58 protein-coding genes and 1 pseudogene are annotated in these 54171 nt (G+C 63.0%); 26 read left to right on the forward strand and 33 right to left on the reverse strand.

All coding sequences use genetic code 11. The annotated features are described in order from the left end of the window. Positions 1-41: 41 nt before the first annotated feature. Positions 42-950 carry a LysR family transcriptional regulator gene (locus tag AC1DX4_RS28540; protein ID WP_477223482.1) on the reverse strand — a complete coding sequence of 303 codons (909 nt, stop codon included), beginning with the start codon at positions 948-950 and terminating at the stop codon, positions 42-44. 54 nt (positions 951-1004) lie between these two features. On the opposite strand from AC1DX4_RS28540, the gene AC1DX4_RS28545 reads away from it, so the two are divergent. After that, positions 1005-1604: a LysE family translocator gene (locus AC1DX4_RS28545; protein WP_477223483.1), complete on the forward strand. Its 600-nt coding sequence runs from the start codon at positions 1005-1007 to the stop codon at positions 1602-1604. A 217-nt stretch (positions 1605-1821) separates the two neighbouring features. Here the strand turns inward: AC1DX4_RS28545 and AC1DX4_RS28550 are convergent, their stop codons facing one another. Continuing rightward, on the reverse strand, positions 1822-2616 hold the full coding sequence (locus AC1DX4_RS28550) for an SDR family NAD(P)-dependent oxidoreductase (protein ID WP_477223484.1): 795 nt from the start codon (positions 2614-2616) through the stop codon (positions 1822-1824). Between the two features lie 214 nt (positions 2617-2830). On the opposite strand from AC1DX4_RS28550, the gene AC1DX4_RS28555 reads away from it, so the two are divergent. Continuing rightward, entirely contained in the window at positions 2831-3286 is a 456-nt protein-coding gene (locus AC1DX4_RS28555; RefSeq protein WP_477223485.1) for a MarR family winged helix-turn-helix transcriptional regulator, read from the forward strand. A gap of 25 nt (positions 3287-3311) precedes the next feature. On the opposite strand, the gene AC1DX4_RS28560 is transcribed toward AC1DX4_RS28555, so the two are convergent. After that, positions 3312-4490, reverse strand: a complete 1179-nt coding sequence (locus AC1DX4_RS28560; protein ID WP_477223486.1) for an MFS transporter — start codon at positions 4488-4490, stop codon at positions 3312-3314. Positions 4491-4697: 207 nt separating this feature from the next. On the opposite strand from AC1DX4_RS28560, the gene AC1DX4_RS28565 reads away from it, so the two are divergent. From AC1DX4_RS28565 to carB, 4 genes are all read left to right on the forward strand, one after another. Next, positions 4698-5054 (forward strand): ArsR/SmtB family transcription factor, encoded by a 357-nt coding sequence (locus AC1DX4_RS28565; RefSeq protein WP_202358331.1) that lies wholly within the window; start codon positions 4698-4700, stop codon positions 5052-5054. Between the two features lie 238 nt (positions 5055-5292). Next, positions 5293-6051, forward strand: coding sequence for a metallophosphoesterase family protein (locus tag AC1DX4_RS28570; RefSeq protein ID WP_477223487.1), 759 nt, complete (start codon positions 5293-5295; stop codon positions 6049-6051). A gap of 228 nt (positions 6052-6279) precedes the next feature. Next, positions 6280-7362 carry an SH3 domain-containing protein gene (locus AC1DX4_RS28575; protein WP_477223488.1) on the forward strand — a complete coding sequence of 361 codons (1083 nt, stop codon included), beginning with the start codon at positions 6280-6282 and terminating at the stop codon, positions 7360-7362. A 299-nt stretch (positions 7363-7661) separates the two neighbouring features. Then, positions 7662-11165, forward strand: a complete 3504-nt coding sequence (gene carB, locus AC1DX4_RS28580) for a carbamoyl-phosphate synthase large subunit (RefSeq protein WP_477223489.1) — start codon at positions 7662-7664, stop codon at positions 11163-11165. 118 nt (positions 11166-11283) lie between these two features. Here the strand turns inward: carB and AC1DX4_RS28585 are convergent, their stop codons facing one another. From AC1DX4_RS28585 to AC1DX4_RS28610, 6 genes and pseudogenes are all read right to left on the reverse strand, one after another. Continuing rightward, entirely contained in the window at positions 11284-12420 is a 1137-nt protein-coding gene (locus tag AC1DX4_RS28585; protein WP_477223490.1) for a beta family protein, read from the reverse strand. A 14-nt stretch (positions 12421-12434) separates the two neighbouring features. Beyond that, positions 12435-13703 carry an XRE family transcriptional regulator gene (locus AC1DX4_RS28590; RefSeq protein WP_477223491.1) on the reverse strand — a complete coding sequence of 423 codons (1269 nt, stop codon included), beginning with the start codon at positions 13701-13703 and terminating at the stop codon, positions 12435-12437. Between the two features lie 89 nt (positions 13704-13792). Then, a complete protein-coding gene (locus tag AC1DX4_RS28595; protein WP_477223492.1) occupies positions 13793-14185 on the reverse strand; it encodes a RidA family protein in 393 nt (130 codons plus the stop codon). A 192-nt stretch (positions 14186-14377) separates the two neighbouring features. Beyond that, entirely contained in the window at positions 14378-15016 is a 639-nt protein-coding gene (locus AC1DX4_RS28600; RefSeq protein ID WP_477223493.1) for a hypothetical protein, read from the reverse strand. Between the two features lie 129 nt (positions 15017-15145). Further along, positions 15146-15361 (reverse strand): annotated as a pseudogene (locus AC1DX4_RS28605) (RidA family protein); the annotation flags it as partial. Then, entirely contained in the window at positions 15362-16084 is a 723-nt protein-coding gene (locus AC1DX4_RS28610) for a winged helix-turn-helix transcriptional regulator (RefSeq protein ID WP_477223494.1), read from the reverse strand. A gap of 164 nt (positions 16085-16248) precedes the next feature. Between AC1DX4_RS28610 and AC1DX4_RS28615 the strand changes: the two genes are divergently transcribed. Next, complete coding sequence (locus tag AC1DX4_RS28615) at positions 16249-16878, forward strand: MSMEG_1061 family FMN-dependent PPOX-type flavoprotein (RefSeq protein ID WP_477223495.1); 630 nt, start codon at positions 16249-16251, stop codon at positions 16876-16878. A gap of 9 nt (positions 16879-16887) precedes the next feature. Here AC1DX4_RS28615 and AC1DX4_RS28620 read toward each other — a convergent pair whose 3' ends face one another. From AC1DX4_RS28620 to AC1DX4_RS28630, 3 genes are all read right to left on the reverse strand, one after another. Continuing rightward, entirely contained in the window at positions 16888-17280 is a 393-nt protein-coding gene (locus AC1DX4_RS28620; RefSeq protein ID WP_027044169.1) for a RidA family protein, read from the reverse strand. A gap of 268 nt (positions 17281-17548) precedes the next feature. After that, a complete protein-coding gene (locus AC1DX4_RS28625; protein WP_477223496.1) occupies positions 17549-18013 on the reverse strand; it encodes a cupin domain-containing protein in 465 nt (154 codons plus the stop codon). Between the two features lie 352 nt (positions 18014-18365). Further along, complete coding sequence (locus AC1DX4_RS28630; protein WP_477223497.1) at positions 18366-18788, reverse strand: pyridoxamine 5'-phosphate oxidase family protein; 423 nt, start codon at positions 18786-18788, stop codon at positions 18366-18368. A 106-nt stretch (positions 18789-18894) separates the two neighbouring features. On the opposite strand from AC1DX4_RS28630, the gene AC1DX4_RS28635 reads away from it, so the two are divergent. Next, the gene (locus AC1DX4_RS28635; RefSeq protein WP_477223498.1) at positions 18895-19113 is read left to right on the forward strand and encodes a hypervirulence associated TUDOR domain-containing protein; all 219 of its coding nucleotides are present in this window, start codon (positions 18895-18897) and stop codon (positions 19111-19113) included. Positions 19114-19125: 12 nt separating this feature from the next. On the opposite strand, the gene AC1DX4_RS28640 is transcribed toward AC1DX4_RS28635, so the two are convergent. After that, on the reverse strand, positions 19126-19869 hold the full coding sequence (locus tag AC1DX4_RS28640) for a DUF899 family protein (RefSeq protein ID WP_477223499.1): 744 nt from the start codon (positions 19867-19869) through the stop codon (positions 19126-19128). 178 nt (positions 19870-20047) lie between these two features. Between AC1DX4_RS28640 and AC1DX4_RS28645 the strand changes: the two genes are divergently transcribed. Further along, entirely contained in the window at positions 20048-20386 is a 339-nt protein-coding gene (locus AC1DX4_RS28645) for a hypothetical protein (RefSeq protein ID WP_477223500.1), read from the forward strand. 20 nt (positions 20387-20406) lie between these two features. Here AC1DX4_RS28645 and AC1DX4_RS28650 read toward each other — a convergent pair whose 3' ends face one another. Together AC1DX4_RS28650 and AC1DX4_RS28655 are read right to left on the reverse strand one after the other, a co-directional pair. Beyond that, on the reverse strand, positions 20407-20895 hold the full coding sequence (locus AC1DX4_RS28650) for a GNAT family N-acetyltransferase (protein WP_477223501.1): 489 nt from the start codon (positions 20893-20895) through the stop codon (positions 20407-20409). Positions 20896-20900: 5 nt separating this feature from the next. Further along, on the reverse strand, positions 20901-21839 hold the full coding sequence (locus AC1DX4_RS28655) for a transglycosylase SLT domain-containing protein (RefSeq protein ID WP_477223502.1): 939 nt from the start codon (positions 21837-21839) through the stop codon (positions 20901-20903). 180 nt (positions 21840-22019) lie between these two features. Here AC1DX4_RS28655 and AC1DX4_RS28660 point away from each other — a divergent pair, with 180 nt between their 5' ends. Next, a complete protein-coding gene (locus AC1DX4_RS28660; protein WP_477223503.1) occupies positions 22020-22589 on the forward strand; it encodes a methylated-DNA--[protein]-cysteine S-methyltransferase in 570 nt (189 codons plus the stop codon). Positions 22590-22702: 113 nt separating this feature from the next. Here the strand turns inward: AC1DX4_RS28660 and AC1DX4_RS28665 are convergent, their stop codons facing one another. Continuing rightward, positions 22703-23605, reverse strand: coding sequence for an MBL fold metallo-hydrolase (locus AC1DX4_RS28665; RefSeq protein ID WP_477223504.1), 903 nt, complete (start codon positions 23603-23605; stop codon positions 22703-22705). A 194-nt stretch (positions 23606-23799) separates the two neighbouring features. Between AC1DX4_RS28665 and AC1DX4_RS28670 the strand changes: the two genes are divergently transcribed. Further along, positions 23800-24690 carry a LysR family transcriptional regulator gene (locus AC1DX4_RS28670; protein WP_477223505.1) on the forward strand — a complete coding sequence of 297 codons (891 nt, stop codon included), beginning with the start codon at positions 23800-23802 and terminating at the stop codon, positions 24688-24690. A gap of 75 nt (positions 24691-24765) precedes the next feature. On the opposite strand, the gene AC1DX4_RS28675 is transcribed toward AC1DX4_RS28670, so the two are convergent. After that, positions 24766-25095, reverse strand: a complete 330-nt coding sequence (locus tag AC1DX4_RS28675; protein ID WP_477223506.1) for a hypothetical protein — start codon at positions 25093-25095, stop codon at positions 24766-24768. Between the two features lie 276 nt (positions 25096-25371). Between AC1DX4_RS28675 and AC1DX4_RS28680 the strand changes: the two genes are divergently transcribed. Both AC1DX4_RS28680 and AC1DX4_RS28685 read left to right on the forward strand, forming a co-directional pair. Continuing rightward, positions 25372-25584 carry a cold-shock protein gene (locus AC1DX4_RS28680; protein ID WP_010910991.1) on the forward strand — a complete coding sequence of 71 codons (213 nt, stop codon included), beginning with the start codon at positions 25372-25374 and terminating at the stop codon, positions 25582-25584. Positions 25585-25832: 248 nt separating this feature from the next. Next, positions 25833-26033 (forward strand): hypothetical protein, encoded by a 201-nt coding sequence (locus tag AC1DX4_RS28685; RefSeq protein ID WP_477223507.1) that lies wholly within the window; start codon positions 25833-25835, stop codon positions 26031-26033. A gap of 207 nt (positions 26034-26240) precedes the next feature. On the opposite strand, the gene AC1DX4_RS28690 is transcribed toward AC1DX4_RS28685, so the two are convergent. The 3 genes from AC1DX4_RS28690 to AC1DX4_RS28700 form a co-directional block, all read right to left on the reverse strand. Next, positions 26241-26849, reverse strand: a complete 609-nt coding sequence (locus AC1DX4_RS28690) for a glutathione S-transferase family protein (RefSeq protein ID WP_477223508.1) — start codon at positions 26847-26849, stop codon at positions 26241-26243. An 83-nt stretch (positions 26850-26932) separates the two neighbouring features. Beyond that, positions 26933-27802, reverse strand: coding sequence for an EAL domain-containing protein (locus AC1DX4_RS28695; protein ID WP_477223509.1), 870 nt, complete (start codon positions 27800-27802; stop codon positions 26933-26935). Continuing rightward, on the reverse strand, positions 27799-28689 hold the full coding sequence (locus AC1DX4_RS28700; RefSeq protein WP_477223510.1) for an EAL domain-containing protein: 891 nt from the start codon (positions 28687-28689) through the stop codon (positions 27799-27801). The genes AC1DX4_RS28695 and AC1DX4_RS28700 overlap by 4 nt, the downstream gene beginning before the upstream one ends. A 208-nt stretch (positions 28690-28897) precedes the next feature. On the opposite strand from AC1DX4_RS28700, the gene AC1DX4_RS28705 reads away from it, so the two are divergent. Continuing rightward, positions 28898-30100, forward strand: a complete 1203-nt coding sequence (locus AC1DX4_RS28705; RefSeq protein ID WP_477223511.1) for a pyridoxal phosphate-dependent aminotransferase — start codon at positions 28898-28900, stop codon at positions 30098-30100. Positions 30101-30165: 65 nt separating this feature from the next. Here AC1DX4_RS28705 and AC1DX4_RS28710 read toward each other — a convergent pair whose 3' ends face one another. Next, positions 30166-31683 (reverse strand): MFS transporter, encoded by a 1518-nt coding sequence (locus AC1DX4_RS28710; RefSeq protein WP_477223512.1) that lies wholly within the window; start codon positions 31681-31683, stop codon positions 30166-30168. Positions 31684-31854: 171 nt separating this feature from the next. Between AC1DX4_RS28710 and AC1DX4_RS28715 the strand changes: the two genes are divergently transcribed. Next, positions 31855-32460 (forward strand): TetR/AcrR family transcriptional regulator, encoded by a 606-nt coding sequence (locus AC1DX4_RS28715; RefSeq protein ID WP_477223513.1) that lies wholly within the window; start codon positions 31855-31857, stop codon positions 32458-32460. 3 nt (positions 32461-32463) lie between these two features. On the opposite strand, the gene AC1DX4_RS28720 is transcribed toward AC1DX4_RS28715, so the two are convergent. Then, positions 32464-32859: a (R)-mandelonitrile lyase gene (locus AC1DX4_RS28720; RefSeq protein ID WP_477223514.1), complete on the reverse strand. Its 396-nt coding sequence runs from the start codon at positions 32857-32859 to the stop codon at positions 32464-32466. Positions 32860-33106: 247 nt separating this feature from the next. On the opposite strand from AC1DX4_RS28720, the gene AC1DX4_RS28725 reads away from it, so the two are divergent. The 3 genes from AC1DX4_RS28725 to AC1DX4_RS28735 all read left to right on the forward strand — a co-directional run bounded on the left by AC1DX4_RS28725 (position 33107) and on the right by AC1DX4_RS28735 (position 38124). Continuing rightward, positions 33107-34648, forward strand: coding sequence for a putative bifunctional diguanylate cyclase/phosphodiesterase (locus AC1DX4_RS28725; protein WP_477223515.1), 1542 nt, complete (start codon positions 33107-33109; stop codon positions 34646-34648). Between the two features lie 200 nt (positions 34649-34848). Then, positions 34849-36900 carry an elongation factor G gene (locus AC1DX4_RS28730; protein ID WP_477223516.1) on the forward strand — a complete coding sequence of 684 codons (2052 nt, stop codon included), beginning with the start codon at positions 34849-34851 and terminating at the stop codon, positions 36898-36900. Positions 36901-37626: 726 nt separating this feature from the next. Beyond that, positions 37627-38124, forward strand: a complete 498-nt coding sequence (locus tag AC1DX4_RS28735; protein ID WP_477223517.1) for a methyltransferase family protein — start codon at positions 37627-37629, stop codon at positions 38122-38124. 160 nt (positions 38125-38284) lie between these two features. Here AC1DX4_RS28735 and AC1DX4_RS28740 read toward each other — a convergent pair whose 3' ends face one another. Then, positions 38285-39181: a LysR family transcriptional regulator gene (locus AC1DX4_RS28740; RefSeq protein ID WP_172225574.1), complete on the reverse strand. Its 897-nt coding sequence runs from the start codon at positions 39179-39181 to the stop codon at positions 38285-38287. 91 nt (positions 39182-39272) lie between these two features. Next, a complete protein-coding gene (gene trxB, locus AC1DX4_RS28745; RefSeq protein WP_475459016.1) occupies positions 39273-40247 on the reverse strand; it encodes a thioredoxin-disulfide reductase in 975 nt (324 codons plus the stop codon). Positions 40248-40500: 253 nt separating this feature from the next. On the opposite strand from trxB, the gene AC1DX4_RS28750 reads away from it, so the two are divergent. Then, positions 40501-40980 (forward strand): Lrp/AsnC family transcriptional regulator, encoded by a 480-nt coding sequence (locus AC1DX4_RS28750; RefSeq protein ID WP_477223518.1) that lies wholly within the window; start codon positions 40501-40503, stop codon positions 40978-40980. Positions 40981-41192: 212 nt separating this feature from the next. After that, positions 41193-41987, forward strand: a complete 795-nt coding sequence (locus AC1DX4_RS28755; RefSeq protein WP_477223519.1) for a glycosyltransferase family 2 protein — start codon at positions 41193-41195, stop codon at positions 41985-41987. A 15-nt stretch (positions 41988-42002) separates the two neighbouring features. Here AC1DX4_RS28755 and gmhB read toward each other — a convergent pair whose 3' ends face one another. The 6 genes from gmhB to AC1DX4_RS28785 form a co-directional block, all read right to left on the reverse strand. Next, positions 42003-42656: a D-glycero-beta-D-manno-heptose 1,7-bisphosphate 7-phosphatase gene (gene gmhB, locus AC1DX4_RS28760; protein WP_477223520.1), complete on the reverse strand. Its 654-nt coding sequence runs from the start codon at positions 42654-42656 to the stop codon at positions 42003-42005. Continuing rightward, the gene (locus AC1DX4_RS28765; RefSeq protein ID WP_477223521.1) at positions 42649-43221 is read right to left on the reverse strand and encodes a D-sedoheptulose-7-phosphate isomerase; all 573 of its coding nucleotides are present in this window, start codon (positions 43219-43221) and stop codon (positions 42649-42651) included. The genes gmhB and AC1DX4_RS28765 overlap by 8 nt, the downstream gene beginning before the upstream one ends. A 7-nt stretch (positions 43222-43228) precedes the next feature. Beyond that, positions 43229-44719, reverse strand: a complete 1491-nt coding sequence (rfaE1, locus tag AC1DX4_RS28770) for a D-glycero-beta-D-manno-heptose-7-phosphate kinase (RefSeq protein ID WP_477223522.1) — start codon at positions 44717-44719, stop codon at positions 43229-43231. A gap of 132 nt (positions 44720-44851) precedes the next feature. Beyond that, positions 44852-45484, reverse strand: coding sequence for a LysE family translocator (locus AC1DX4_RS28775; protein WP_477223523.1), 633 nt, complete (start codon positions 45482-45484; stop codon positions 44852-44854). A gap of 34 nt (positions 45485-45518) precedes the next feature. Then, entirely contained in the window at positions 45519-45932 is a 414-nt protein-coding gene (locus tag AC1DX4_RS28780; RefSeq protein ID WP_477223524.1) for a hypothetical protein, read from the reverse strand. Next, positions 45925-46161 (reverse strand): type II toxin-antitoxin system Phd/YefM family antitoxin, encoded by a 237-nt coding sequence (locus tag AC1DX4_RS28785; protein ID WP_477223525.1) that lies wholly within the window; start codon positions 46159-46161, stop codon positions 45925-45927. The genes AC1DX4_RS28780 and AC1DX4_RS28785 overlap by 8 nt, the downstream gene beginning before the upstream one ends. A gap of 144 nt (positions 46162-46305) precedes the next feature. Between AC1DX4_RS28785 and rfaD the strand changes: the two genes are divergently transcribed. From rfaD to waaC, 3 genes are read left to right on the forward strand one after another with little or no spacing between them, the layout of a single operon-like run. Continuing rightward, the gene (gene rfaD / locus AC1DX4_RS28790) at positions 46306-47256 is read left to right on the forward strand and encodes an ADP-glyceromanno-heptose 6-epimerase (RefSeq protein ID WP_477223526.1); all 951 of its coding nucleotides are present in this window, start codon (positions 46306-46308) and stop codon (positions 47254-47256) included. Then, positions 47229-48236 (forward strand): lipopolysaccharide heptosyltransferase II, encoded by a 1008-nt coding sequence (gene waaF / locus AC1DX4_RS28795; RefSeq protein ID WP_477223527.1) that lies wholly within the window; start codon positions 47229-47231, stop codon positions 48234-48236. Before rfaD ends, waaF begins: the two co-directional genes overlap by 28 nt. Continuing rightward, positions 48233-49207: a lipopolysaccharide heptosyltransferase I gene (gene waaC, locus AC1DX4_RS28800; protein WP_477223528.1), complete on the forward strand. Its 975-nt coding sequence runs from the start codon at positions 48233-48235 to the stop codon at positions 49205-49207. The genes waaF and waaC overlap by 4 nt, the downstream gene beginning before the upstream one ends. 137 nt (positions 49208-49344) lie before the next feature. Here waaC and greA read toward each other — a convergent pair whose 3' ends face one another. Further along, a complete protein-coding gene (gene greA, locus AC1DX4_RS28805; RefSeq protein WP_477223529.1) occupies positions 49345-49818 on the reverse strand; it encodes a transcription elongation factor GreA in 474 nt (157 codons plus the stop codon). 253 nt (positions 49819-50071) lie between these two features. Next, positions 50072-50608: a tetratricopeptide repeat protein gene (locus AC1DX4_RS28810; protein WP_477223530.1), complete on the reverse strand. Its 537-nt coding sequence runs from the start codon at positions 50606-50608 to the stop codon at positions 50072-50074. 143 nt (positions 50609-50751) lie between these two features. Between AC1DX4_RS28810 and AC1DX4_RS28815 the strand changes: the two genes are divergently transcribed. The 3 genes from AC1DX4_RS28815 to AC1DX4_RS28825 all read left to right on the forward strand — a co-directional run bounded on the left by AC1DX4_RS28815 (position 50752) and on the right by AC1DX4_RS28825 (position 53397). After that, positions 50752-51177, forward strand: coding sequence for a DUF3775 domain-containing protein (locus AC1DX4_RS28815; protein WP_027058602.1), 426 nt, complete (start codon positions 50752-50754; stop codon positions 51175-51177). Positions 51178-51555: 378 nt separating this feature from the next. After that, positions 51556-52479 (forward strand): extensin-like domain-containing protein, encoded by a 924-nt coding sequence (locus tag AC1DX4_RS28820; RefSeq protein WP_477223531.1) that lies wholly within the window; start codon positions 51556-51558, stop codon positions 52477-52479. 114 nt (positions 52480-52593) lie between these two features. Further along, on the forward strand, positions 52594-53397 hold the full coding sequence (locus tag AC1DX4_RS28825) for an extensin-like domain-containing protein (RefSeq protein WP_477223532.1): 804 nt from the start codon (positions 52594-52596) through the stop codon (positions 53395-53397). Between the two features lie 7 nt (positions 53398-53404). Here AC1DX4_RS28825 and AC1DX4_RS28830 read toward each other — a convergent pair whose 3' ends face one another. Next, complete coding sequence (locus AC1DX4_RS28830; RefSeq protein WP_477223533.1) at positions 53405-54115, reverse strand: gamma-glutamylcyclotransferase; 711 nt, start codon at positions 54113-54115, stop codon at positions 53405-53407. Between the last annotated feature and the right edge of the window lie 56 nt (positions 54116-54171).

Raw genomic sequence — 54171 nt, forward strand, 5'->3', positions numbered from 1 at the left:
GCGCCGAGACGGATGAGGGGTGCTCCAGCGAAGTGCGACGTTCAAGCCGCCTGCTGCCGCCGTGCCAATCCATCGCGGATGTGCCGAGCAAACTCCAGCGCCGCCGGCCCGACGCTATGCCTCGGCAAATGCAAATTGATCGAAAAATTCGGCAGTGGCGGCAGGCCGACATCGAACGGCAAGATGTCGAGATCAGCCGGCACGGTGGAAGCCAGCCAGGTGGTGACGGCGAGGTCGGACCGCACCGTCGCCGTTGTCGCGTCGATGTTGCCGTTCTCGAACACCGTGCGCCATTCCAGCCCATGCTCGTTGAGCGCCGAGAGCACCGCCGGGCGGAAGGCGCAGGTGTCGGCGACGATCGATACCGGCAGCGGCCGCTTGGCGCGGGCGACGCCGCCTTTGGCGCCGACCCAGACCAGCCGGTCGATGGCCAGGCATTCGCCTGATGTCGGCCCGACCCGTTCCTCGATCACCGCAAGGTCGATCGTCCCGGCCGCAAGCGCCGACGCCAGCTCCGGCGACGAGGCGCAGACCAGCGATATCTCGACCTGCGGATAGGTCTCCGCATAGGCCTTCAGCACCGGCGCCAGCAAGGTTCCGACCAGATCGTAGGGCACGCCAAGTCGCACCTGGCCGGCGACAGCACGTCCCGACATCTCGGTCCAGATCTCGTCATTGAGGCTGAGCAGGCGCCTGGCCTTGTCGAACAGCCGCTCGCCCGAACGCGTCAGGCGCAAACCGCGCCGGTCACGCTCGAACAGGCTGCAGCCAAGCGTATCTTCCAGCCGCTTGACCTGCTGGCTGACGGCGCCTTGCGTGAGATGCAGCGCATTGGCGGCCGCCGTCATGCTGGCCTTGTCGGCGACGGTGACGAAGGTGCGCACCAGCGCAGTATCGAGGTTGCGGATCATATCGACATTATAGATGCTAATGCCCGACATCACAAACATTGCATTTACTGATGCCAGCCCAAGCCTACCATGGAGCCTCAAAAAGGATGCCCTATGCTCCAGCCCATCCTGCCGCTCATCCTCTTTGCCTTCGTGGCCACCGCCACGCCCGGCATTGCCACGACCTTGTCGACTGCCTCGGGCGCGCAATTCGGCTTTCGCCGATCGGTTCCGCTGATGATAGGCAGTGCCGCCGGCCTCGCCACGGTTACAGCTGCCGCCGCCGCCGGGCTCGCCGGCCTGCTGCTTGCCGTGCCTTCGCTGCAACTGGCCATGAAGGTGATCGGCTCGCTCTATCTTCTGTGGCTGGCGGTCAAGATCGGCCGCGCCGGGCCGCCCAATCTCGATGTGACGATGGCCAGACCGAACAGCTTCATTGGCGGCGCCGGCATCCAGTGGATGAACCCCAAGGGCTGGGCGATGGGGCTGGGTGCGGCGGCTTCGTTTGCCGCCCTTGCCGACGGGCCGGGACAACTCGCTTTGCTGCTCGGCTCGACCTTCGGCCTCACCGCCGCTATCTCGCTGTCCATCTGGTGCGTCGCCGGCATGGTGCTGGCACGGCTGCTGAAGACGGAATGGCAATGGCGAGCGCTCAACGTGGTGTTGGCGCTGGTGCTGGCCGCCTCGATCATCCCGATGTGGCGGTCGGCTTAAGCACGGACCTAGCAGGACTTGGGTTCCTCGCCCCCGCCAAAGCGGGGGAGAGGTGGCCGCGAAGCGGTCGGAGAGGGGGCTGGCGCCAGCTGATGAAAGGTATTTCTCGAAGTCCGTTCACGGACAGGATTGCGCCAATCCCCCTCTCCGTCTCGGCTTCGCCGAGCCACCTCTCCCCCACATTCGTGGGGGCGAGGAACCCAAGCATGGATAGCGCTCAAGCCGCGTAACGCGCCGCCGGTTTGTCGGCGTGCAGGCTGCCGTAGAAGGCCTGGCGCGCGCCGAGGAATGTGTCCAGCTTGGCCGCGTCGACAAGCGCCGGGACAGTGACGGCTTCGCCCCTGGCCAGGCCGACAAGGGCCGCATCGACCATATCGTCGGCGGTCATGATGATTTCCTTCGGAAGCTGGTCGATATCGCTGCCGGCAACTTCCCAGAAATCGGTCCGGGTCGCGCCCGGCAGCACCACCTGGACCTTCACATTGGTACCAGCGACTTCGCGGTGCAGCGCTTCGGTGAAGTTGACGACATAGGCCTTGGTGCCGCTGTAGATGCCGCCGAACGAGGTGTCATAGGCGAGCACCGAGGCGATGTTGACGATGGCGCCGCGGTTGCGCGCCAGAAGTCCCGGCAGCACGGCACGGGTCAGGCGCGTCAAGGCGATGACATTGACCTTGATCATGCGTTCAGCCGCGTCGGCGTCGGCCGTCGCCACCACCTGCTGGCCGCCAAGGCCGGCATTGTTGACCAGCAGCGTCACGCTGTCGTCGGCTGATATCAGCCGTTCGACACGGCGCACATCATCGTCATCCGACAGATCGGCTGCGATGAAGCTGACCTTGCGATCGTAGGCGTAGCGCAGCTTCTCAGCCAGTTCCTCGAGCCGGTCGGCGCGCCGCGCCACAAGTACGAGGTCATAGCCCTGCGCCGCCAACCGGTCCGCATAGACCGCGCCGATGCCCGATGAGGCGCCGGTGACAACCGCCGTGCCCTTGTTTGCCTGTCCACTCATTGTCCTGTTCCTTTATCTCGAACTGTTTGCTTCGACCTGGCCACCGGCATCGTGGGCAATCGCCCTCATCTTGCCGGCAAGCCGCCTGATTGATTTAGTGGCATATGCCACTTTCGACGAAGTAGGTATATGCCACTATCTTGTCAATGAGTGTGTCCGAGATTATTTGTCAGGCAGCAGCCGGACATCATGTTTGCGCCGCCAAGGATCCATCATGTCGAAAGAGGCCCTGCCCGGACTGTCGCTCTGCAACAACGCCATGCTGCGTCGCGCGACGCGCAAGATTGGCCAGTACTATGATGATGTGCTGGCGCCCTCGGGCCTGAAAGCTACGCAGCAGGGCCTGCTCTATCAGATCCACATCTCCAACGAACCGGCGATGGGCGCCATTGCGTCCGCCCTGATCATGGACCTGTCGGCGCTCGGCCACACGCTGAAGCCGCTGATCCGCGACGGCTATGTCGAGACCTTCGCCGATCCGGCCGATCGCCGCATCAAGCGGGTGCGGCTGACGCCTCAAGGGTTGGTCAAGCTCGATGAAGCGATGAGGCTGTGGCAGGTCGCCCAGCAGCGTTTCGAAGACGTGGTCGGCAAGGAGAAGGCGACGAGGTTGCGCGCGGCGCTGGATGATATTTCAGCGCTGGATTTCGATCTGCCGCCGGCCACCTGAGCTGGCCGGCGGGTTCAAGACAGGACTACTCAGCCGGCATCGCGACCGGCCGTGCCGCCCAGCGGCCGGCCAGCACAATGCCGAGCCCGATGATCGGGAAGGCCGCCGCGACCAGGCCGAGATCGGCCGGCGCGCCATAGCGCAGCACGCCGCCGCCGACCACCGCGCCGAGCGCTACGCCGAGATAGAGCGCCGAGCCGTTGAGCGACAGCACGATCGGCGCGGCATCGGGCGCCAGCTTGATGATGCGGCTGGCCTGCGCCGGCGGGAACGCCCAGCCGACGATGCCCCACGGCACCATCATCGCCATCAGCGCCGGGCCGGCAATGTGCTGCGGCAGGAAGGTCGGGATAACCGACAGCATGACCAGCATGGCCGCGCTCAGCGCCAGCGACCAGCTGACGGTGCGGGTGGCGCCGAAACGATCGGCCGCCTGGCCGCCGGCGATGTTGCCGATGACGGCGCCGACGCCGAAGGCAAGCAGCATGCCGGGCAGCGCGATCTGGCTTAGCCCGCCGCCCTCGATGGCGAGCGGCGCGACATAGGCAAAGACGGTGAAGGCACCGGTCAGCGCCAGCAATGTCGTCAGAAGGATCGGCATCACGCCGGGCCGCATGGCCGCCGCCAGCCGGCGCTTCAGCGGCAGCTTGGTGCCGACGATGCCGCGCGGCAGCCGGTACCACAGGATCGCGCCGGCGAGCGCGCCGAGCCCGGCAATGGCATAGAAGGTGCCGCGCCAGCCGGCAAAGGCCGCGACCAGCGCGCCGAGCGGCGCGCCGACGGCGACGGCCACGGTCGTGCCGCCGACGACCACGGCAATGGCACGCGCCCGGTGATGGTCATCGACTAGCGCCACGGCGGTCCCTTGAGCGGTTGCCGCGAACAGGCCCGACGACAGCGCCATGATGATGCGTGCGATCAGCAGCACTTCGAATGAAGAGCCCAAGGCGGCGGCGATGTTGCCGATGACGAAGAACACCAGCGTCCACAAGATGACGCGGCGCCGGTCCCATTCGCCGGTCAGCGTCGCCAGGATCGGCGTGCCGACCGCATAGGCCAGTGCAAAGGCGGTGATCAGCGTGCCGGCGAGCGGAATGGAGATGCCGGCATCCCGGGCGATGTCGGGCAGCAGGCTGGAGATGACGAAGCCTTCGGTCGAAATCGCAAACGATCCGAGCGCAAGCCAGAATATCCGCTTGTCCATGTGGAATGTCCTTAGTTCAAAAGTTATTGAACAATTGGACATAACAGGGCATGATGTCAATGAAGCCAGGGCAAAATAGCTGAACCTTCCTGACAGCCCTGTGTCAGCACGGTCGTTCGGCACGGATAGAAACGGGAGAAACGCTGTGTACGGGCAGGCGAGGACGGATGCGTTGAAATCGGCCCGGACTGCGCTTAGGTTCCAGCCATGACGTTACCTCATCCCAATACGGACCAGATCAGCCTGCCCATCGTGCTCGGCGTGCTTGGCGATCCGACGCGGCTTGCCATCGTGCGCTATCTCGCCAGCAAGGAAGGGGTGGCGCTGAACTGCAGCCAGTTCCTTGATCTCGGCTCGAAGACCAATCTCAGCTATCACCTGGCCAAACTGCGTGAGGCCGGCGTCACACGCGCCGAAGTGGTCGGCACCAACCGCATGATCACGCTGCGCCGCGCCGACCTCGACGCCCGCTTCCCCGGCCTGCTCGACAGCGTCATCGCCGCAGCCGGCGACGACCCCGCTCTGCCGGCGGTCGGCGGGCACGATATTGAGATGCCCGCCTGAACCTTGAAGAAATTGGGTTCCTCGCCACCACGGGAGTGGGGGAGAGGTGGCTCGGCGAAGCCGAGACGGAGAGGGGGGCTGCTGAGACGGTGATCAAGTTCTGCGAGGCATCCGCCCTACGAAGCCCCTCTCCGACCGCTTCGCGGCCACCTCTCCCCCGCCTTGCGGGGGCGAGGAACCCAAGTCTTGATAGGGTTGCCCCTTTCGACCAATCATTTGTCAATCACCGGAGCTTCCGATGCGCATAGCCGTCCTCGCCGATATCCATGGCAACGTCCTGGCGCTGGACGCCGTGCTTGAGGACTTGGCGCGCCGCGGCGGCGCTGACCTCACCGTCAATCTCGGCGACAGCGTTTCCGGCCCGCTCTGGCCGCGCGAGACGTTTGAGCGGCTGGAAGCGCTGAACCTGCCGACGGTGCGCGGCAACCATGATCGCCGCGTCGCCGCCGATCCGGCCGACGAGACCATGTGGGCTTCCGACGTCTATGCACAGGAGCGGCTGACCGAGGCGCAGCGCGCGGTTCTCTTCGCCCAGCCGCTGACGCTGGAGATCGCGCCGGGGATTGTCGCCTTCCATGCCCGCCCCGACCATGACGAGAAATACCTCGCCGACGCAATCGTCGATGGCCAGTTGGTGCGCGCGCCGCTGGCGGCGATCCGGCGGCGGTTGAAGGCGCTCGACCCGGCCTGCCGCATTGCGCTGTGCGGCCACAGCCATCGCGCTGAGCTGGTCCGCATCCCCGACGGTCCCGTCATCTTCAATCCAGGCAGCATCGGCTGCCCCGCCTATGACGATTCCACCCCGCCGGCGCATGTTTCCGAACAGGGCTCGCCGCATGCGCGCTACGGCATCGTCACCTTGGGTGGCGAAGGCCAGCCCGACCGCTTCGAGGCCATCGCCGTCGACTACGACCATGAGGCAGCGGCGCGCCAGGCCGAACAGGCGGGGCGCCTGGAATGGGCCCACGCGCTCAGGACTGGCTTCATGCCGGACTGAGCAAAAGCTCATGTCCGGACTGAACGGTTGCGTTCACGCCGCCCCGGGCTGAATGCATTTGCATTCATGCCCCCGAAGACGCTTCCCATTTGGGCTGAAAAAGGCGTGAACATCTGGCGTGTAGACACGGCGCCGCGCCGTCGCTTATAAACCGCCTTCGCGTGCGGCAGCGTTTTTCGGGTTCTGGCGGTGCCTTTGGTAATGCAATTGATCGCCGACAGCCAAGTGATGAGACGCCGAATTAAGCTGCGGACAACGCTCTTGGCGCTGATTGCGGCTCCGTTGCTGATGGCGGCGTGGCCGGTTGTTGTCCCTGCCCATGCCGAAGACACGCCCTTCATCTCCATCGTCACCGGTCTCGCCCCGGACGACCTGCTCAATGTCCGCGCCAAGCCGTCGGCGATCGGCAAGACCGAGACCCGCCTGGCGGCCGGCGCCAGCGTCAGGAACCTCGGCTGCAACGAGATTGACGGGCACCCCTGGTGCAAGGTCGAGTCAGACAATCCCAAAGCCACCGGCTGGGCGCCCGCGCGCTACCTTGTTCCCGTCAATCCGGCTGTTGTGCCCAATCCCGACCAGGCAGCGGATGGGTCCACTGTCGCCACCGGTGGGGATGCGGGCGCGGCTCCCGATGCGGCGATACCCGCTCCCGGCATCTCGGCCGCCACGACGCCTCCCGCCGCGAGCGCGGCGCCCGCCGCCCCGCCGGCACCCCCAACCGACCTGACGGCTCGGCTCGGCGACACGGCCCATCCGGACACACCCGAAACGTCGATGAAATCCACCGCCACCACCGCCATGCAGGATGCTTACGGCCTGGCGCTGGTGGCGAGCGCAACCCCGCCGGCCGGAGAAATCCCAGCCCCTGCCGAACCGCAGCCTCAGGATGCAACCGCGGCTTCCGACGGCAATGCCGCCGCGGACAAAGGCTCCGCCGGGTCGGTTCCCGTTCCCACGCCGCGCCCCGACGGTGCCGCGCCCGCCCTCGACACACAGACCGTCGCCGAACTGCCGCCGCAGCCGACCTCCCTTGTCTCAGGCGACGCTGTCCAGATCCCCTGCGCCCGCTATTTCGGCCAGCCGATGGAGCGCTGCACGGCGACCGTCGTGCACAAGGGCACCGACAAGGCCGACATCACCGTGACCTGGCCCGATGGCGGCACGCGCACCATCTCCTTCTACGCCGGCTTGCCGGCCGGCTCGAACGCCAAGAGCGATTTCCGCTTCACCCGCGAGGGCGCACTGAACCTGATCCGCATCGGCGTCTCCGAACGCTTCGAGATCACGGACACCATTGCGTTTGGGGACTAGGAGGCAGGGGAGTAAGGCAGTACGGCAATAGGGCAATATGTTTCAAGGGCGCTTGAGCCTACTGCCCTACTGCCCTACTGCCCTACTGCCCTACTGCCCTACTGCCCTACTGCCCTACTGCCCTACTGCCCTACTGCCCTACCTGCCCTACTGCCCTAATCCCTCATTTTCGGGGTTACATCCGCCAAAACTCTTCCCTATAAGGCCCACCTAGCCTGATACCAGAATCGCGAGCACAACCGGCCGGGTCTTCCCGTCCCGGTTTTTTGTGCAAGCCGCCCGCCAAACGGAACTTCGCCATGCCAAGACGCACTGACATCAAGTCGATCCTGATCATCGGGGCCGGCCCCATCGTCATCGGCCAGGCCTGCGAGTTCGACTATTCCGGCACCCAGGCCTGCAAGGCGCTGAAGGAGGAAGGTTTCCGCGTCATCCTGGTCAATTCCAACCCGGCCACCATCATGACCGACCCGGAACTGGCCGACGCCACCTATATCGAGCCGATCACGCCCGAGGTCGTCGCCAAGATCATCGCCAAGGAGCGGCCCGACGCGCTGCTGCCGACCATGGGCGGCCAGACCGCGCTCAACACCGCTTTGTCGCTGCGCCGGATGGGCGTGCTCGAGCGCTACAATGTCGAGATGATCGGCGCCGACGCGCACGCCATCGACAAGGCCGAGGACCGCGCGCTGTTTCGCGAGGCAATGCACAAGATCGGCCTGGAAACGCCGAAGTCGATGCTGGCCAACGCCACCGACGTCAAGAACACCGACCGCAAGATGCACGAGGCCGAGCGCGCCGCCGTCAAGGCCGAGGCTCCGGCCGATCTCGACGCCGCGCTCGACGCGCTGGAAACCCGCTGGAACCTCGGCGAAGGCGACCGCAAGCAACGCTACATCAGCCACGGCATGGCGATCGCCGCCCAGGCGCTCGACCATGTCGGCCTGCCGGCAATCATCCGCCCGTCCTTCACCATGGGCGGCACCGGCGGCGGTATCGCCTACAACAGGGCCGAATTCTACGACATCGTCCAGTCCGGCCTCGACGCCTCGCCGACCACCGAAGTGCTGATCGAGGAAAGCGTGCTCGGCTGGAAGGAGTATGAGATGGAGGTCGTCCGCGACAAGGCGGACAATTGCATCATCGTCTGCTCGATCGAGAACATCGATCCGATGGGCGTCCACACCGGTGACTCGATCACCGTCGCCCCTGCCCTGACGCTCACCGACAAAGAGTATCAGATGATGCGCAACGCCTCGATCGCGGTGCTGCGCGAGATCGGCGTCGAGACCGGCGGCTCCAACGTGCAGTTCGCCGTCAACCCGGCCGATGGCCGCCTCGTCGTCATCGAGATGAACCCGCGCGTCTCGCGCTCGTCGGCCTTGGCTTCGAAGGCGACCGGCTTCCCGATCGCCAAGATCGCCGCCAAACTTGCCGTCGGCTACACGCTGGACGAACTGGAGAACGACATCACCGGCGGCGCCACCCCCGCCTCGTTCGAGCCGAGCATCGATTACGTCGTCACCAAAATCCCGCGCTTTGCCTTCGAGAAATTCCCCGGCGCCGAGCCGGTGCTGACCACAGCCATGAAGTCGGTCGGCGAAGTCATGGCCATCGGCCGCACCTTCCAGGAATCGCTGCAGAAGGCCCTGCGTGGTCTGGAGACCGGCCTCACCGGCCTCGACGAGATCGAGATCCCCGGCCTCGGCCATGGCACTGTCGCGGCCAACCACGCCGACGACCGCAACGCCATCCGCGCCGCGCTCGGCACCCCGACGCCCGACCGGCTGCGCATGGTGGCGCAGGCGATCCGCATGGGCACCTCGCTGGAAGACGTGCATTCCATGTGCAAGATCGACCCGTGGTTCCTCGAGCAGATCGCCGGCATCGTTGCCATGGAAGCCCGCATCCGCGAGCACGGCATTCCGCAGGACGCCGTCAATCTGCGCATGCTGAAGGCGATGGGTTTCTCCGATGCCCGCCTGGCGTCACTGACCAAGACCGATGCCGAAGTGATTTCCAGGATCCGCGACAAGCTCGACGTTCATCCCGTCTACAAGCGCATCGACACCTGTGCGGCCGAATTCGCCTCGCCCACCGCCTATATGTACTCGACCTATGAAGTGCCCTTCGCCGGCGCGCTGGCCAACGAAGCGCAGGTCTCGTCGCGCAAGAAGGTGGTCATCCTCGGCGGCGGGCCGAACCGCATCGGCCAGGGCATCGAGTTCGACTATTGCTGCTGCCATGCCGCCTTCGCGCTGCGCGACGCCGGCTATGAAGCGATCATGATCAACTGCAATCCCGAGACCGTGTCGACCGACTACGACACCTCCGACCGGCTCTATTTCGAGCCGCTGACGGCGGAAGACGTGCTGGAGATCCTGCGCGCCGAACAGGCGTCGGGCGAACTGGTCGGCGTCATCGTCCAGTTCGGCGGCCAGACGCCGCTGAAGCTGGCGGACGCGCTGGAAAAGGCCGGCATCCCGATCCTCGGCACCTCGCCCGACATGATCGATCTGGCCGAAGACCGCGACCGCTTCCAGAAGCTCTTGCACAAGCTCAATCTCAGCCAGCCGAAGAACGGCATCGCCTATTCGGTCGAGCAGGCCCGCCTCGTCGCCGGCGAGCTCGGTTTCCCGCTGGTGGTGCGCCCGTCCTATGTGCTGGGCGGCCGCGCCATGCAGATCATCCATGACGAGGGCATGCTGCAATCCTACCTGCTCGACACCGTGCCCGGCCTGGTGCCGGAGGACATCAAGCAGAAATACCCCAACGACAAGACCGGCCAGATCAACACGCTGCTGGGCAAGAACCCGCTGCTGTTCGACACCTATCTCAGTGGCGCCATCGAGGTCGATGTCGACTGCCTCTGCGACGGCAAGGCGACCTTCGTGTCCGGTATTCTCGAGCACATCGAGGAGGCCGGCATCCATTCGGGCGACTCGGCCTGCTCGCTCCCCGTTCACTCGCTGCCGTCCGAACTGGTCGACGAGCTGGAGCGCCAGACGGCGGCGCTTGCCCGCGCGCTCAATGTCGGCGGCCTGATGAACGTGCAGTACGCGATCAAGGACGGCACCGTCTATGTGCTGGAAGTCAACCCGCGCGCGTCAAGAACCGTGCCCTTCGTCGCCAAGACCATCGGCCGTCCCATTGCCAAGATCGCCGCCCGCATCATGGCCGGCGAGACCCTGGAAGACGCCTTCGCCCATTACGGCGCCATGCCCGATCCGCGCAATCCCGGCCACATCGCGGTCAAGGAAGCCGTCTTCCCCTTCGCCCGCTTCCCCGGCGTCGACATTCTGCTCGGCCCGGAAATGCGCTCGACCGGCGAGGTCATGGGCCTCGACCGCGATTTTGCCCTCGCCTTCGCCAAGAGCCAGTTAGGGGCCGGCGTCGACCTGCCGCGCTCCGGCACGCTGTTCGTCTCGGTGCGCGACGAGGACAAGAAGGGCATCTTGCCGGCGGTCAAGCGCCTCGCCGGCCTCGGCTTCAAGGTGCTGGCCACCTCAGGCACCCAGCGCTTCCTCGCCGAAAACGGTGTCGACGCGCAGAAGATCAACAAGGTGCTCGAAGGCCGCCCCCACATCGAAGACGCCATCCGTAACCGCCAGGTGCAGATCGTGTTCAACACGACGGATGGCCAGAAGGCGGTGTCGGACTCCAAGTCGCTGCGCCGCGCGACGCTGATGCAGAAGGTGCCGTATTATACGACGCTGTCGGGTGCGGCCGCGGTGGCGGAGGCGATTGCGGCGCTGAAGGCGGGGAGCCTGGAGGTCAGGCCGCTGCAGGAGTATTTTGCCTAGGCGACTAGCTGATCTCCCCCTTGCGGGGGAGATGGCCGGCAGGCCAGAGGGGGGCGCTGTCCCGCCGACGTTGCGCTCTTGCAGGAACCGCCTTTGCAACGCCAAGCGAGGAAGAAAATCAGAACAACTCCTCCTGCTTCTGCGTCTCAGCTTGATCTTCCCGGACCGTCACACCGAATATCGAACGCACTTGCTCTAGGATCTTTGTCGCGTGATGCGTAACTCCCGCAGCTCGCCAGTAAGATGGGTTCCCAACTGCCAGACCATCGGAGACCTTCTTGATGAAGGCATCTCCAAACGAATACGCAGGCCCACTATATTCAGGATGATCCACAATATTCTTCGCTGCGGCGCGGATCGCTGCAAAGCTCATCTTTGCAATTGATCCGCCCTTCGAAACGAGTCCGCCCTTATCAAGCGTATATCTGAAATGTGCGCTGGCCCGCGCATGTTGAGGGTTGCGTAAGAAGTTAGGATTTTCGATTCCGTAGTCAGCGTAAACCACTCGCCTCGGTAAATCGGAACGGCTCATGAGCGCGCGATACAATTCCCATTCTCCGCGCTCAATCGACTTTGTTAAGTTGAATCCAATTTTTGCTATCTGCGTGGAAAACGTTCCAACCGTAATATAAACATGCGCCCAATCCTGAAGGTAAGGCACAGCTGCTATCTGAAACGAAAGTGCCTCCGCAACGTCCTCTGGTTTTTCAATTTCGAACTCGCCAAGGTCGATGCAAAGCATAGCATCCTTGGCAGAGATCCCGACACCCCCAAGAACTGTATCGACCTTTTCCCCTAACCTGGCGTCTTCCAGATCACCGAGGGCAAGCTTGAGAACAATCCCAGATTGATTTCGCCTTACAATTTCTCGGACAGCCACGGTCAACGCACCGCTCGGCTCGACGGTAATTGCGGGTATAATGCAACAACCTAGAAGGCGTGCCCGCTCGGCGAACTCTCTAATAGGATGAGGTGAAGCTGTCTTAAATTCTTCATCTTCATCGAAGCGATGGCTATCAATTACTGCAGGCCGCTTCCGAAGGTGCTTTGACAGTCGATCCGCAAATTTCGACTGACATTCATCGAGAGAAAGCTTGCGCTTATCCTCATGATCCCAGTCGTTTGGCATTGGCAATGATAGATGGGGAAGCATGTCGTCCAAATCCCGAGAGCGAAGGCGGGATAGGCCGACGTACTCTCCGAATTTAAACTTCATCCTGTAAACGAACAACAATCTGCGCTGCAGTTTTATCACCGAGGTTGTCTCCGTTAAAAACCAAACTGCCTTCGAACACTACCTTGCCCAACAAGTTCATTGAAAATACTAAAATCGTTTCGTTCTCTGCGAATCCTACCTGCTACAACGGCGGGAGATAATCCATTTGCCGCTGCAAACGATCTAACAGCATCGGATGATTTGGCAAAACGGACTAGGGAGGTTTTCCACTTCTCGTCCGCGATCAACGTACTTCTTGCAAAATTGTCAGCTTCCGACTCTTTTCCTTTTTCACCGCCAGTTTCATCGCTGTCAAAGAAAGCGACTACGTCGTCGAACTGCGTATGCAAAACAAGATGCCCAAGCTCATGCATCAAAACAAACCAAAAATTATCTAGTCTATCAAATCTTAGTGTAAGCCCGACTACCGGTGTGTCGCCATCCAATATCGTGGCCGCGCCATCCAAATGGGTTTTTTCCAAATGCGGCTCAATAACTACAATTACTCCAATGCTTAAAAGATATTCAACTGCTCGACGGGGGCCGTCATCAAACTTCGACAGATCCACGAGCCGTCGCACCCAATCCAAGTCTAACGAGAAGAAATCGCCCTTTAAGTTCTTCTTTTTTACGCGTGCGACCTCGCAGATCCGAGCGTGCCAGGCAAGAAGCGCTTGGCTGTCGACCGAGGAATTCGCCCTCACGACTTGCCGGTGGAGAAAATTGTTCCAATTCTCGCCGATACTCTGAACCACGTACCTTTGCGCTGCAGCTTCAACATTTTCAGATTCGCCAGCATCAAGTCGAATCCATTGTCGCCGTAACATCTCCTTGTGAGGTAATTTATTCAACTCTACTGGATCTCTGCTGGATAACTCAACCAGGTCCGTTTCAAGAGTTGCCTCGATTTTCATACTCACGTTCAGAACGTGGAATAAGTCATACAACCTACGAAGACTAATCGTGGCGTAATTTTCCGCCTCGTACCGCTGGATTTGCTGCTCCTTGAGCCCCAGCAATTCCGCAAACTGGCGCTGTGTTAAACCCCGAGCCAACCTCGAGCGCTTCAGTATGTCCGGCAAGCCCTCGATCTGTGTCGCATTAAAGGTCTTAATCTCGCCCGATCGAATGCCAGCATACACAGACACATCCGACCGCAAGCGATTCAGGGTTTCACGGAGGCTTTTTTTACGAAGCTCTATTGTGGACAATTCGATGCCAGTTCGAAGCGCATCCCAACCGTCGAGCGCTTTCAAGCTCGCTGCCGCACGTTCTATTCGTGCATTTAATAAACTGGCTTGTCGGTCATTGTCGGGAATCATGCCTTAGGCTGACACAACAAATTCGTTGCGTCAATGCTGATGGCAGGGAGAACTACGTTCCTGTCCCGCGAATGCCCGGGCTCCGAACCTCACCCGACCGCCACACACTCAATCTCGATATCAAACTCCATCGGCCAAGACGCCACCGGCACAAACGTCCGCGATGGCGCGTTTTCGGGGAAATGCCTGGCATAGACCCGGTTGATGGCGGTGTAGAAGCCGGAATTGACGGCGTAGATGCGCACCATCACGACATTGTCCATCGAGGTGCCGGCCGCCTCCAGACAGTGTTTCAGCGCCCTCAGCGACGCTTCAGTCTGCACCTCGATGTCGCCCTTGACCAGCTTGCCGGTCGTAAGATCGAGCGGTGGTGTGCCGGAGACGAAGACCAGCCCGGCGGCCTTGGTCACCAACGACAACGGCACGCCGAGCGCGCGCACCGCCGCCGACAGCACCGGCACTTCGACGATTTCCTTGGTCATGACGATCTCCCTGTGGTTGCCGCGAGCTTATCGCGCTCCAGGCTGAACGCCAGCGTTCGGCATTGTCGTCCGCAAGTCATCGTCCAATGGAGCAGCGTGTCGCCGCGAAGCGGGGCTGGTTGGAGCGGTCAGCTTGTCCGCTTAGGCAGAGCCCAGACACGACTGCTCGGTGCGCCGCCATGCGAACCGCGTTCAGCGCGATCTGCGACCGAAGGTCGGCGTTGCATTCGGTCTTGCGAAGGAGCCGGCCGGCGCGACGCTGGGTTGCCTTGCCTCGCGCTGTTGGGTTCGGGCGACCGCGCGGCTGATCATTTGATCGGCTGCCTGGACGTCAAACTCGCTGTCCGTATTGCGTTTGGCGGAACTGCGCGAGAACGCCCCTCTCAGGCGAGGGTATTTCAGCAGCACCGCACCCAGGCCGAAAAGCCCGATCACGCACCATGTTCCGATGACCATCATCTGGCTGCCGAAAGACCGCTTTGGCGCATCCGCTTCCGAAATGCCGAGAAATGGCAAAAGCTCGCGGATTTTGTCCTGTTTCAATTCCACGTAGCGCTGGGATGTCTTGAAGTATCCGACCCACTCGCCGCCGCCGAACATGCCGAATTTATAGCCAAGATCGAAATGCTCGCCCTCATCGGCAAAGGAAGCCGGCAGATCGTGAACGAAACGCACGTCTTCGACGCCGATTGGAACAGGACTCACCGTTTCGTTTGAGCTGTGCGCTCCAGGGATCGGAAACACCCGAAACCGCATTTTTCGGGCCTCGGCATCACCAGCAAAGAACATCGAGCAGAGTGCTGCCAGCGTAAATGCCGCCACGAGCTTCATATCTTCCCCCGGATCAACAACCCAGACAAACACATCTGTCGAATACGCGTGAAAACAGTATTTCTCGTTTTTGCAGACCCTAAAATTTTAGGGAACGACCAGAATACATCTCAATGCGAGAAGAAAAGGTCACGCCACCGCCACACATTCGATCTCGATATCGAACTCCACCGGCCATGACCCCACCGGCACAAAACTGCGCGCCGGCGGGTTGGTGGAAAAATACTTGGCCTAGACCCGGTTGATGGCGTTGTAGAAGCCGGCGGCGTAGATACGCACCATCACCACATTGTCGAGCGAGGTCCCCGCCGCCTCCAGGCAATGTTTCAGCGCCTTCAGCGACGCCTAACCGGTCGCCCTTAGCACACGCAGTTCCGCCGGGCGTTTTGGGATCGTGCCGAGCGAACCGAGGCCGAGCCAGTCAGCCACGTTGGACGTGAACTTGCGGGGACCATCGATCTGGATTTCGCCGCTGGCGATTGCACCGGAAAGGCCCTGCGAACCGATCCATATGCGCACCATCGTCTTGAGCGGCGCTTCGATCTGCACATCGACCTCGAAGCCCGGGTCGATGTAGCAGAGGTCGACATCCCTGCGTTCGAACACCAGCCAATGCAGCCGCTTGCCTTCCGGCGCATCGGGAAAATGGAAACGCACGACGAAACGGTCGGGCAGGCTGGGCAAGCGGCGGACATTGCGCCTTATGTCCCACATCAGGAAATCGGTATCGACATCGGCGAGCGACGGCTCGACCTCGATCCATTCCTGTCCCCAGGTCGCGATGGCGCGCACCACCCCGCCGAGAGCCATGCCCGCCTGCGTCAGCCGGTAGACGACCGGCTTGCCGGCGCCCTCACTGCCTCGGGAGACGAGCCCGTAGGCTTCGAACTCCTTCAGCCTCTGCGCCAGTATGGTGCGCGATATCAGCGGCACGCCACGCCGGATCTCGTTGAACCCGGTCGATCCTTCGAGCAGCTGGCGCAGAACCAGCACGGTCCAGCGATTGCACAGGATTTCCGCCGCCATCGACAGCGGACAGTACTGACCGTAGCCGTTGTGCTCCTGCATCTCGAACCGCTTCGCCCCGCGAAAACTGGCTACAGATTGTATAGGCCCCTGCAAGCCGCGCTACCAGTCCGGTTTCCGGACTAGTTTGGCTTCACCGCCGGTGCCAGCATCGACCCCGAATTCGCGACGCCAGCAGTTGCGGCGATCAAGGGAGGGTTCGAACCATGACACAGGCTGACCCGGACATTCTGACAACCATCGCCCAGCTACGCGACATCGTCGGCCCGGTGGGCGAGAAGGTGGCGAACAAGACGATCGACCACATCGACGGGATCTGCGCGACCTTCATTTCCATGTCGCCATACCTCGTCATGGCGACGAGGGGTCAGGACGGTCTGCTCGATCAATCACCCAAGGGGGATCCGGCCGGTTTTGTCGAGGTGCTGGACCACAAGACGATTGCCATTCCCGACCGTCTCGGCAACGGCCGCTTCGACAGCTACGAGAACCTGCTCGCGGACCCGTCGATTGCCTTGATATTCCTCATTCCGGGCCATACCGACACGCTTCGTGTCGCCGGCGAAGGCCGCATCAGCCGCGCCCCCGAACTGCTCGCCCGCTATCCGGTGCACGGAAAGGAACCGCGCTTCGTTCTGCTGGTCACGGTGCGCCAGGCCTTCCTGCATTGCTCCAAGAGCACCGTGCGGGCCGGCCTGTGGCGCAAGGAAACCTGGCCCGACTCGTCCTGTGTTCCCTCGCTTGCGCAAGCAATGGTCGCCCATGGCAAGCTGGCACTCGGTGTTGCCGAGATGCAGGAGATCATCGACAGGGACGGCAAGAACCGGCTCTATTGAAGCGAGTGGTCACGCGACCGCCACACACTCGATCTCGATATCGAACTCCATTGGCCATGACGCCACCGGCACAAAACTGCGCGCCGGCGGGTTGGTGGAGAAATACTTGGCGTAGACCCGGTTGATGGCGTTGTAGAAGCCGGAATTGACGGCGTAGATGCGCACCATCACCACATTGTCGAGCGAGGTGCCGGCTGCCTCCAGGCAATGTTTCAGCGCCTTCAGCGATGCCTCTGTCTGCGTTTCGATATCGCCGCGCACCATCTCGCCGGTCACCATGTCCACCGGTGGCGTCGCCGATATGAACACGAAGCCATTGGCCCTCACCGCCGTCGAGCAGGGCAGGCCGAGCGCCCGCACCTTGGCCGACATGACCGGCACTTCGATGACTTCTTTTTTCATGGTGATGCTCCCTGGGGTTGGCAGGCTGGCGCCAAGGCCCCCTCACCCAGCCTCCGCTTCGCTCGGCTTCCGGGCGAGCCGCTTGTCTCGCCGTCCTTCGGACCCCCGAGGGGAGAGGAGACTATGAGCGCCAGCGCTTCCCTCTTCTCCCCTCGGGGAGAAGGTGGCCGCGAAGCGGTCGGATGAGGGGGCCTTGGCGCCAACCTGTAATTGCCGGGAGCTTATCCCGACGCTGGCAGAACGCCAGCGCCGAACCATGGTCCAGCGCTCACCCCTGCCCCGGATACGGCGTGCCATCCCTATGCAAAAACCGCCCATCCGAGCTTGGGCTCATCATGTCGATGTCGGAGCACGTGATGACATCGTCCGGATTGCGCGAGCCGACCTCCAGGTAGCGCGCGGTAACCGACGACCGGTTGATCATGTGGTGGCCGTTGCCGCTGTTTTTGGCGAAGGCAGCACTATCGCCTGCCTTGAGCAGCGTCTCGCCGCCATCCTCGACCAGCGTCAACTCGCCTTCCAGCACATAGACGAACTCGTCCTCATGGCTGTGCCAGTGGCGCTGGCTGGACCAGCCTCCGGGCGGGAGCGTCATCAGGTTGACGCCGAAATCGGTGAGCCCGCCGGCATCGCCGAGGCGCTGGCGGGTGCGGGTGGCGCAAGGGACGTCGAAGGGCGCGGGGTAGCCGGAGCCCTTGCGGATGGGGACGGCTGAGAGGTCGATCTTGGGCATGGCGTGCTCCCTGATTCCATGGTGGCAGTCTAAATCAGGTAAGGCGTGGGCACAGAGCCACCTTGCGGCAGCAGGTTTGCCAGGGGCTGGCGGAAGCATCCACCGTAGCGCTCTACGGCGCCCCCCTCTGTCCTGCCCGACATCTCCCCCACAGGTGGGGAGATTGGCGGCTTTGTCGCTGGCGCTTTTCTCTTCAATAATGAAAATTAGCGAAGGCCGAGATGACGGCTAATCTCCCCCCAAGTGGGGGAGATGTCCGGCAGGACAGAGGGGGGGCCGTAGAGTGCCGACCCCGACCACCTCGCCCTCGAACTCACCGCTGCCACAGCGCGTGGGAGCAGGCAAAAAAACCTCACGACTGCAGTGTCACCTCACCTTCGTCCTCTCCGTCCCAATAGTGGGCGCGCGTGGCCTCGACCTTGATCATGGCCAGCCCGGGCGTGTCGGTGCCCTGCTCGAACCATTCGTCGATATCCTCGTTCCAGTGTTCCTCGAACGCCGCCTTGTCGCGGATGATCTCGGCCTTGCCCGCGACGGAGACCCAGAAGCCGTCATCGCCCTTGAACGCCAGCGACACATTGGCGTCGCGCTCGATCTCGGCCACCACTTCCGACTTCTCCCAGGTGAAGTAGTAGGAGGAACCGTCGTAATCGACGTCCTGGTTGTTGCTCATCGGCCGGCCGGCAATGGCGCCACCCTCGGAATGGGTGGACAGCATGGCGACATCGATGTCTCGCATTTTTTCGGCAATCTCGGCAAGGCTGCGTTCGGTCATAGCGTGCTCCTGTCAAAGGGGTTGGCTAGGGCAACGTCCGATCCGCGCTTTGGTTCTCAGGAACTGTTGGCGGCGTTGGAACATTCCTCCGGCGGAGGATCGAGAGATGCAGAAGCTGCGCAAGGGAACACGCGTTACCTGGGAATGGGGTGCGCATACCGCCAAAGGAAAGGTGATCGAGAGCTTCACCAACGACGTGACGCGCACCATCAAGGGCACGGAGGTGGTGCGCAAGGCGAGCACGGAAGAACCCGCCTATCTCATCGAGCAGGCCGATGGCGACCACGTGCTGAAAAGCCACTCAGAACTGAAGCGCAAAGGCTGAAGGGCGGGTTGCCTAGTGGCAGCAGGCCTCGCCATACTGCAGCTGCTCCCTCCAATCCGGCCGCCCCTCCGGGGTAAAATCCATCAGGTTCCACAGGATCTCGCAGGTGCCGATGGCGCGCGGGTCCTGGCCGGGGTCGGTCGGCGCGAAGCCGAGTTCGGATGACCAGAAATGCCTGATGCCGTCACCATCGCGGTGGAACACCGACAGCAGCGGCATCTGCGCACCGTCCGCCGTCTCCGCATTGTAGTCGCGCTTGAAGCTGTTGGCGGCCGACGACACCAGCCGCATGTTCTTCCAGCCATGGTCGCGGCCGAGCGTGACCAGGTTTTCCAACCCGGTCTTGGCCACCACCGCAAAATTGAAGCCGGCGGCTTCGAGATGGCCGACGGCGCCGTCGAACTGGTCGAGCAGCGCCGTGCAGGACGGGCACGGCTGGTCCGGCCGGGCGAGCCTGGCCGTGCCGCCGCTCGCCGCCACGGCGCGCGTCTCCTGCGGATGGCGCGGAAACATCATGTTGTAGAGGATGAGCGAATCCTTGCCCGGCGCGAACAGCTCCGACAGTTTTGTCTTCGCCGGCTTGCCGCCGGCATCGAGCGCATCGAAGACATAGTCCTGGCGGATCAGCCCGCCCGGCGGTAGCGCGCGCCGCGCCTCGGCCACCGCCTCCATGGCGCGGCGCAGTTCGATTTCCTTCTTCAGCAGTTTTTCGCGGGCGGTGCGGTACTTCGCGGATTCGTTGGGAAAGGTGATCATGATCGGCTCCCTGGGTGCGCCGGCGTCCCGGCGCGGTTGTTCTACGACCCAAGGACGTTTGGCGGCGATCGGTCCCGACATTTTTGCGGATAGCGACGAGCGATATCTTGCCAAGGAACCTCTCAGGCTTTTCAGCATTCTCGCGGCAGGCTAAGGCCAACTGGCCGGGGGAACAAAAATGCACGAAGACGACGAGATCGACCTGCGCTGCCCGCAAGTGGTGGCCGACAATGCCGCCAAAGGCTTGAGGTTGCGCAGAGAGTTCGGCCGTGGCGGCACCGAGATTGGCGTGGCGCGAGCGACGGAATTGAAGAACCGCGAGAAGCTCGCGCCGTCGACCATCCGCCGCATGGTCAGCTACTTCGCCCGCCACGAAGTCGACAAGCGCGGGAAAAATTACGGCAATGAGGCAAACCCGTCAGCCGGCCACATCGCCTGGCTCTTATGGGGCGGCGATGAAGGCCGCGCCTGGGCGCTGGAGCTCAAGCAGAAGATCGGCAACGCGCCGGATATCTGAACGTCCGGACGCGCCGCCCTTCAGCTGTACCAATCAACCTCGAACATGCCGAGCCGTTGGTAGAGCCTGACAGCGGCGGGATTCTCGACGGTATTGGTCTTCAGGTCGACACGGTCAGCGCCCCGTTCACGAAAACTGGCAAAAGCGTGCCACATCAGCGCCTCGCCGATGCCCTTGCCGCGCGCCTCGGGATGAACGGCGAGGTCCTTGACGAAGGCGGAAGTCCAGCACAGTGCAGCAGCCGCCAGCCGGCCCTTGGCGTCGATGACGAGGAAACACAGCGCCGGGTCGAATTCGGGATCACCTGATATGCGCGGCCACCATTCATCGAACGGGCCGTCGGTGCCGTCGTCGAACACCTCGCTCAGCAGCGCATGCAGAGGCGGCGCGTCGCCGGGCTCGAAGCTGCGCATGGCAAAACCATCCGGCCAATGCGGTGCAACCAGCGTCTCGTCGAGGATCTTGCGCAGCCGGATGTCGTTCAGGGCCGGCGGGCGCGGTTCGGGCATCGCGCTCAGGCGTCGGGCTGCAGGCGGTGCCGCTTGCGGTCGACGCCGAGGCCGGTCGCCTCGAGCAGGCCCTTGCGCTTGGCGTCGAAATAATAGCCGGTCTGGTAGAGCCAGTCGGCCTTCTTGGCGTTGCCGTCCGATACCAGCCAGGCGCCACGCAGATATTTGACCGCGTATTTGAGGTTGGTCTCGGCATCGAACAGGCCCTTGGCCGGTCCGTCATAGCCCATGCCGCGTGCCGTTGCGTGCTTGATCTGCATCAGCCCCCAATGGCCATTGTTGTAGGCCTTCGGATTGAAGGTGCTCTCGCGGTTGACGACATGGCGCACCAGATCGACCGGCACCTGGTAGAGGGCGGCGTATTTGACGATCAGCCGGTCGACGTCACCGCGCATGCCGGTGTGCTCTTCCGGAGCGGCAGGGCTGAGCGGCGCGGACGGAAACTGCACCAGGGCGGCCGGGTTCTGCGGCACGACATAGGCGACTTGCTGCACGCCAGGCAGTTTCTGCCCGCTGCTGGCGACTGCCGGCACGATGAGTCCGGCGGTGGTGTATGTCTGGGCCGTCTTGACCGGCTGGCCGGCCTTGCTCGGCGGCGGCGCCTGCCAGGCATTGGCGGCCATCACGGCGGGCACGGCCGGCGCTGTCGGCGTCGCCCCGGCAAAGGCCGCGGTCGCGGCAATCGGCTGGGCGGCGGCGTCGAGCGGCACGGCAGTCGGACCAGGTGTCAGTTCGGCAGTCTGGACGGGGGCAATGCCCGAGGATTCCGGCAGCACCGAAACCGTTTCCGGCAGCGGTATGGTGAAGCCGGCGTCGCTGCCGGCAACGGTCGCGGTTTCGGCCAAGGCAGGTGCTGCCTTCATCTGCGAGGTCGAGGTGCAGCCGCTGATGCCGGCCGCCGCCATGATCACGCCGATCGCGATAAGGGTATGTTTTGCTGGCAAGCCGCGCACGGGTCCGGTTCGTCGGGTGTTAAGAAATCCCTTACACCAGCGATTCAGGGCGGGCAATCAGGGCCATCAGGTGGTTTTCGGGTGGCGGGACTCGGGCCGAACTGCCATATTGTTCCTGATATGTACTGGCACAAATGCCGGTTTTCGCCACTTTGCGGAAAGGAACGCAACATGGAAACGACAGCTTCGATCACAGCCGGCCACGCAGTGTTAGAAACAGTGATCGGTTTCATGGGCATCGCCTGGAGCGAAAAGGGCCTGATCCGGCTCTGCCTGCCCGAACGCAGTCGCGAATCCGTCGAGCGGCGGCTTATGCGCCATGCCGGCGTTTCAGCCTCCACGGCCCAACCGCCATGGGTGGTCGAGCTGATCGCTTCGATCAAGGCTTATGCTGCCGGCGAGGACGTCGATTTCACCGGCGTGCCGGTCGATCTCGACGGCATCGACGACTTTCGCCTCGCCATCTACGACGCGGCACGCAAACTCGGCTATGGCGAAACCACCACCTATGGGGAACTCGCCAAGCGCGCCGGCCAACCTGGCCTGCCGCGCGAAACCGGCGCTGCCCTTGGCGCCAATCCGGTGCCGCTGGTCATCCCCTGCCACCGCATCCTGGCAGCCGGCGGCAAGATCGGCGGCTTCTCGGCGCCCGGTGGCTCGATCACCAAGGAAAAGATGCTGGCCATGGAAGGCGTGCGCGTCGGCCCGCCGCCGCCGGCGCAAGTGTCGTTCGGGTTCTGAACCGCCGACCATTCGATGTCAGAGGAAAGAACGGCCAGAAGATTGCGGCCGTTCTCCTCGGAGGTTCCCTCCTAGGCTAGGTCCTGCGGATCAAGTCGAGGTTCGTCGCCATGTCAGCCCCACTTCATCTCGCCCTTGGCGACCTTGGAACCGATATCGAGGGCGACGCCCATATCGAGGCCGGGGAAGCGCGCCTCCATGGCTGCCTTTAGCGCGGCGCTGTCGGCCGCTTTGCTCAGTTCTTCCTCGAAGGCGAGAAGATAGGACTTGGTGAATTCCACCGCCGAAGCACCGGTTGCGGCATCGGAAGCCATATGGCCAGGCACCACGACGGCGGGCTTGCGGGCGGCAATCGCCTCCAGCGTCTTGACCCAGGCGGCGCGGCTTTCCTTGGTCTGCGTGTCGGCGGTCCAGACATGGACACCCGCGAAGATCATCACGCCACCGAACACGGCATTGAGCGACGGCACGAACAGGTATCGGCGGTTGGCGAGCCCTTCTTCCGCATTGACGATCTCGATCGTCTCGCCGTCGACACTAAGCGTTGGGCCGTCGAATGCTTCGGGCAGAACGATGTCGGACAGCGCCTGGGGGCCGTTTTCCTTCAATTGCGGGCCCCAGACCGCGAGCTTTTTCTCCACACTTCCTTTGATGGCTTCGAGCGTGGCGGAGGCAGCAATCACTTTTGCCTCCGGGAAGGCTTCCCGCACCGGCTTCAGGCCGAAGTAGTAATCGGGATCGGACTGGCTGACATAGATGGTCGTCAGCTTCTTGCCGGTGGCCTTGATGGCCTCGGCCAGCGCCTTTCCGTCCGGATAGGTGAAGCCGCCGTCGATCAGCAGGGCCTCGCTTGGCCCGGACACCAGCACGGGCGCGCGGAAGAAGCCGTTCGGACCCGCCGGGAAATGTTTCCAGCCAAGAGTGGTGCCCGCGGCTTGGCCGCGCTCGGCGGGGGCGAATACGGCGGCTGCGCCGAGGGCCAATGAGGTCTTCATGATCTGTCTCCTCGTGAACATGGAATAGCTCCTTTGACTGAAATAGGGGTCAGGCCGCGTGGCGTGGCCAACTGTCCGAGAGGAAGAGGGCAAGCCACGGTTGCGCCCCTGATGGAGAGAACAGGGCAGAGGTAACTCCTCTGGATTAATTGATAAATCTCCTATAATAATACAGACTGTATGCTGTAAGCTTACAATCAAACTGACGGCGTCCCGTGGAACCAATCAACCTCAACCGCCTCGCCTATTTTGCTACCGTCATCGACGCAGGCTCGTTTACCCGGGCAGCCGAGCGACTTGGCATCACGAAAGCCGTTGTCAGCCAACAGGTCGCCCGCCTTGAAGCCGAACTGCAGACCACGCTTCTCGTGCGCACGACGCGGAGGCTCGAGCCGACCGAAGCAGGCCGTCTTTTGCATGCACGTTGCGTTCTGATCCTGCGGGACGTTGAAGAGGCTGTCGCCGAGGTTGGCGAGGGCAACACCGAAGTGGCCGGCGTGCTGCGCGTTTCTGCGTCCAATGACTACGGCGCGATCGTGCTGGCCCCGATCGCCGCCCGCTTTCGGCAGAAATTTCCGGCCTGCGGCGTCGAACTGTTCATTTCCGATGCGATAATTGATTTGATCGGCAACAAGATAGACCTGTCCATCCGCGTCGGCTGGCTGGAAGACTCCAGCCAACAGGCGCGACGCATCGGCACCTTCCGGCAAATCCTGGTCGCATCGCGGGATTTCGCCGCCGGGGTCAAGGTAGACGAACCGGAAGACCTTTCTTCCTTGCCGCTCGTTGCCAATTCCGTTCTTCGCAAGCCGTTCACCTGGAGCTTCAGCCGAGGCGATTTCGAGCGGCGCACCATCACCATGCGCGAGACGTTCTCCATCAACTCGACCCCAGCCGTCCTGGAAGCGACGCTCGCCGGCGGCGGTCTCGCAGTTCTGCCGGACTATCTGGTCGTCGATTATCTATCGCAGGGCCGTCTCGTCCATATGCTCCCGAACTGGACGCTGCCCTCCGGCGGCATTCACGTCGTCTATCCGGCGGCGCGCTTTCGCCCGCAAAAAGTGACGCGGTTCGTGTCGATGCTCATGGAACAGATTCGGGAATAAAAGCAATTTGTCCCGAGAGGCGCAGTCGTTCGACTGAGCGAAGGCTTCCGGCTCCGGTTGATGAGCCCTGCTCCGCTAGTTGTTGTGGAAGAACCGCCGGCGGAAATGCCGGTCGTTGTCCGGCCGTTTGCAGTTGTAGACCGGGCAGGATTTGGTGTCGGCGCTCGGCACATAGGCGCGCGCCCTCACCTCGCCCATGGTGCAGAATTGCTGGCTCTGCACATAGCGGTCGTAGAGCGGCAGCCCCGGCACCCGCGTCGACTGGTAGCGCAGGATGACCGCGCCCTGGCGCGCGATCGTCGACTGGACTTTGCCGCAACTCATATGCGTCGGATCGTAGCGCGAGATAGCCTGCGCCTCGGCGGCCACCAGCGTCAGGCAGGCGGCAAGCACTATGGTTTTCATGGTCTCCTCCCCTGATCCGCCGCCCCAGGGACAGCGATCTGTCGCAACGGTTTCACCAGATTGGGGCGGCCGTTGGGCGGTCTTCGCATCACGGCTTTCTCACGCAGTCTTGTTTTTCGTGCGAAACCAGCCTATATCAGCCCCATTGATATTTCGGCCGATCGATCCGGGCCTCGCGATCTTCGCGTTTGCTGACGTCTATCTCCAAAATCTCGATGCACACCGGCTGGACATTGGTCTGGTCAAACTAAAGCAAATGTTGAAGGACTATCTAAAATGGCAACTGGAACGGTCAAGTGGTTCAACGCCACCAAGGGCTTCGGCTTCATCCAGCCTGACGCGGGCGGCGCGGACGTTTTCGTTCACATCTCCGCAGTCGAGCGTGCTGGACTGTCGACCCTGGTCGAAGGCCAGAAGATCAACTTCGAGATCGAGCAGGACCGCCGCACTGGCAAGTCGTCCGCTGGTTCTCTGAGCAAGGCAGCCTGATTTTGCGAATGGCGCGCGCCGGGCGAGAGCCCGGGGCGTGCGGCAAGTCACGGATGTACTGACGGTCGTGCGAGAAGCGCGCCCGGAGCGGAAAGACCCGACACGCTGGAACAGCAGATAGCTGCCAGCCCGGACCGGACGCTCCCGATCAGGCTACCAAGGATGGGAAGGCGGGATTTATCCCGCCTTTTTGTTGTCTGGGGTTGAGCCATTTCGCTTCGCAACTCCGATCATGTTATTTTCAATTCATGACCAAGCTCGAACAGATCGAAAGATCCATCACAGCCCTAAGCCCCAAAGAGCTGAAGGCCTTTGCCAAATGGTTCGAGGCGTTCCAGGCAGATGTATGGGATATGCAGATCGAGGCCGACGCCAAGGCTGGCAGGCTCGATAAGCTTGCCGAGCAGGCTTTGGCTGAGGTTCGCGTGGGCAGAACCCGGCCTCTTTGAATCACGTCCTCAATCATCGACAATTGGCGAAAGCAGCGAAGCTGCCTCGTTCTCCCCGTTAACGGGGAGAAGTGCCCGGCAGGGCGATGAGGGGCAGCACCGACGCTTCAAGAGGAACCATCGCAGAGCCAAGCACACGGAGGCTGGCGCCGCCCCTCATCTGGCTGCCGCCATCTTCTCCCCGTAAACGGGGAGAAGGACGCTCCGTTACCCCACCCATCCGATCGGCACATGCCCGGGATCCTTCTCCACGCGGCCAAGCCAGGCCGCGACGGCCGGATAGGCGTCGAGCTGGAAGCCGCCCTGCTCCGCCGTATGCGTGTAGGCATAGAGCGCGATGTCAGCGACGCTGAAAGCGCCGCCAGCGAAGAAGGCGTTGTTCTCCAGATATGCGTTCATCACGCCGAGCGCCTTGTTGCCGCGCTCCAGCGTCACCGCCAGCCGCTCCGGCGTCGCATCGCTGGCCCGTTCAGGAAAGGTCAGCAGCGCCTTGCGCACGGCGATATAGGGCTCGTGGCTGTACTGCTCGAAGAACAGCCATTGATAGGCGAGCCCGCGCTCGTATTTGTCCCCCGGCAGGAAGCGCGTACCTTCGGCGAGATAGAGCAGGATGGCGTTGGACTCGGCCAGCCGGCGGCCGTCGTCGAGCTCGAGCAGCGGCACCATGGCGTTCGGGTTCTTGGCGACAAAGTCGGCTTTTCGCGTGTCGCCGGTATGCGAACTCACCTCGATCGTGGTGAAGGCGAGGCCAAGCTTGGCCATCAGCAGGCGCGGCTTGTAGCAATTGCCGCTGTCGATCATGCTGTAAAGTATCATGGACGGTCCCCGGAGCGCTGCCTTCTGCAGGCGATTATCGCAGCGGCGGCGTCCTCAACCAATGATTTGTTTTGGCGCAACCATCAGCGTCGCTGATGCAAAGTCCTGGCAAAGAGCGGCACGACCTTGTTGTCGAAGCCCAGCAGCGCGTCGATCACGAGCGGCTCCTCGTTGAAGATGGTGCCGGCCAGCGCCGGCCTAGCCAGAAGAAAGCCCTGCAGCAGGTCGACGCCGGCTTCGAGCGCGACGCGCAGATGGACGGGTTGCTCGATGCCTTCGACCAGCACCCTGGCGCCGCGATCGTGCAGGCTGGACACCAGCGGGCGGAAGAAGCGTTCGGCAGCGGCGTGGCGGCAGAACTCCGCGAACCAGCCGCCATCGATCTTGACGATATCAGGCTTGAGCAGGCTCACCCGCTCCTCGGTCGAATGACCGGTGCCGAAATCGTCGATGGCGATGCGGATGCCGTCGCGCCGCATTTCGCGCACCAGTCGGGCGAGAAGCGAGTCGTCCGCCGCCTGTTCTGTGATTTCGCAGACCAGCATGCCGGGGGCAAGGCCGAGTTCGCCGAGATGCCGGCTCATCAGCCGGATCTCGGCCAGCGCCCGCCCGGGATGGTCGTTGATCATCGGATTGTAGTTGAAGAACAGATCGAGCCCGTCGACGCCGATGTTGTGGAAATTCCTGAGATGCAGCACCCGGCACATGGTCTCGACAAACAGCCGGTCCGAAGCAGTGACGCTTTCGAAGAACGCCCGCGGCGAGCCTGCGCGGCCGGCACGGTGCGGCTCGATCAGGCCCTCGACCGCCACTGCGTGCAGCGAGCGCCCAAGCGGTGCGAAGATCGGCTGGTAGGCGCTGCGCAAGCGGTATTCGCCATGGACGCCATATTCGATGCCGATCTCGTCGGCGAAGATCGCATCGCCGACATTGCGCCGCCGCTCGAGCCTCATGGCGCGACCCGGCGCCCGAAGGCTTTTGCCGGCCGCCCCGCATGTGGTGAGGCCGGAGTTGCCGGTGCGGCAGTCACGGGGGCAGCTTCCGGCGTGGTTTTGCCGAACACGCGAAAGCTGGTCGGCGCCAGTTCCGGCCGCGCCAGCACGAAGCCCTGGACCATCGAAGCGCCGGACTTCTCGGCAAGCTCCAGTTGCCACCCCTCCTCGATACCCTCGAACACGGTGCGGATGCCCTGATCCTCGAAGGTTCTCACCATGGTGGTCAGGAGCGCGAAGCCGGCGCCGGATTCCATCAGCTGGTTGATCCAGTAGGCGTCGAACTTGACGATGTCGGGCTTCAACTCCTTGATGCGGTGGATGTCGGAATCATCGGCGCCATAGTCATCGACCGCGATGCGGAAGCCGTTGCCCCTGAGGGCGGCGACAAAGCCATGCAGGGCCTCCTGAGATGCCGACTTCTGCTCGGTCACCTCGCACACGACTCGGCCGGGATCGATGCCGGCCTCGTGCAGCACCAGCCGCATTTCGCGCAAGGCATTGTCGGCGACCGACCGCTCGGTGAACACCGACGGGTCGAAATTGACGAAGATCGACGCCTCCTGCGGCAGGCAGGCGCCGGCGTTGAGCAGATGCAGCGTCCTGGTCAGCGCCTCGACATGCAGGCGGTCTCCGGCCGGACAGGTCGAGAAGAAGGCCATCGGCGATTGCGGCTCGCCGTCGCGGAACGGCCGGATCAGCCCTTCGAAGGCGGCAACCGACAGCTTGCCCTCCTTGAAGGCGAAGATCGGCTGGAAGGCACTTTGCAGCGTGTAGATACCCCAGACACCTGTGGAGGTGCCGTCATCATGACGGATGATATGGGCAAGCCCGATGCTGCGCGACACGGTTCCTCGCTCCGCAATTGGATTGCGATCCTGTCATGCAAGCCTCTACCGCCCGTTAATGAATTTAGTGTTGCCGATCACAGCTCGAATCACAGCCACTTGACGGCTGGATCAGCCAACAATGCTTGCACTGAGCGAAATCATGCGACATGAGAAGCGCCGCGGCCGCTCCTGGTCGCGCCGATCTTCTCAAGGAGAGACTGAGGTCATGGCCTTTCTTGCCGACACCCTTTCCCGCGTAAAGCCTTCCGCCACCATCGCGGTGACGCAGAAAGCCCGCGAGCTGAAAAATGCCGGCCGTGACATTATCGGCCTCGGCGCCGGCGAGCCGGATTTCGACACGCCCGACAACATCAAGAACGCGGCGATCGAGGCGATCCGCCGTGGCGAGACCAAGTATCCGCCGGTCTCGGGCATCGTGCCGCTGCGCGAGGCGATCGCCAAAAAGTTCAAGCGCGAGAACAATCTCGACTACAAGCCCGAGCAGACCATTGTCGGCACCGGCGGCAAGCAGATCCTGTTCAACGCCTTCATGGCGACGCTGAACCCCGGCGACGAGGTCATCATCCCGCGCCCCTATTGGGTCAGCTACCCCGAAATGGTGGCGATCTGCGGCGGCACGTCGGTGTTCGCCGACACCTCGATCGAGAATGGTTTCAAGCTGACGGCCGCGGTGCTGGAAAAGGCGATCACCCCGAAGACCAAATGGCTGCTGATGAACTCGCCGTCGAACCCGTCGGGCGCCGCCTACACGGAAGCGGAGCTGCGCGCGCTGGCTGATGTGCTGCTCAAGCATCCGCATGTCTGGACGCTGACCGACGACATGTACGAGCACCTGACCTATGGCGACTTCGTCTTCAAGACCATCGCCGAGGTCGAGCCGAAGCTCTACGAGCGCACGCTGACCATGAACGGCGTCTCGAAAGCCTATGCCATGACCGGCTGGCGCATCGGCTATGCCGCCGGTCCCGTCCAGCTGATCAAGGCGATGGACATGATCCAGGGCCAGCAGACCTCGGGCGCCTGCACCATCGCCCAATGGGCTTCCGTCGAGGCGCTCAACGGCCCGCAGGACTTCATCGCCAAGAACAAGGCGATCTTCCAGGGGCGGCGAGATCTGGTCGTCTCGATGCTCAACCAGGCGCGCGGCATCTCTTGCCCCTCGCCTGAAGGCGCTTTTTACGTCTATCCGTCCTGCGCTCAGCTGATCGGCAAGAAGACCAAGGCCGGCAAGGTGATCGACACCGACGAGGCCTTCTGCTCGGAACTGCTCGAGGCCGAAGGCGTGGCGGTGGTGTTCGGCTCGGCCTTCGGCCTCGGCCCCAACTTCCGCATCTCCTACGCCACCTCGGAGACGCTGCTGGAGGAAGCCTGCACGCGCATCCAGCGTTTTACGGCGTCGCTGACCTGATCAGCGCAGCCTGAAATGCAAAAACCCGGCGTCGTCGCCGGGTTTTTTGTTGGAGACGAAGCAACTCACGCCTGCTGCTTCGCCTCCCTGGCCGAACGCGCCTCGGCCGGCGCGAGCACAGCGATCAACAGGGCAGCGGTAAGGAACGCGCCGATCGCGGCCGTCAGCATCGCCGCGTGGAAGCCACCGGCATAGGCGATGGCGAACAGCTGATGCACACCACCCTCGCCTATCGCCGCATCGGTTGCGAAATCATGCCGTGAGATGGCGGCGCGGGCCACCGCTTGGGCATTGGCGACACCGGCATCGCTGAGGTATCCGGTCAGCAGGTTCGTCGCCCGCATGCTCATCAAGGCGCCAAGCAGCGCGATGCCGATGGCAAGCCCGCTCTGGCGTGTTGCATTGATGACCGCCGACACCATGCCTGAACGCTCGCGTGGCGCATAAGACATGGCGGCGGCACTTCCGGTCGGGATCGCCAGCGAATTGCCGAGGCCGCCAATCGCGAACAGAGCGCACAGCACCCAATACGGTGTCGACGGTCCGGCCCAGCACATGCCGAGCAACGAGAGGCCGATCAGGACATAGCCCGCTGTCATCAGCGCCGAATGGCCGTACCGGGCACTGAGCCTGCCGACAAAAGGCGATACCACCATCTGGACGATGAAGGCCGGCGCCATGCGCAGGCCGGTCTGCGTCGGCGACCAGCCTTGCACCTGCTGCAGGAACATCGAGAAGAAAAAGACGCTGGTGTAGGAGGTGAAGCCGAGCGCGAACGAGGCCACGTTGGCGACGGCAAAGCGCACGTCGCGAAACAGGCCGAGCGGCAGCATCGGCCGAGCCGTGCGTGCCTCGAAGCCAAGGAAGACTGCCAGGCCCACGACACCCGCGATGATGGCCGTGATGGTCGTGGGATCACTCCAGCCGGTCTCGCCGGCCGAGATCAGGCCGAAGGTCAGCGCACCGAGCCACAGGATCGAGAGCGCCAGGCCGACAAGGTCGAGATGGGCATGTTCGGGATGCGCCGTCTCCTCGATCGAAATGGCACCGAGCACGATGGTGAAAAGGCCAAGCGGCAGGTTGATCAGGAAGATGCTTTGCCAGCCAACGGTCTGTACCAATATGCCGCCCAGCACGGGACCGACCAGCAGCGAAATGGCCGCGAAAGAAGCCCAGCCGCCGATAACGCCGGCGCGTTCGCGCGGATCCGGGAAGGCCTGCGTCAGGATCGAAAGCGCGCCCGGAATGAGCAGCGAGCCGGCAATGCCTTGCACCACCCGGCCGGCCAGCAGCGCCGTCAGATTGGGCGCAACGGCGCAGATCAGCGAGCCGGCCACGAAGATGCCGACGCCGGCCAGCCAAGAGCGCTTGCGGCCATAGCGGTCGCCGATCAGCCCCGACGACAGCATGAAGGCCGACAGGCACAGCGTGTAGGCATCGACCACCCATTGCAGGCCGCCGAAATCGGTGTGCAGCGCCTGCTGGATGGTCGGCAGCGCGACATTGACGATGCTGACGTCGAGCAAAGCGACGAACGAGCCGAGATAGACGGCGGCAACGAGCGGCAGGCGGTTCTTCGGCATGACTATTTCCAAATATGAGTTTACAGTCACCTACATCACTGACTGACGGTCAGTCAACAATGCTAAACCACTTTGGAACCATTATAAAAAGCTTGTCTCCGCCACCAGATGCAGGATAATGGCAACCGATAAGCCAGCGCTGCGAAAGAACCGAATGGTGAGTGGAATCATATGCCTGTCATTGCCAGAAAGGCACTGAAACCACGCACCAAGCCGGCCGAAGTGCGCCGCGAAGACATCCTGCGGGCAGCGACTTCGCTGTTCATTGCCGGGGGTGTCGGCACCACGACGATCGACGAGATCGCCAGCCGGGCCGAAGTGGCCAAGGGCACCTTCTATCTCTATTTCACCTCCAAGGAGGATGTCGTCACTGCCCTGCGCGAGCGCTTCGTCAGTGGATTTCGCGCCCGCATCCTGAGCGCCATCGACGCCTGCTCGCCCGATGACTGGACCGGGCGCCTGAAGGGCTTCGTCAGCGCCGGCATCGACGCCTATCTCGACGACCATCAGCTGCACGACGTCGTCTTCCACGACCACCGGCCCGACCAGCGGCAGATGAAAGGCGACAATCCGCTGCTGGGCGATCTCTCGAGGCTGCTGGCGGCCGGCACGAAAGCCGGCGCCTGGTCCGTCGACCATCCCGACCTCACCGCGATCGTCCTGTTCAACGGACTGCACGGCGCCGTCGATCACGCGATCGAACGCGGCGTGCGCGACGGCAGCGAACTCGCAGCAACCCTCGCGGCGCTGTTCCTGAGGATGTTGCGGCCCGAATAGGACTCAGCCGGCGTATTGTTCGCCGGAAACCGCTTCCAGCCAGTCGGCATGGACGCCGTCGAGCGCCTCCTGCATGGCGATATGCGTCATTGCCGTCTTCGCTCCGGCGCCATGCCAGTGCTTCTCGCCGGGCGCGAACCAGATGACGTCGCCGGCCCTTATCTGCTGGACGGGGCCATCCAATGTCTGGGCAAGCCCGGCGCCCGAGGTGACATAAAGTGTCTGGCCGAGCGGATGCGTGTGCCAGTGGGTGCGCGCACCGGGCTCGAAACTGACCAGCGTGGCCCTGAGACGCGCCGGCGCCTCCGCCTCTATGATCGGCGTCTGCAGAACCCGGCCGGTGAAGTATTTTTCCGGTGCTATGATGGTCGGCACGCTGCCGCAAGCAATGATCTTCATCGTCTGATCCTGAAACTGGTGGTGAAGCGACCGGCGGCAAACGCCGCTGCTTATCGGGGCAAAAGCCATTCTCGGCCGATATCATCCGAGGCGCAACCGGCCGTTTCGGTTGCCGTGACGAACATCCAGTTTTTCTCCTTAACCATGAACCTTCCGCGCATGGCGCATCGAGGCGAATGACGGCGAATTCAATGTCTTCTTAACGGCTGCCCTCTAGCCCTGTGCCTGCATTTCAGGGGGCGATGAGATGAGCATACTGGCGACGATCAAGGACCATAGCGGCCGGGTCTATCGCGGCATCCAGGCCCTGCTTTTGCTCAGCATCGGCGCGGCAGCACTCGGCGCCTTCGACATTTCGCGCAACCTGCCCTCGGATGGCGCCTTCGCCGTCTCGATCCTGGCCACCAGCCTTGCCTTGCTGGCGCTGATGTACATGCGCAGCAGCGTCGTCCACCGGCTGCGCTCGGCGGCGGCGGCCGAGGCGGAAAAGCATCATTTCCTGACCAGGGACGTCATGACCGGGGCGATGACCAGGCGCTATTTCCTCGAAGCGTTGCGCGACAGCCTGGGCACCATGCGCGACCGGCGCGAGGCGACCCTGCTTTTGATCGACGTCGATCACTTCAAGCAGCTCAACGACACGTTCGGGCATCAATTCGGCGACCTCGCTCTGGTGCACCTGGTCAAGGCCTCGGAACGCATCTTTGCCGGCGGCATGGTCGGGCGGCTCGGCGGCGACGAATTCGGCGTCATCATTCCGCATAGCCACCTCACCGCCATCAACAAGGATATCAGGCAATTGCTCGATACGATGCGGGCCGGCAAATCGCATGAAGGCAAGACCATTCCGCTCTCCATCTCGGTCGGCGTGGCGCTGGCGCCGGCCCATGCCTCCAACACGGCGGAACTGATGCTGGTTGCCGACCTGGCGCTCTATGAAAGCAAGGCGGCGGGCCGTGGCCGCGTCACCGTGTTCGACGAGGAGATGCTGTCCGACAAGCGCTACCGCCGCCTGGTCGAGCGGGAATTGCGCGCCGCCGTCTATCTCGGCGAGCTCGAGCTGCACTATCAGCCGATCGTCAACCCGGACGGGTCCACTTGTGCTTTCGAGGGCCTGATCCGCTGGCGCCATCCGGTTCGCGGGCTGATTTCGCCGGCCGAGTTCATTCCCATCGCCGAACGCTCGACGCTGATCGACATGCTGGGCGAATGGGTGTTCAAGCGGGCTTGCGCCGATGTCGGCCATTTCCCCGGGCGTCGCATCTCGATCAACGTCTCCGGCGAGCAGCTCAAGCGCGACGAGATCGTCACCATGTGCGACCGCGTGCTGAAGGAAACCGGCCGTTCGGCGGCGCAGTTCATCATCGAGATCACCGAGACGGTGGCGACCGCCGCCACGCCGGAAATCCTGCGGCGCCTCGAAGCCTTGCGCGGCCTCGGCTTCCACATCGCGCTCGACGATTTCGGCACCGGCCATTGCGGCTTCAACTATCTGAAAACTTTGCCCATCGACAGCATCAAGATCGACCGCTCCTACATCCGCAGCCTTGCCCATGACCAGGTGGCGCAGATCTTCGTTTCGGCGCTGGCCCAGATAGCGCGCATCCAGGACGTCACCATCGTGGCGGAAGGCGTCGAGACACAGGAAGAGTTCGCGCTGGCCAAGGCCGCCGGCTGCAACCGTTTCCAGGGCTATTTCTTCGGCAAGCCGGCGCCGCGCGACAAGGTGGCCCCCTTGGTCGCCCCCTTCCGCACCATCAATGCCGAACCCATGGCGCTGAGCGCCTGAGGACGCCGCAAGGCACCGGATTTCTATTTCCCTTGCCCTGCCGGCAAACAAGTGGGACGATGCTTTTGGGCAGGTGGCGACATGAAAAGAACCCCGCCCGCGACGGTCGAACAGGCCGGCCGCCGCTCAGGACCGATTGACCACGCCTGAACCATGCATGCCAGTCGGTCCCTAGGGAAACGCCTGAGTGGAGGTCAGCCATGGGTACTCGCGCCGGAGGACGACGCACGGGACCGAAATGCATTGCCATAGTCGGTCCCTTTGCAAGCGGTAAGACGACACTTCTCGAAGCCATATTGGCCCGTACGGGCGCCATTCCCCGACAAAATCCCGTTTCATCGGGCAGCACCGTTTCAGACCATTCGCCGGAGGCGCGCGCCCACGCCATGAGCGTCGAGGCGACCATCGCCACCACCGAATTCATGGGCGAGCAGATCACCTTCGTCGATTGTCCCGGCTCGATCGAATTCTCCTTCGAGGCCGAGCCGGTGCTGGCCGCTTGCGATCTCGCGGTGGTCGTGGCCGAGGCAGACGAAAAGAAGATCCCTGCTTTGCAGCTCATCATGCGCAAGCTTGATGATCTCGGCGTGCCGCGCATCCTGTTCCTCAACAAGGTCGACAAGGCGATCGCAGGCGTGCGCGACACGCTGAAGATGCTGCAGCCGGCAAGCTCCGTGCCGCTCCTGCTGCGCCAGATTCCGCTGCGCAAGGACGGCGTCGTCATCGGCTCGATCGATCTGGCGCTGGAGCGCGCCTACATCTACCGCGAATATGCCGAGAGCGAGGTGGCTCAGATACCGGGTGACGACAAGGCGCGCGAACTGGAAGCCCGCTTCTCCATGCTGGAGACGCTTGCCGACCATGACGACCAGTTGATGGAGCAGCTGCTCGAGGAGATCGAGCCGCCGAAGGACGAGATCTTCGACGACCTCGCCGCCGATCTGCGCGACGGCGCGGTGACGCCGGTGCTGATCGGCACCGCCGAGAAGGGCAATGGCGTGCTGCGCCTCTTGAAGGCGATCCGCCACGACGCGCCAGACATCGAGGCGACCCGCAAGCGCCTCGGCGCCCCGGAGGGCAGCGCTACGGTGGTCCAGGTGATGAAGACCATCCACACGCCGCATGGCGGCAAGCTGTCGGTGTCGCGCATCCTGTCCGGCCAGGTTGCAGACGGCTCCGAACTATGGCTCCCTGGCGGCGACACCGCCAAGGTTTCCGGCATCTACAAGATGCTCGGCAAGGATCAGTTCAAGCTCGCCGCCGCCAAGGCCGGCGACACCGTGGCGCTGGGCAAGCTGGACGAGGTCAAGACCGGCCAGACGCTGACCTCGGCCAAGAGCGGCACCAAACAGCTGTTCGCGTTCGAGCCGCCGCAGCCGGTCTTCGCCTTCGCGCTGCGGCCGAAGGAACGCAAGGATGAGGTCAAGATGTCGGCCGCCATCCAGCGGCTGGCCGAGGAGGATCCCTCGCTCAGCCTGCGCCACAACCAAGACTCGGCCGAGACGGTGCTGTCTGGCCACGGCGAGATGCATCTGCGCGTCGTGCGCGAGCGGCTGGAGGGCAAGAACCAGATCCCGGTCGAAGGCCACGCGCCGGCAGTGCCCTACCGCGAGACGATCCGCAAACCAGTGCAGCAGCGCGGCCGCCACAAGAAACAGTCGGGCGGCCATGGCCAGTTCGGCGATGTGGTGATCGAGATCAAGCCGCTGCCGCGCGGCTCCGGCTTCCAGTTCACCGACACCATCACCGGTGGCGTCGTGCCGAAAACCTACATCCAGTCGGTCGAGACCGGCGTGCGCGATTACCTGAAGACGGGCCCGCTCGGTTTCCCGGTCGTCGACGTCGCCGTCAACCTGTCGGACGGCTCCTACCATGCGGTCGATTCCTCCGACATGGCCTTCCAGATGGCGGCGAAGCTGGCGATGAAGGAAGGCATGGCCGCCTGCTCGCCGGTGCTGCTGGAGCCGGTGATGAAGGTCGAGATCGTCACGCCATCCGACGCGACCTCGAAGATCATCGCGTTGATCCCGCAGCGGCGTGGCCAGATCCTCGGCTATGATGCGCGGGCCGACTGGCCGGGCTGGGATGTCGTCGAGGCGACCATGCCGCAGGCCGAGATCGGCGACCTGATCATCGAACTGCGCTCGGCGACCGCGGGTGTCGCCAGCTATCGCGCCGCTTTCGACCATATGGCCGAACTTACCGGCCGTCTCGCCGACGAAGCGATGAACGCCAACGGCAAGGCCGCGTAATCTTGATCCCGACACAACGCCCCTCGAAAGTTCGAGGGGGCAAAAACGAAAAACGACGCCCGGGGAGCCGGACGTCGTTTTGTTTGCGGACCGTTTTCTTGGGAGGGGAGACGGCAGGTCCGCCGCATGTACAGTCGCCGCGCTTTCGGCGGAAAAAGGTTCGGACGCGGTAGCCGCCTGAGCCCGGGCCGTACGAGTGATGCCCCCATCTCCCGTCCGCACCACACCGCGTCCTATGCTCTACATAGCAGCGGAAGGCATCGTTGTCATGTTACCAGAGGTTACATGACACTGTTACGCGGCAATTCTCGTGAAATTCTCAGCCGCGCCGGCAGGGTCCGGGCAACAAAAAAGCCGGATCAACGAAGATCCGGCTGAGTTTGATTGGAAGTGCCTGTTAAGGCTAACCTCCAGAGGGGAACACTCGAGGGCGCTAATGGGAGGAGAACGCGCCCAGGAGATGATCTATATATCTGCTCTTCATGCCCAAGAAACAAGCATCTATTTTGCAACACACGCATGCAAAAAGATGCAGGCTGTGGTCTAACCCATTCCGAGAGCCAATAGGACCAGCAAAAATCGCCGAAATCGGGCGCGCGGCAGGGTCATTGTCACTACAGAATCGCGATTGCGACCGGTTTTTCGCTTCGAAATGCCAAAACCGGGCAATGATGCGGAAGCAGGCAGCAGGCGTTCATTTCTAAGGCAATGAGGAGGAAGCAGCCAATGCGGACGTTTTCGGCGATTGCCGGCAGCGCTATTTTCCTGATTGCAGCACCGGGCGTGGTTGCCGGACTTGTCCCCTGGCTGCTCAGCGATCGTTGGGGCTTGCCCTGGTCCGCCGTGCCGGGCTTCGTCCTTGCCGGCGGCGTCCTCATCGTCGCAGCGGCCGCCGTGCTGCTGCATGCCTTCGCCCGTTTCGCGCTCGAGGGGTTGGGCACGCCGGCCCCCGTCGCGCCGACCGAGAAGCTGGTCATCGGCGGCATCTACCGCCACGTCCGCAATCCGATGTATGTCGCCGTGCTGTCGATCATCATCGGCCAGGCGCTGCTGTTTTCCAGTTGGACGCTTGTCGCCTATGCCGTCATCGGCGCTGGGGTCATGGGCTCGTTCGTCAGGCTCTACGAGGAGCCGACGCTCGCCAACCGCTACGGCGCTGAATACGAAACCTACCGCCGCAACGTCCCCGGCTGGCTGCCGCGCCTGACGCCTTGGCGGGAGTGAACCAAACAGCACCGCCCAGGGCGTGTTGAGATTCAGGTCAGGCCGAGTCGAGAATGGTGGCTTCCGAGAACCGGAGCGGAGCGTACTTTTCGTACGTGAGCATCGGAAGCGCAGGAGGCCGCTATTCGCAGGCCGGCCTCACCTGAATATGGGCATGCCCTTAAAATGACCAGCTTCTGGCTTTCGCAATGATGAAGTCGCGAAACACGTGCAGCTTGGCCTGGTTCTTCATCGCGTCGGGATAAGCGAAATAGGTGTCGAAGGACGGCACCTCGGTTTCCGGCAAAAGCTGCACCAGGCCGGAATCCTTCGAGATCACATAGTCGGGCAGCATGGCGATGCCGGCGCCGCCCTGCACGGCCCGCTTGATCGACAATATGTCGTTGATCTGCAGCGACGGCACGCGCTGGCCGCCTTCGAAATCGCCGACCGTCTCCAGCCAGTTCAACTCCGACAGATGCGACGGCACCGGCAGGCCGAAGGTGACGATGCGATGGTTTCTCAACTCCGAGACCGAGGCCGGCTTGCCGTGCTTGGCGACATAGGACGGGGCGGCATAGAGGTGGAAATGCACGGTGAACAAGCGGCGCTGGATCAGGTCCGGCTGCTGCGGCTGGCGCAGCCGGATGGCGCAGTCGGCCTGGCGCATGGTGAGGTCGAGCTCCTCATTGGCGAGGATCAGCTGCAGGCTGATCTCCGGATAGAGCTCGATGAACTCCTGCACCCGTTCAGTCAGCCAGCCGGCGCCGAGGCCGACCGTCGTCGTCACGCGAAGCACGCCGGAGGGGCGATCCTTGGTCTCGGTCAGGCGCGACTTGATGGTCTCGAGCTTCATCAGCACGTCATGCGCCGTGCGAAACAGCATTTCGCCCTGCTCGGTCAGCACCAGGCCGCGCGCATGGCGGTTGAACAGCGGCACGCCGACGTCATGCTCGAGCGCGCTGACCTGCCGCGATATCGCCGATTGCGACAGATGCAATGTCTCGGCCGCGTGCGTAAACGACCCCGCTTCCGCCGCAGCGTGAAACACGCGTAGCTTGTCCCAGTCCAACGCCATAATTCCCCTCGTTCTGCCTTGGCGTCTGAATGAAAAATCAGGCTTTTACACGGCGTTTCTAAGCCGTTTTTTTAACAGTTTACAGCGGCCCCTATTCCGCTGCTTCGCGATGCACCTCGATACCGGCCAGATACTTTTCCGCTTCCAGTGCGGCCATGCAGCCGAGCCCCGCCGCCGTCACCGCCTGGCGGTAGATGTCGTCGGTCACGTCGCCTGCGGCGAAGACGCCGGGCACGTCGGTGCGCGTCGAATCCGGCGCGGTCCACAGGTAACCATTCGGCTTCTGCTTCAGCTTGCCGGCGAACAGCTCGACCGCCGGTGCATGGCCGATCGCCACGAACACGCCATCGACCTTGAGATGCGTCTCGGCACCGGTCACCGCGTGCTTGAGCTTCAGCCCTTCGACCGAAGGCGGCAACGGCGCCTTGCCGGGACGACCGGTGATCTCGTCGACGATCGTGTCCCAGATGACGCGGACATTGTCCTTCTTCAACAGCCGCTCGCGCAGGATGCGTTCGGCGCGGAAGTCGCTGCGCCGGTGGATGACCGTCACGCTCTTGGCGAGGTTCGACAGATAGAGCGCCTCTTCCACCGCCGAATTGCCGCCGCCGACCACCGCGACATCCTTGCCGCGATAGAAGAAGCCGTCGCAGGTGGCGCAGGCCGAGACGCCAAAGCCCATGAAGTCCTGCTCGGTCGGAATGCCCAGCCACTTGGCCTGCGCACCGGTGGCGATGATCAGCGCGTCGGCGGTGTAGGTGGTGCCGGAATCGCCCTTGGCGCGGAACGGCCGCACGTTGAGATCGACCTCGGTGATGATGTCGTTGATGATATCGGTGCCGACATGCTCGGCCTGCTTGAGCATCTGTTCCATCAGCCACGGTCCCTGGATCGGGTCGGCGAAGCCGGGATAGTTTTCGACATCGGTGGTGATCATGAGCTGGCCGCCCTGCTGCAGGCCGGCGACCAGCATCGGCTTGAGCATGGCGCGTGCGGCATAGACCGCCGCCGTATAGCCGGCCGGGCCGGAACCGATGATAAGAACAGGCGCGTGCTTGGTGGTCATTTAAAGCCTCAGCGGGGCAGACAAGGAGTGTGCCTTGGGAAAAGACGTGGAATTCGCGCTTAATGTAAGGGTTGCCAACCACGCCAGCAAGACGAACGGGCCGTCGTCCCCGGAAAGCTTCGGCCCAAGCGGTTATTCGCGCGATCACCGCTTTCGTTACCGTTCAAAAATCGCGTTGATGAGGGCTGGCGCCAACACAAAAGTCGTTTAATTACAAAATCGCGAAAGAATCTTGCGCCGAGCTGAGACCGCCATGCCCCTGAAAGCCGACCTCGACGCCATCGACTGGAAGATCCTGCGCGAGTTGCAGGGCGACGGGCGCATGACCAACGTCGAATTGTCGAACCGCGTCGGCATTTCGGCGCCGCCCTGCCTGCGCCGGGTCAAGCGGCTGGAGGAAGCCGGCATCATCCGCGGCTACCGCGCGCTGCTCAATGCGCCGGCGCTCGGCCTCGATGTCGTCGCCTTCTGCCTGGTCGGGCTGCATCACCAGGCCGATGCCGAGTTGCGCACCTTCGCCGAACGCACGCGCGGCTGGCCGATCGTGCGCGATGCCTGGATGGTTTCGGGCGAATCCGATTTCCTGCTGCACTGCGTGGCAAGCGACCTCGGAGCCTTCCAGACCTTCGTCATCGAGGAGCTGACCTCGACACCGAATGTCGACACGGTGCGCACCGCGCTCACCATCCGACGGGTCAAGGATGAAGGCCTGGTCTCCTTCGAGCGACCCTAAAGTCTCACTGCGAATTCCTGACCTTCGCCACACCGGCGCCGCGTTGGTATTCGACAGACGCTGATGTACAAGGCTGGACGGCTCTGTCGGACTTCGTCGCCTGCTTGGTTTCTTAAGCAATTCCTGAAAAAGTGTGTAACGGTTTTCCACCAGGAATTGCTTGAAAACTAGCAGCGTTTGTTCCGGGGACGGCCCGCCATGGGAAGGGGACCATGACTCGATTTGCAAGCCCGGTCTCGGCGCTTATCATCTGCGTGAACGAGGCCGATATGATCGGCCCGTGCCTAGAAAGCATCGACTTCTGCGCCGAGATCATCGTCGTCGATTCCGGCTCGACGGACGGCACCATCGAATGCGTGCAAACCTATATCGCCAAGGGCTACCCGATAACCCTCATGCACAATGACTGGCAGGGGTTTCCGCGTCAGCGGCAATTCACGCTCGACCATGCCACCCAGCCCTGGTGTCTTTCGATCGACCCGGACGAGCGTGTCGACGACCAACTGCGGCAGTCGATCGTCGCCATCACGCAGGCCGCCGACGACAAGATCAGCGGATGGTACATCCGCCGCCGCGATTGGCTGAAGGGCTACGGCTATGCGCACCGCTGGGTGCTGCACAATAGGCTGATGCGGCTTTTCCGTAGGCAGGGCGCCACCATGGATCTCACCGCGCGGGTGCACGAAGCCTTCCACGTGCCGGGCGAGACCGGCACGATCGAAGAGGGCGTCCTGCTGCATCGCCGCGAAATATCGGTCGAGGAGGATCTTGCCCGCGCCAACGCCTATTCCGGCCTCAAGGCCGTCACGCTGGTCGAGAAGGGCAAGAAGCCCGGCCTGGTGCGGCTGGTGCTGTCGCCATTCGGCAACTTCCTGAAATTCTATCTGGCCAAGCGCTACTTCCTGTGCGGCCGGCATGGCTTCGTCTACTCGATGTCGGTGATGATCTATTCCTTCGCCACCGAGGCCAAGCTCTACGAAGCCTCGGAACGCAACGATCCCGTGTGAGCCGTCAGGCCTGGATCAGGACCTTCTGTCCCGGCCGAGCGCTTCAATAGCTGTGAGCAAGCCATCGAGGTCGCGGCTGTCGCGCAGGGATTTGATGGCGAAGCCGGGTTGAACCGCCTCCTCACCGTCCACCAGCCAGCCCTGTGCCAGCCCAGCGCGCCGGCCCGCCTGCATGTCGGCGAGCTTGTCGCCGACGATCAGGGAGCGCTGGAGATTGAGGTCAAGGCGTTTGCCCGCCTCGAACAGCATGCCAGGATTGGGCTTGCGCATCGGATGATCTGATACAGCGAGCGGCCCCACACCCGCCTCGTGATAGGCGCAGGCGAGCACCATGTCGACGAACACACCCTGATCGCCCAACAGGTCGAGCACGCGACCGTTTACCGCCGCAAAGACGCTCCAGTCGAAATAGCCGCGCGCGATGCCGGACTGGTTGGTGACCACGACGACCGGAATCCCGGCCCGGTTAGCCGCTGCGATCACCGGCACGATATTGTCGCGCAGCACGATCTCGGCCGGATCGCTGGGATAGTCGGTATCGACATTGATTGTGCCGTCGCGGTCCAGGAACAGCGCCGGCAGGTGTTGCGGGAAAAGCCGGTCGCCGATCCGCTCGACCCACAGGCCTGGCTCGGTCAGCGGATGTGGCGTCACCACCATGTCAGCCATTGCTGAGGCGCGCTTCGACCACTTCGCAGAGGTGATGGTAGAGGCAGAGATGCCCCTGCTGGATGATCGGCGTCGAGGTCGAGGGCACGTTGAGCAGGATATCGCACAAGGGCTTCAGCTTGCCGCCGGTGTCGCCGGTCAGGCCGATCACCGTCATGTCCATCATCCGAGCCTGTTCGGCGGCGGCAAGAATACTCGGCGAATTGCCGCTGGTCGAGATCGCCAGCAGCACGCCGGCAGCCGACCCATGCGCCTCGACCTGCCGCGAAAACACCGTGTCGAAGCCGTAGTCGTTGCCCCAGGCGGTCAGCACCGCGGCATTGGCTGGCAGCGCGATGACATTGTAGGCCTTGCGCTCCTTCAGGAAGCGGCCGACCAGTTCGCCGGCGATGTGGATGGCATCGCTGGCCGAGCCGCCATTGCCGGCGATCAGCAACGCCTTGCCCGACGAAAGCGCCGTCACCACGGCACTCACCGCCCGCTCCATCTCGCCGGTCAGGTCACGATCGACCATCGCCGTGATCGCGGCCGCCGAGCGGACCAGATAGTCGTTCAGTTCAGACATGAAACCCTCAGCTTGTAGAGCCGGCGCGCAATTTGCCAATGGTGCCGGTAGTGCTCTTGCCGGCAACGAGATCGACCAGCACGACGCGCCCGCCGGCTTTCTGCACGACATCGGCGCCGACCACGGTGTCGATCGTATAATCCGCGCCCTTGACCAGGATGTCGGGCAGAAGCGCCTCGATCAGCGCCAGCGGCGTATCTTCCTCGAAGACAACGACGGCATCGACCGAAGCCAAGGCCGCGAGCACGCAGGCGCGGTCATGCTGGTCGTTGACCGGCCGACCCGGCCCTTTCAGCCGCCGCACCGAGGCATCGCTGTTGAGGCCGAGCACCAGCCGGTCGCACTGGCTGCGCGCCGCGTGCAGCAGGCTGACATGGCCGGCATGCAGGATATCGAAGCAGCCATTGGTGAAGCCGACGCTGAGGCCCTCTTCCTTCCACGCCGTGACCATGCGCGCGGCCGACGCAGCATCGAGGATGGCATCCTTGTGGGCGGTCGGTCCGTGCGAGCGGAACAGCGCGCCGGTGAGTTCCTCGACCGTCAGCCGCGCGGTGCCGCGCTTGCCGACCACGACGCCGCCGGCGGCATTGGCGATCGAGGCCGCCGCGGCCGGATCGGCACCCGATGCGAGTGCCAGCGCAAACGTCGCGATCACCGTGTCGCCGGCGCCCGAGACGTCGAACACTTCGCGCGCCTGGGTGGCGATGTGGCGCGCCTCATCCGGACCGACGACGCTCATGCCCTTTTCGCTGCGGGTGGCGACGACGAAGTCGAAGCCGTGAGCCGATATCAACTCCCGCGCGGCCGCGATGATCTCGTCATCGGCGAACACCGCATGGCCGACAGCCTCGCCAAGCTCCTTGCGGTTGGGGGTGATGGCGGTCGCGCCGGTATAGCGCGCATAGTCGCGGCCCTTCGGGTCGACCAGCACCGGCTTGCCCGCCTCGCGGCAGATGGCGATCAGGTCAGCGGCGACGCCGTCGAGCAGGATGCCCTTGCCGTAATCGGACAGGATGACGATGTCGGCTTGCGCGAGTGCAGCGCGGAAATGCCGGATCAGCCCCGCCCGCTCCGCCTCGTCCAGCGGCTTGATCTCTTCCTCATCGAAACGCAGCACTTGCTGGTTGAGCGCGCTGAACCTGCTCTTCGACGAGGTCATGCGGCCGCGTTGCTGCGACAGCCCCACTGTCTCGGCGCCAAGCTCGCCAAGCATCCGCACCAGGCTGTCGCCGGCGGTGTCGGTGCCGATCACCGAGACCGGAATGGCACGCGCGCCGAGCGAGATGATGTTGGCCACGACATTGCCGGCGCCGCCCATTGCCGAGCTTTCGCCGCGCCCGTGCAGCACCGGGATGGGCGCCTCCGGCGAAATCCGCTCGATGACGCCGTTGACGAAACGGTCGAGGATGAGGTCGCCGACCACCAGCACGGTGACGCCGCCAAAGCGCGCAATGGCGCGGTGCAAGGGTTCGGGCGAAGGCGGATTGTGCTTGATCATGTCACTGGCAATGTGTGGAAAGGCTGATCTCTGTCGTGCTGAAAATTGTCAATTTACGGGCCGGGTCGTTCATGCCTGCCGATATACCGCAAATCCACCCAGCGCAACGTCAGGAAGCCACTGTTCGAAGCGTCAGCTCTTCTGCAGGGCAACGTGAACGCCAAGCCCGACCAGCACCGCGCCGCCGGCCCGCTGCATCAGCCGCTGCGCCCGGCTCGAACGCCGCAGCCGCCCGATCACCAGGCCAGCGAGGAAGACGCAGACGATGTCGGCCGAGGAGAACATCAAATTGACGATGGTGCCGAGCACGACGAATTGCAGCCAGACCGGAAGCGCGGCCGAGGCGTCGATGAACTGCGGCAGGAAGGCCATGAAGAAGATCGCCGTCTTGGGATTGAGCACCTCGACGGTGATGCTCTCGAAAAACGCGCGGCGCGCCGATTTGCGCTCGAGGACCGGCAACGCCACATCGCCCTCGACGCGCTTGCGAAACAACGCAACGCCGAGCCAGATCAGATAGAGCGCGCCGACCAGCTTGACCGCCATGTAGAGCGGCGGCACGGCATGGAACAGCACCGACAGGCCGGCGGCGGCGGCAAAGACATGCACGTAGCCGCCGAGATGGATGCCAAGTGCCGCCGTCAGTCCCGACCAGCGCCCGCGCGCCATCGTCTGCGCCGCAGCATAGAGCATGGCCGGACCGGGAATGTAGGCGAAGATCGCCGTGGTGGCGAAAAACGCGATGAGCATTTCGGTCGACGGCATTTTTTGTCCCTTGTGATCCTGCCCTGCAGGCCGTTCAGTCAGCCCGTGGGATAGCTTTGGATTGGCCTGTGCGGACAACCGCGATGAAAGCCGACATGACTTTTTTGTGGAATGACGGACTGAATGCGCCAATGCGCGCACCTGGTTCGAAATAGGCTGAGGATTCCAGGATATCGTGATTGTATTCGTCGACTATGACCCAAAGGGGGATAGGGTCAAGCCCGGCGCGGCGGCGTTCTATTTCTGGAACGCCAACAGCAACGCGATCGCGGCCCGGCGGCGTAGAGGTGATTGCAAGGATGAAGAGGTTCGTGCCGCCGGCTTTCCCCGGAAGGACAGCCACGAAGGCGACAGGTCGTGTCTTACGACCTTCGGTCTCGCCGCCTCCATGTTGGCGATACCACAGATATGGATATCGCCAGACGTCGGCGGCATTGGGTTTAATCACGATCCAACTCGGCAGCGTAATCTTCAAGCATCTCGACATGTTCGGATGGAGCGTCCTCCGCCGCGTAAGCGCGGCGGCTGTCATTGACGAAGCGAGCCTCGTAAGCCTCGATGCTCATCAGGACGTATCTCGGCTTGTTGTGACGGGTGATGGAGACCGGTTGCTGGCTAGCAGCCGCTAGCACATCGCCCAGATTCTGCTTCAGATCGGTGGATGGATAGTGTTTCATCGGGCACTCCGTTTTGTCCATATTAGACAAAACAGACAAAAAGGACAAGCGCACGACGTGGCGGACAGCGACAGCGCCTGCTTTATCGACAGCCTCGCCAGCCTCCCTTATAAGGACCGGAATCGCAAGCAACCAGAGGCCTTCATGATCATCGTCACGGGCGGCGCCGGCATGATCGGCTCGAACATCGTCGCCGCGCTCAATGCCGAAGGCCATGACGACATCCTCGTCGTCGACGACCTCACCGACGGCCACAAGATCGCCAATCTCGCCGATCTCAGCATATCAGACTATCTCGACAAGGGCGATTTTCTGTCTCGCATCGAGGCCGGCTCGCTTGGCCGCATCGAGGCCGTCTTCCACCAGGGCGCCTGCTCGACCACCACCGAATGGAACGGCAAGTTCATGATGGAGGTGAATTTTGCGTATTCGAAGCGGCTGCTGCATGCCTGCCAGGCGCTGCGCGTGCCCTTCCTCTACGCCTCTTCGGCCTCCGTCTATGGCGGCGGTTCGGAGTTTCGCGAGGAGCCGGCGCTGGAGCGGCCACTCAATGTCTACGCCTATTCGAAGAAACTGTTCGACGACTATGTCAGGCGCACCGTCTTCGACACCGATCATTCTCAGGTCGCGGGCCTGCGCTATTTCAACGTCTATGGCCCGCGCGAGGCCCACAAGGGCGCCATGGCCTCGGTCGCCTTCCATCTGTTCAACCAGGTCGAGCGCGGCGAAAACCCGAAATTGTTCGGCGCTTACGATGGCTTCGGCCCGGGAGAACAAAGCCGCGACTTCATTCATGTCGGCGATGTCGCCGACGTCAATCTGTGGCTGTGGAAGCGCGGCTCGAGCGGCATATTCAATTGCGGCACCGGCCGCGCCCAGCCTTTCCGCGCCATCGCCGAAACGGTCATCGATACGCTGGGCAAGGGCGAGATCGAGTTCATCGCCTTTCCCGACCACCTCAAGGGCAGCTACCAGAGCTTCACGCAAGCTGATATGTCCCGTTTGCATGCGGCCGGTTACAACGGCCAGTTCCGGACAGTGGAAACCGGTGTCAGAGACTATGTCGAATGGCTGAAAGCCCAACGATCCTCGTGATCGGCCCACGCTGGGTGGGCGACATGGTGATGGCGCAGTGCCTGTTTTCGGCGCTGAAGGAGCTCTATCCCAACGCCGCGATCGACGTGCTGGCGCCGGCCTGGGCGGCACCGCTGGTCAAGCGCATGCCCGAGATCCGCCAGCAGATCGACTTTCCGCTCAAGCCCGGCGCGCTCGAATTCACCCATCGCCGCCGCTTCGGCCGCCTGCTGCGTGGTCGCTATGACATGGCCTATATCCTGCCGGGCAGCTGGAAATCGGCATTGATCCCGTTCTTTGCCCGCATTCCGCGCCGTTTCGGCCATCTGCGCGAGATGCGCTATGGCCTTTTGACCGACATCGTACCACTGCCGGATGCCGTGAAACGGCGCACCGCGCAGGCCTATTTCAGCCTCGCCAAGGGCGGCAGTTTTCGCGCGCCTCATCTGACCGTGGATGCCGGCAACCAGACCGCTTTGCTCGACCGTTTCGGGCTGGCGCCGCAGAAATTCGCGGCCCTGATGCCCGGCGCCGAATTCGGCCCTGCCAAGCGCTGGTCGAGCGAAAGCTATGCCGGCCTTGCCCGCGAGTTCATGGGTAAGGGTTTGAAAGTCGCGCTGTTCGGTTCGAAGAACGACCGCGACGTGACGGCGGAGATAGCAAGCCTTGCCCCGGGCGTCGTCGACCTCGCCGGTCAGACGCGGCTGGAGGACGCCATCGACCTGATCGCGGCGGCGCGCCTGGCGGTCTCCAACGACAGCGGGCTGATGCATGTGGCGGCAGGTGTCGGCACGCCGATCGTCGCCGTCTACGGGTCGACCTCGCCTGAGAACACGCCGCCGCTGGCGGAACGGCGCGAGCTGGTCTGGCTCGGCCTGTCCTGTTCGCCCTGCCACCAAAAGGTCTGCCCGCTCGGCCATCTCAACTGCCTGAAGACATTGGAAGTCGGACAGGTCACAGCGGCGGCGGACCGGCTGCTGGAACTCCCGGCCGCGGCATGAAGGTCCTCATAGTCAAGACATCGTCGATGGGCGATGTCATCCACACCTTTCCGGCCGTCGAGGATGCCAGCCTGAACCGGCCGGACGTGTCCTTCGACTGGTGCGTCGAAGAGGCGTTCGCCGGCATTGTCGCATTGCATCCGGCGATCGGCAGGGTCCACACGGTCGCCATCCGGCGCTGGCGCAAGGCGCTGTTCAGTGGCGGCACCTGGCGCGAGGCGGCCGCGCTACGCCGCACCTTGCGCGAATGCCGTTACGACCTTGTCATCGATGCACAGGGCCTGCTGAAATCGGCGCTGGTGGCGCGGCAGGCGGGCGCCCCTATTGCCGGCTTCGACCGGTCGAGCGCGCGCGAACCCTCGGCGACGCTGTTCTACGACGTCACCTACGGCGTGCCGCGCGACCTGCACGCCATCGAGCGGACACGCCGGCTGTTCGGACTGGCGCTTGGCTACCAGCCCGATCTGTCGACGCTCGCTTCAGGCATTGTGCCGCCACCCGGCGGTCTCGCCGGCATCACCGGAAAAACCGCCTTCCTGCTGCACGGCACCAGCCGCGAGGACAAGAAATGGCCGGTCGAAAACTGGATCGGAACCGCCCGCCTGCTGGTCGAGCGCGGCATGACGCCGGTTACCACCTGGTCGAACGAGCGTGAGAAGACCGTGGCGGAGGCAATCGCCAAGGCCGTGCCGTCCACGGTCGTGGTGCCGAAATCGCCACTGGCAGACATCGCCGCCATCCTCGGCCGCTCGCCCCTGGTGATCGGCGCCGACACCGGCCTGACCCATCTCGCCAGCGCCTTCGGCCTGCCGACGGTTGCTGTATTTTTGGCGACCGAGCCGGGTTTGACGGGTCCCCGTGGGCCCTATGCATCAACGCTGCTGGCCACGGCAGGTGCGCGTGTGACACCGGCTGAGGTGGTGGCGGAGGCTGAAAGGCTGCTTGATCTTAAATTGCAAACGCCGGCCTAGGACCTTTCAGAATTCGCTCTGGCGAGTCGAATAGGGTGGTTTTCGAGAACCGGAGCGGAGCGTACTTTAAAGTACGTGAGCACCGGAAGCGCAGAAAACCGCGCTAGTCGGCCGCCAGAGTAGAATTATCAAAGGTCCTAGATAAACTGCAACTTGACGATCTCGTACCCCCTGGCACCGCCGGGCGCATTGACCTCGATGGCGTCGCCGACTGCCTTGCCGATCAGCGCGCGTGCGATCGGCGACGAGATCGAGATGCGGCCGGACTTCACGTCCGCTTCCTGGTCGCCGACGATCTGGTAGGTCTTCTTTTCCTCGGTGTCCTCGTCGACCAACACCACGGTGGCGCCGAACTTGACCTTGTCGCCGCTGAGCTTGGTGACGTCGATCACCTCGGCCCGGGCGATGTAGTCCTCGAGTTCGTTGACGCGGCCCTCATTGAGGCTCTGCGCCTCTTTAGCGGCATGATATTCGGCATTTTCGGACAGGTCGCCATGCGAGCGCGCCTCGGAGATCGCCTCGATGATGCGCGGCCGCTCTTCCTGCTGGCGCCAACGCAGCTCTTCCTTCAATGACGCGAACCCCTCGCCTGTCATCGGGACCTTGTTCATGATGCCTGACCTTTCCTGCCGCCACCCCCGCGTTTCGGGGAAAGCCTTGTCGATGGGTACAAAAAGAAAACGGTCCGGCAGCCTCGGGCTAACGGAACCGTTTCACCGCAATTTCCCAAGATATAGCAATCTTTCCGGGTTTTTCACGCCCAAAAATCGGTTTTGCAAAAATCATCCCCGCTTTCAACGAGACAGGGGCAGCAAAAAGCGGCCGCGATCGCTCGCGGCCGCTTCGGAAAGCCCTTGGGCCTGATCAGCTCCGCATGAAATGGTCGATCTGCTCGGACAGCATGCCGTATTCGCGCGATCCCTTGCCGGTGCGCTTCTCGATTTCCATCAGCTGCTGCTGGGCGCCGGCCAGATCGCCGATCTGCAGATGCGCCTCGCCGAGATATTCGCGCACCAGCGTGTAGTTCGGATCGATGCGCAGCGCTTCCTCGTAATAGCCGAGGCCGACGGTGACCCGGCCGGAATGGCGGTGCGAATAGCCGAGATAGTTGAGGATGCGCGGATCCTGCTTGTTGGCGGCGAGGCTCAGCACTGCGATCGCCTCGTCATAGCGGCCAGCCATCGCCAGCGCATGACCGGCATCATAGATGCTGTCGTCGTCCAGCATGCCTTCCTGGGGATTGACGCACTTTTTCTTCTTCTTGTCCCAGACTTGCCCCTTTTTGCACTGGGTGACGGTTTCATCGCTGCCACCGCCACTGCCCGCCGCGTACACCGGGACGGCGAAGAACTGCAGCGCGACAAGGGCAGTCGCCGCCTGGATCAGCATTCTTTTATGCATCGAAGCCTCCTTGAGGGGTGAGAATGCAACACTAACGCCAAGCGCCCCGCATTTCATCCCGGAAAAAAGTACTTGCGGAGAACATCAGGTGACGGATGCCGCAAATCCGCTATCATCCGGCAAACGACTGACGGAGACGGCCCGTGCAGCGGCGGCTTGAAAAGGACTGGGACCTTACGATCGGCCCCGACACCGTGCGCCTGTTCATCCTCAAGGCCAAGGCGCTGAGTGCCGCCGTCAACGAGGATTATGCCGACGGCGCCGAGCACGAGGTCGAACTCGACGGCGAGTCCCATGTCAACCACCACCATGACGGCCTCGCCGAGGAGAGCTCTGAAAACCTGACAGAGGAAGAACTGCGCGAGCTGATCAACGACCTCAATGTCGATGAAGCCGCCGAACTGGTGGCACTGGCATGGGTCGGCCGCGGCGACTACGATGCGTCCGAGTGGGCGGATGCGCTGGCCGCGGCGCGAGAACGCGCCAACAAGCGCACGGCCAAATATCTGCTTGGCATGCCGCTGCTTGCCGATTGGCTGGAGGAAGGCCTTGAAGCGATCGGCGCGTAACGGCGTGGTTACCGTTCGTGATGGGCTGAAGGCAACCTCCGGGCGCGCGCGCCGTTGACGGCGATGGGGTCGTCTGTCTTTTCCCGAATATATTGGATTGCACTGGCTATGGCCGTCACCGCTTTGCTGGTGACGCCTGCCGATGCCAGACATCGTCACAAGCATCACAGGCCACTGACACCGAGGGTGGAGCAGCCGTTGACACCGCGGGTCGACCAGCCGTTGAAGCCGCGTGGCCGCCATAAGGCGAAATCGCGAGTGGAGCAGCAGTCCACGCCGAAACCGGCTCCGCAGAAAACGCAAAATCCCCCGCCATCGTCGCTAACGCCACCGCCTCCAGCATCATCCCCACCGCTGCCATCACCTGCCGATGCTCCGGTGCCTGAACCGCGTCCCGCAGCCGCCGCAAAGACGGAAGAACAGAAGACCGACGTTCCCAGGACCGACGGTCCCAAAACAGACGGCCCCAAGACAGACGGCCCCAAGACAGACACAACGTCCGACCAGTTCAATGAAGAAAAGTCGCGTCAGAAAAAGCAGGCGCGGCCCGAACCGTCGGCTCCAGAGCCGCCAGCCGATACGGAAAGCGAGCCGGAACCGCCAGCCGACGTACCGACCCCGACGCCAAAGCCCGACATTGAGGAACCTGAGGCCCAGCCGCCGGCCGTTGCCCCACAGCCACCGCCAAAGCCGGCGGATGCCGGCGACAAGAAGATGCTGCCAGATCCGCGCTCGGCCGACCGGCCTGCCGACAAGATGCCCGCCGAGGAAGTCGCTTGCCGCGAGCGGCTGAAGGCGCTCGGCGTCGAATTCGAGGAGCACAAGGCGGAAAGCAATCCCGAAATCGGCTGCTCGATCCCCTATCCGATCGTCATCAAGACGCTCAACAAGTCGGTCGCCATCGGTCCTGCCACCGAGCTCAATTGCTCAATGGCCGAGGCGGCCGCCCGCTTCACCGCCGATGTCATCCAGCCAGCCGCCAAGGCGGAATTCGGCACCGAGTTGAAGTCCATCAGCCAGGCCTCGGCTTTTGTCTGCCGGCCGCGCCACGGCACCAGGAAACTGTCGGAGCACGCCTTCGGCAACGCGCTCGACATCGGCAGCTTCACACTCTCCGACGGAAAGAAGATCGAGATCGGCCCTACCCCGCCGGAGAAGGACGCCAAATTCCTCAACGCCGTACGCAAGGCCGCCTGCGGTCCGTTCAAGACCGTGCTTGGACCGGGTGCCGACGCCGATCACGCCTTGCATTTCCACCTCGATCTCGAGCCGCGCAAACATGGCGGCACGTTTTGCCAGTGAGCACGCCGTAAATCCGCATGCCGCATTTCCGCCGCAGGCGTGAACGCGGACGCTGAGCTTTCCTTTACCCTTGATCGTTAAAATGCCGGATATCTGGGAATAGGGATTCCGCCGATGGCCGGAACATTCCGCGCCGCCGCGAGGGTTGCGCGCCGATCAAAACCCGTAGCCATAGTGGCTGCCGGCCTTGCGCTGGCTGCGGTTTCGGCTTGCAACACCGGCAGCGTGCTGTCGTTGCAGCCAGCTGTCGATGTCGGCGCGCAAACATCGGCCGTACCGCAATATACGGGCATGCAGAAACTTGTCCCGTCCAATCCCTACATGACGCAGGCCGCCTATCCGCGCATGGATGAGCCGATGTCGCCGGTCGAGCAGATACCGGCCAGCGAAACCGATTGCCGCCGAGAGCTGAAGCGCCTCGATGTCGCCTACACCGACCTGGCGCCGATCCATGAAGGCCAGTGCGGCATCGATTTTCCCGTAAAAGTCACGGCCATCGGCAGCATCCAGATGAAGCCCGCCGCGACGCTGACCTGCGACATGGCCGCCACCTTCGCCGCCTGGACGAAGAATGAACTCGTTCCCTCCGCCCGCTGGCGCTACTTCTCCGGCGTCAGGACCATCCACCAGGGCTCCAGCTATTCCTGCCGAAACATCGCCGGCGAAGGTGTTTTGTCCGAGCATGGCAAGGGCAATGCGCTGGACGTCATGGGCATCGAACTCAACAATGGCGACGACATCGACGTGCGCAAGCCCGGCCTGTTTGCCTTCCGCACGCGCGGCTTCCTCAACAATGTTCGCGCCGACGGCTGCCAGTATTTCACCACCGTGCTCGGCCCCGGCTACAATTACGACCACCGCAACCATTTCCACTTCGACATCAAGAACCGCAAGAACGGTTATCGCGCCTGCCGGTAGGAAAAGATCAGGCGTCACCGGTGGATGCGATGATTTGCCGAGCCACCAGGTCCTGGATGCGCCAGAGATTCTTGTCGCGGATACCGCTTTCCTCCAGCTTGCTGACGGTCCGGAACAGATACTGCGCCGAAGAGCCCCAGTGTCCCGCGGCTCGCGCCAGCATGTCCGCAACCTGCTCCAACGGCAACCGTCCGGCATAGGCCCTGCCGTCCGGCGCGGCGACGAAAGCCAGGGCGCGCAGCGGACCCTCGTTGGTCTTGACCTTGATCCAGCAAGGCACGTTGGTTGGCGGGTTGGCATCGATCTCGCGGCGCATCAGCTGGCCGAGTTGCCCAAAATGGTCTTCTGCGGGCAGACGGTAAACGATGCCGTTGCAGCTGCCGCCGCGATCGAGCGCCAACATCAGGGCCGGCAATTGGCGCGTTCCGCGCCAGCGTGTCAGTTTCAGGCAGAATGAGCGATGCCATCCTGGCGCCGTGGCCGGGCGCTGCTCGACAGGAACGAATTCGGGATTCCAGATCAGCGAGCCGTAGGCAAACACCCACAGCGCCTCAGGCCGGTATTGCGACAAGAGTTGCTCGACAAGGCCGTCGAACTCCGCGTCGGTATGTTCGGTTGTTCCAGGCTCGGGGCCGGGATCAGGTTCGATACGTTCGACCCTCGCGACAAGGTCGGCGGTCAGCGCCATCGATCTGCGGCCTGCCGGCTTCCGCTTCATTCCTGCCCCCACACAAAAACGATAGCTGACGATAAACCGGCTCTGCATCGCTGGCC

Source organism: Mesorhizobium sp. P3_A8 (assembly GCF_056402995.1).

Bases quoted from the DNA above. Each gene is read 5' to 3' on its own strand.
- AC1DX4_RS28640 (WP_477223499.1), bottom strand. From the start codon at position 19,869: ATGATCACCTTTCCCAACGAATCCGCGAAGTACCGCACCGCCCGCGAA.
- AC1DX4_RS28740 (WP_172225574.1), bottom strand. From the start codon at position 39,181: ATGGCGTTGGACTGGGACAAGCTACGCGTGTTTCACGCTGCGGCGGAA.
- AC1DX4_RS28615 (WP_477223495.1), top strand. From the start codon at position 16,249: ATGACACAGGCTGACCCGGACATTCTGACAACCATCGCCCAGCTACGC.
- AC1DX4_RS28825 (WP_477223532.1), top strand. From the start codon at position 52,594: ATGGCCGGAACATTCCGCGCCGCCGCGAGGGTTGCGCGCCGATCAAAA.
- AC1DX4_RS28635 (WP_477223498.1), top strand. From the start codon at position 18,895: ATGCAGAAGCTGCGCAAGGGAACACGCGTTACCTGGGAATGGGGTGCG.
- AC1DX4_RS28610 (WP_477223494.1), bottom strand. From the start codon at position 16,084: ATGCAGGAGCACAACGGCTACGGTCAGTACTGTCCGCTGTCGATGGCG.
- AC1DX4_RS28625 (WP_477223496.1), bottom strand. From the start codon at position 18,013: ATGCCCAAGATCGACCTCTCAGCCGTCCCCATCCGCAAGGGCTCCGGC.
- AC1DX4_RS28565 (WP_202358331.1), top strand. From the start codon at position 4,698: ATGACGTTACCTCATCCCAATACGGACCAGATCAGCCTGCCCATCGTG.
- gmhB (WP_477223520.1), bottom strand. From the start codon at position 42,656: ATGGCTGACATGGTGGTGACGCCACATCCGCTGACCGAGCCAGGCCTG.
- AC1DX4_RS28765 (WP_477223521.1), bottom strand. From the start codon at position 43,221: ATGTCTGAACTGAACGACTATCTGGTCCGCTCGGCGGCCGCGATCACG.
- carB (WP_477223489.1), top strand. From the start codon at position 7,662: ATGCCAAGACGCACTGACATCAAGTCGATCCTGATCATCGGGGCCGGC.
- AC1DX4_RS28775 (WP_477223523.1), bottom strand. From the start codon at position 45,484: ATGCCGTCGACCGAAATGCTCATCGCGTTTTTCGCCACCACGGCGATC.
- AC1DX4_RS28730 (WP_477223516.1), top strand. From the start codon at position 34,849: ATGGGTACTCGCGCCGGAGGACGACGCACGGGACCGAAATGCATTGCC.
- trxB (WP_475459016.1), bottom strand. From the start codon at position 40,247: ATGACCACCAAGCACGCGCCTGTTCTTATCATCGGTTCCGGCCCGGCC.
- AC1DX4_RS28720 (WP_477223514.1), bottom strand. From the start codon at position 32,859: ATGAAGATCATTGCTTGCGGCAGCGTGCCGACCATCATAGCACCGGAA.
- waaF (WP_477223527.1), top strand. From the start codon at position 47,229: ATGGCTGAAAGCCCAACGATCCTCGTGATCGGCCCACGCTGGGTGGGC.
- AC1DX4_RS28710 (WP_477223512.1), bottom strand. From the start codon at position 31,683: ATGCCGAAGAACCGCCTGCCGCTCGTTGCCGCCGTCTATCTCGGCTCG.
- AC1DX4_RS28810 (WP_477223530.1), bottom strand. From the start codon at position 50,608: ATGCATAAAAGAATGCTGATCCAGGCGGCGACTGCCCTTGTCGCGCTG.
- AC1DX4_RS28645 (WP_477223500.1), top strand. From the start codon at position 20,048: ATGCACGAAGACGACGAGATCGACCTGCGCTGCCCGCAAGTGGTGGCC.
- greA (WP_477223529.1), bottom strand. From the start codon at position 49,818: ATGAACAAGGTCCCGATGACAGGCGAGGGGTTCGCGTCATTGAAGGAA.
- rfaD (WP_477223526.1), top strand. From the start codon at position 46,306: ATGATCATCGTCACGGGCGGCGCCGGCATGATCGGCTCGAACATCGTC.
- AC1DX4_RS28545 (WP_477223483.1), top strand. From the start codon at position 1,005: ATGCTCCAGCCCATCCTGCCGCTCATCCTCTTTGCCTTCGTGGCCACC.
- AC1DX4_RS28755 (WP_477223519.1), top strand. From the start codon at position 41,193: ATGACTCGATTTGCAAGCCCGGTCTCGGCGCTTATCATCTGCGTGAAC.
- AC1DX4_RS28650 (WP_477223501.1), bottom strand. From the start codon at position 20,895: ATGCCCGAACCGCGCCCGCCGGCCCTGAACGACATCCGGCTGCGCAAG.
- AC1DX4_RS28665 (WP_477223504.1), bottom strand. From the start codon at position 23,605: ATGTTCACGAGGAGACAGATCATGAAGACCTCATTGGCCCTCGGCGCA.
- AC1DX4_RS28725 (WP_477223515.1), top strand. From the start codon at position 33,107: ATGAGCATACTGGCGACGATCAAGGACCATAGCGGCCGGGTCTATCGC.
- AC1DX4_RS28685 (WP_477223507.1), top strand. From the start codon at position 25,833: ATGACCAAGCTCGAACAGATCGAAAGATCCATCACAGCCCTAAGCCCC.
- AC1DX4_RS28575 (WP_477223488.1), top strand. From the start codon at position 6,280: ATGAGACGCCGAATTAAGCTGCGGACAACGCTCTTGGCGCTGATTGCG.
- rfaE1 (WP_477223522.1), bottom strand. From the start codon at position 44,719: ATGATCAAGCACAATCCGCCTTCGCCCGAACCCTTGCACCGCGCCATT.
- AC1DX4_RS28620 (WP_027044169.1), bottom strand. From the start codon at position 17,280: ATGAAAAAAGAAGTCATCGAAGTGCCGGTCATGTCGGCCAAGGTGCGG.
- AC1DX4_RS28830 (WP_477223533.1), bottom strand. From the start codon at position 54,115: ATGAAGCGGAAGCCGGCAGGCCGCAGATCGATGGCGCTGACCGCCGAC.
- AC1DX4_RS28555 (WP_477223485.1), top strand. From the start codon at position 2,831: ATGTCGAAAGAGGCCCTGCCCGGACTGTCGCTCTGCAACAACGCCATG.
- AC1DX4_RS28590 (WP_477223491.1), bottom strand. From the start codon at position 13,703: ATGATTCCCGACAATGACCGACAAGCCAGTTTATTAAATGCACGAATA.
- AC1DX4_RS28695 (WP_477223509.1), bottom strand. From the start codon at position 27,802: ATGAGGCTCGAGCGGCGGCGCAATGTCGGCGATGCGATCTTCGCCGAC.
- AC1DX4_RS28785 (WP_477223525.1), bottom strand. From the start codon at position 46,161: ATGAAACACTATCCATCCACCGATCTGAAGCAGAATCTGGGCGATGTG.
- AC1DX4_RS28560 (WP_477223486.1), bottom strand. From the start codon at position 4,490: ATGGACAAGCGGATATTCTGGCTTGCGCTCGGATCGTTTGCGATTTCG.
- AC1DX4_RS28540 (WP_477223482.1), bottom strand. From the start codon at position 950: ATGTTTGTGATGTCGGGCATTAGCATCTATAATGTCGATATGATCCGC.
- AC1DX4_RS28675 (WP_477223506.1), bottom strand. From the start codon at position 25,095: ATGAAAACCATAGTGCTTGCCGCCTGCCTGACGCTGGTGGCCGCCGAG.
- AC1DX4_RS28705 (WP_477223511.1), top strand. From the start codon at position 28,898: ATGGCCTTTCTTGCCGACACCCTTTCCCGCGTAAAGCCTTCCGCCACC.
- AC1DX4_RS28660 (WP_477223503.1), top strand. From the start codon at position 22,020: ATGGAAACGACAGCTTCGATCACAGCCGGCCACGCAGTGTTAGAAACA.
- AC1DX4_RS28550 (WP_477223484.1), bottom strand. From the start codon at position 2,616: ATGAGTGGACAGGCAAACAAGGGCACGGCGGTTGTCACCGGCGCCTCA.
- AC1DX4_RS28750 (WP_477223518.1), top strand. From the start codon at position 40,501: ATGCCCCTGAAAGCCGACCTCGACGCCATCGACTGGAAGATCCTGCGC.
- AC1DX4_RS28595 (WP_477223492.1), bottom strand. From the start codon at position 14,185: ATGACCAAGGAAATCGTCGAAGTGCCGGTGCTGTCGGCGGCGGTGCGC.
- AC1DX4_RS28715 (WP_477223513.1), top strand. From the start codon at position 31,855: ATGCCTGTCATTGCCAGAAAGGCACTGAAACCACGCACCAAGCCGGCC.
- AC1DX4_RS28600 (WP_477223493.1), bottom strand. From the start codon at position 15,016: ATGAAGCTCGTGGCGGCATTTACGCTGGCAGCACTCTGCTCGATGTTC.
- AC1DX4_RS28680 (WP_010910991.1), top strand. From the start codon at position 25,372: ATGGCAACTGGAACGGTCAAGTGGTTCAACGCCACCAAGGGCTTCGGC.
- AC1DX4_RS28735 (WP_477223517.1), top strand. From the start codon at position 37,627: ATGCGGACGTTTTCGGCGATTGCCGGCAGCGCTATTTTCCTGATTGCA.
- AC1DX4_RS28690 (WP_477223508.1), bottom strand. From the start codon at position 26,849: ATGATACTTTACAGCATGATCGACAGCGGCAATTGCTACAAGCCGCGC.
- waaC (WP_477223528.1), top strand. From the start codon at position 48,233: ATGAAGGTCCTCATAGTCAAGACATCGTCGATGGGCGATGTCATCCAC.
- AC1DX4_RS28570 (WP_477223487.1), top strand. From the start codon at position 5,293: ATGCGCATAGCCGTCCTCGCCGATATCCATGGCAACGTCCTGGCGCTG.
- AC1DX4_RS28630 (WP_477223497.1), bottom strand. From the start codon at position 18,788: ATGACCGAACGCAGCCTTGCCGAGATTGCCGAAAAAATGCGAGACATC.